Genomic DNA, 56,020 nt, shown 5'->3' with positions numbered 1-56,020 from the left:
AGGTCCACTCCTTGGTCTCCGGGTCGTAGATCTCGTTCTTGCCCGGGACCAGCTGGCCGATGTCGTCGAGGCCGGAGACGCTCAGGATCCTGCCGTCGCTCAGCGTGGTGAGCGTCGGGTACCAGCGGGCCTCGTGCATCGGGTCGACCTTGATGTACTTCTCGGCGACCGGGTCGAACTCGAAGGCGTCCCGGATTCCCTGGAAGTCCTTCTTGTCGAGGGCGAGTTTCTGCGCGATGCCGTAGGTGTTGCGGGCGTCGGCACCCGACAGGCCCTGGACGCGGTAGTTGTCCTCGGTCCCCGTCTCGTATTCGGCGCCGGTGCGCTGCGCCTCGACGTAGATCCGGCCGAGGCCCGGGTCGTTGCGCAGGAACTCACCGGTCTGCGGGTCGAAGACCTTCTTGGCGCGGGGCACCAGGACCGGGTCCTTGGAGACGAAGGTCTTGCGGTTCTCCTTGCCGGTGAACCGGGTTCCGGCGGGCAGGGTGATCGGCTCGTCCGGGTTCTCGTTGTGTACGACCATCAGGCCGCCGGCCTTGGTGACGTCGCCCTTGAGCTTCTCGTACCGCTTGGTGCCGCCCGCGATCAGCAGGTTGCCGTTGGCGAGCTGGGTGTGCCCGGTGCAGAACAGGTCCGTCGGAGTCGGCACCTTCTTGATGGTGCCCTTGACGGGATCCCAGATCCGCGTGTCGTACTGCTTGTCGTCGGAGTTGTCCTGGTCGTTGCCCGACCCGGCGACGAGCAGCACCTTGCCGGTGCGCAGCAGCGCCGCGTGGATGGTGTTCTGCCGGTACTTCTCGGGAAACTCGACGATCTCCCACTTGCCGTTGGCGGCCTTGTACTCCGGCTGATTGATCTTGTACTGGTGGTATTTCTCGGTTCCGAAGCGGTAGAGCCACGGTCCGTTCATCCCGGCCAGCGCGACTACCACCGCCGTACCTATCGCGAAGCGACGGGCGCGGCGGCGGCCGGCACGGTCTTTCATTCCTTACGTCCCCCAAGTCCACCAAGGGCGATCTGCATGGTCTGGTCGTCGCCCCCGTCGGCGGGGGCTGCCCAGCTGGGCTTCTGCTGCGGCGCGTGCGGCGCGTACGTCTGCTCGGGCGCCATGTGCTGGGGTGGGATCCCCGGCGAGGGGTCGGCGGCGACGACCGGCGGCCGCTTCTTCGCCTTCCGCAGTTCGTGGCGCCAGGCGAACATCGGCGACGCGGTAATCAGCAGCGCGAACGTCGCCCAGATGATCATGGCGGGGTGGGAGTGCCCGAGGGCGAAGCCCGCGGTGATCGAGCCGGCGAAGATCGCGATGAAGTACCAGTGGTACCGGAAGGTCCCGAACAGGGTGTCCGGGCTGGCCGAGTCGCCCTTCGGGGTCACCACGAACTTGCTCTTGCGGCGCAGTACGGAGTCGATGAGCGCCTTGGCGTACAGCGGCGCCGACAGCGCGGACATGATCATGCCGGCCACACCGCCGGAGCCCTCCGGCTCGTGCGGCGAGACGTTGTGGCGGCGGTTCCAGACGTAGAGGCCGATCTGGAGCGCGGAGGCGTTGCCGTAGAGCATCAGCCAGACCGCGGGGTCGATGTTGACGCCCGAGGCGCCCAGGCCCAGGAAGAGGCAGCAGCTCAGCGCCGCCAGGATCCAGTTCAGGGCCGACATCGGGTAGAAGATGATCATCATCGTGTAGTTGAAGAGCTTGCTCGGCGGCAGCGAGTACCAGCCCTTCCAGTACTGCTTGAGGATCGTCTCGTACGTCCCTCGCGACCAGCGCATCTGCTGGGTGAAGAAGTCCGTCCAGGCGTTCGGGCCCTCGCCCACCGCGAGCACGTCCGGGGTGTAGACCGAGCGCCACTTGCGGCCCGTGGCCGGGTTCCGGTGGCGGTGGATCTCGAAGCCGGTCGCCATGTCCTCGGTGATCGAGTCGTACAGCCCGCCGATCTGCTTGAGCGCGCTGATGCGCACCGCGTTCGAGGTGCCCACGAACATGGGGGAGCCGTACCGGTTGCCCGCGCGCTGGATCAGCGCGTGGAAGAGGAACTGCTGCGACTCGGCGGCCTTGGTGATCGGGTTGTCGTAGTTCCCGTAGACCTGCGGTCCGATGACGAAGCCGACGTCCGGGTCGCGGAAGAAGCCGAGCATCCGCTCCAGGTAGTTGGGCAGCGGCACGTGGTCGGTGTCGACCGAGGCGAAGAAGTCGTAGTCGTTGCCGTGCGCGTCCAGCCAGGCGTTGTAGTTGCCGTGCTTGGTCTTGGCGCGGTGCGGGCCCTTCTTCCGGTTCCACTTGGCGACGCCCTTGCGGGAGAAGTGGTGTACGCCCAGGCGCGCGCAGACCTCCTTCACCTCGGGGTCGTCGCCCTCGTCGAGGAGCCAGACGTGCATCAGGCCGCGGTGGCGGATCCGCACGGCCGCCTCCAGGGTCTTCGTCACCATCTCCAGCGGCTCCTTGCCGGGCACGAAGGAGGTGAGGAAGGCGACCCGGGTGCCGGTCTCGGGCACCACCGGGACCGGGTCGCGGGCGACCAGGGTGGCGTGCGCGTTCGAGAGCACGTTCAGGCAGCGGAAGAGTTCGATCAGGCCGATCGCCACGAGCATCACGATGTCGAGCGTGGGCAGCCAGTCGAAGGCGGGGTAGTCGCGCTCGGTCCAGTGCGTGGGCTGGAGCAGCCAGACCAGCAGCACCACCGACAGCAGCGGGGCGGCGGCCAGCATCAGCGCGACCCGCACGCGGTGCGGCTCCTGGGATATCAGCGAGCGGTACTGGACCTTGTACGGCTTGGTCGGATCGGGCTGGGTGAGGGGGCCCGCGAGCCGGCTGTAGTGCTCGTAGTCGTACTTCGGCAGGGTCTTGCGTATCCGGCGGAATGAACCGGTGTTCCAGGTCCGATGCCCGGGCACCCTGAGCTGGGTGGTCTGTGACGGGTCCTGGTCCTGCCCGGCGCCCGTCGGCGTCGACGTCATGTGTCATCCCCCCACACGCGGGTCAGGCGTGTTTCGTCGGTTCCTTGGCCTGCAACGGCCCCCCTCGGCCGACACACACCTTATATAGACATGGAACGAGAGCCCCCGGTTGCATGACGCCCCCTCGGTGTCCGGCCCCTCGAACCGGACCAGGTTCTACGGTGATCGTCATGATCGCAAGGCATCCGGAACCCGGGTACACCGAAGGCCCCTCGTGTGATACGAGGGGCCTTCGGCCGTCTGTGCGCCGCCAGGGACTCGAACCCCGGACCCGCTGATTAAGAGTCAGCTGCTCTAACCAACTGAGCTAGCGGCGCCTGCTGACCTGCAGAACTCTACCCGATGCCGGACGGTGCTCCGGACCACCCGGGGATCTGCCCCGAGGGGGCCCGTTACATCATTCGGGCCGTCAACATGCGAATGGAGAGACCAGTTGAGAAACTGACGGACATGTACCGAAGTGCACCGCCGCGGACATTCCGATCGGGAGTGTGAGGGGAATCGCATGGAGACTCCCGTATTCGAGGAATTCGATGCCGCGAGCGACTGCGACTGCCCCGGTTGCCGCCACCGGACGCGTGTCCCGCCGTTTTCCCCGACGGGCCGGCGCACGCTGATCGTGGCCACCGCCACCGCTGCCGCACTGGGGGCGAGCGGAGCCGCCGCGCTCCCGGCCGCCGCCCACGCACCCCTGCGACCGGGCGTCCCCGCAGATGAGGAGCCGGACACCCCGCAGGGTGCCAGGGCTCCGCTGCACGGTCCGGCGGGCCGGCCCGCGCCCGCGCCCGGCACGAAGCTGGCCACCATCAGCCGTACGGAGATCATCAGCCGGGCCAAGACCTGGGTCACCGCGAAGGTGCCGTACAGCATGACCGCCTACTGGTCCGACGGATACCGGCAGGACTGCTCGGGCTATGTGTCGATGGCCTGGAAACTGCCGACGAACGAATGGACCGGAAGCCTCGGCACCGTCGCCGACCGGATCACCAAGAGTGAACTCCAGCCCGGCGACATTCTGCTCTTCCACAACACGTCCGACCCGCAGAAAGGCTCCCACGTGGTGATCTTCGGCGGCTGGACGGACGGCACGCGCACCGCGTACACGGCCTACGAGCAGACCCCGCCCCACGCCCGGAAGCTCGCCACGCCCTACGCCTACTGGAGCAATTCCGCGAAGTACCTGCCCTACCGCTACAAGGGCGTCGCGGCGAGCCCGGTGAGCACGGCGGGCGGGGCGCCGGCCGCGGCCTCCGGCTACCCGGGGGCGTCGTCCTTCGGGCCCGGCGCCGACAACCGGCACGTCACCGAGCTGGGCCGGATGCTCACCGCGCGCGGCGCCGGACGCTTCTACTCCTCCGGGCCCGGCCCCCGCTGGTCGGAGGCGGACCGCAGGGCGACCGAGGCGTTCCAGCTGGCCCAGGGATGGCGGGGCCGGGAGGCCGACGGACTGCCGGGTCCGGGCACCTGGCGGCTGCTGGCCGAGGGCCGCGGCAAGGACGTCCCGGCCGCGGCCGCGGGCGCCGCCTCGCACGGGGTGGCCGGCTATCCGGGCCGGGCGATGTTCCGGCCGGGTGCGGAGAATCCGTACGTCACCCGGCTCGGCGGGCAGCTCGTGCGGAAGGGATTCGGCAGGTACTACACGACCGGACCGGGTCCGCGCTGGAGTGAGGCGGACCGGCGGGCCGTCCAGGCCTTCCAGCGCGCCCAGGGCTGGCGCGGTGGCGCGGCGGACGGCTATCCGGGCCCGGAGACCTGGCGGCGGCTCTTCTCCTGACCGGCCGCCCCGAGATGATCATCCGTTCATGAGGCGTCTGGCGCGGAGGCTGGAGCACGCATGAGTACGACATCGTCAACGAACCCGCAGGGCACGGCCCCGGACGCCGACGGTCCCTCGCCGGCCGCGGAGACCGGCCACCGGCCCGCCCGGCTGATCCGGAACGAGGCCACCACCGAGATCCCCGTCCACCTGCTGTTCCGCGACGACCCCGATCCGGCGCCGGTGCCGTTGCGGCCCGCGGTCGTCGGCCGTCGGCAGGGCACCGGCGAGCAGCCCCGGACGCGGCGGCCCGAGGCGGCCCGGCCGCGTCCGGTACCGCAGGTCGACCCGGAGCTGACGGAGCGTCCGGCCCGGGTGCTGTCCGGCGCCGCGGGGGTGGCCGCCGGGTTCTGCGGGGCGGCCGGGTGCGCGGTCACCTCCTGGTGGGCCGGGGTCGTGCCGCCGCTCGCGGCCCAGGCGCTGGGGCTGCCGGCGTACGCCGGTGCCGGGCTCGGGCCCGCGCAGTGGGCGGCGTACGCGGCCGCCGGGGCGCTCGGGATGTTCGGGTTCGGCGGGCTGGCCCGGGGCCGGACCGGACAGGCCTGGGTGCTCGGGCTGTTCGGCCGCTACCGGGGGACCGTCCGGCGCACCGGCCTGATGTGGGTGAACCCGTTGCTGCTGCGTCGCCGGGTCGACGTACGGCTGCGGCACTGGCGCAGCGAGCCGATGCCCGCGGCCGACGGCAACGGGGTCGCGCTGAGGGCGGTGACGCTGGTGGTGTGGCGGGTGCGGGACACCGCGAAGGCCACGCTGGGCGTCGAGGACCACGAGACGTATCTGCGCGAGTGCGTCGAGGCCGCGCTGGCCCGGGTCCCGGTGGAGCCGCTGGGCACGGTCCGCAGCGCGGCCGACGTGGCCGGCGACACGCTGACCCGGCTGGTCGCGGCGGACGCGGCGCCGGTCGGTCTGGAGGTGTTCTCGGTGCGGCCGGTCCGGGTGGAGTACGCCCCGGAGGTCGCCGCCGCGATGCACCGGCGCCGGATCGCCGCGCTGGACGCGGCGCAGCGGGCCAGCGTGCTGACCTCGGTCGTGGACTCGGTGGAGGACACGGTGACCCGGCTGACCGTGCGCGGGCTGGTGGAACTGGACGACTACGAGCGCAAGATGCTGGTCAAGGACCTGACGGTGGCGTTCTGCGCGGGGCGTGGGGACACCGGGCACTGAGGGGCGGGCGGCTTCCGCGATGGTTCCGCGATTGGTATGGACATGTTCAACTCACGGCAATAATCTGAGACTTGGTCTAGACCTGCACGGCTCACTGAACTTCCCCACACGTCACAGGGAGCAGCAGTATGCGCACAAGGACCAAGATCTACGCCGCCGCGGTGGGTATGGCGACCACCGGAGCCCTGGTGCTCTCGTCCGGCGGCGCCACCGGTCACGGCTACACCGACCTGCCCGTCAGCCGGCAGAAGGTGTGCCAGAACGGCACCGTCAGCGGGTGCGGCGCCATCCAGTGGGAGCCGCAGAGCGTGGAGGGCCCCAAGGGCTTCCCGGCCTCCGGGCCGGCCGACGGGAAGATCTGTTCCGCGGGGGTCGGCTCCTTCGCCCCGCTGGACAGCCCCAAGCAGCCCAACGGCCAGGCGTGGCCGACCACCGGGGTCAACGGCGGGCAGAACTACACCTTCCGCTGGCAGTTCACCGCCCGGCACCGCACGACCGACTTCAAGTACTACGTCACCAAGCCGGGCTGGAACCAGAACCACAACCTGGCCCGGTCCGACCTCAACCTGACACCGTTCTTCACGGTGCCCTACAACAACCAGCAGCCCCCGGCCACGCTCTCCCACAGCGGCAGGCTGCCGTCCGGGCTGAGCGGACACCACGTGATCGTCGCGGTCTGGACGATCGCCGACACGGGCAACGCGTTCTACGCGTGCTCGGACGTCACCTTCTGATCGGGCGCGAACGAGCAAGATCCCCCTCGCCGGAGCGAGGGGGATCCTGTGCTGTGCGCCGCCAGGGACTCGAACCCCGGACCCGCTGATTAAGAGTCAGCTGCTCTAACCAACTGAGCTAGCGGCGCATGACTCCCGCCGTCCGCTTCCCGCGGCCGGCGACGACGAAAATACTACCCGGTCCCGGGGGGTGCTCCCGACCACCCCGGCCACCGGAGCCGCGCTAGATCGTCAGCGACAGCAGCACCGGCGCCGCGTTCCGGTTCAGCTCGTCCGCCGCCTCGCGCAGCCGGTGCGCCTGCTCCACCGGGAGCGACAGGGCCAGACAGCCCACGGAGGAGCCGGCCGTGATCGGGACGGCCGCGCAGACCGTGCCCACCGCGTACTCCTGGAGGTCGAGGACCGGCACGGTGGGCGGCTGGGACTCCAGCCGGGACATCAGGAGCGCGTCGCTGGTGATGGTGCGCGAGGTCAGCCGGGCCATCCGGTGCCGGGCCAGATGGTCGCGGCGGCCCGCGTGGTCCAGCTGGGTCAGCAGGCTCTTGCCGACCGCGGTGGCGTGCGCCGAGACCTTGAAGTCGACCCACTCGTTGACCTTGGGCGTGGCCGGGCTGTCGGCGTACTGGGTGACGCTTACCTCGCCGTCGACGTACCGGCTGATGTAGACGGCGGCGCCCACCGAGTCGCGCAGCCGGTCCAGGGTGCGCTGGAGCTTGTCCCGCACCGCCTGCTCGCGTCCGTCGGCCGAGCCCAGGCGGGCCAGGGCCTCACCGGTGACGTACGCGCCGTCGGCGGTCTGCTCGACGTAGCCCTCGCGGCGCAGCATGCGCAGGAGCGCGGTCAGCCGCTCCTGGTCGAGGCCGGAGCCGCGGCCGAGTTCGGCGGCGGTGACTCCGGAGGAGTGCCGCGCCACCGTCTCCAGGACACGCAGGGCGTCCTGGGCCGAGTGGTGCGGCGCGGTCGGCCTGTGCTGCAGCGCCACGGTGGTCTCCCCCTGCGCTCGCTGGTGCATCCCGGCTTCCACGATAGCCGCCAAGAAGCCTCTCGGGAGGGCTTGTTGACCGGATTCCGGGGCCCTCATCTGCGGCGCAGGCCCTCTGGCACATGCCAGTGGCCTGCCCCACCGCCTCGACCTCGGACGTTGGGGCAGGCCCACCGTGCAATTACAGGACCGCGCTGAGAAACTCCCGCGTCCGGTCGTGCTCCGGCTCGCTGAAGATCTTCTCGGGCGGGCCGGCCTCGATGACCCTGCCCGAGTCGAACATCAGCACCTGGTCCGAGATGTCCCGGGCGAAGTTCATCTCGTGGGTCACGCACAGCATGGTGATGTCCGTGGTGCGGGCGATGTCCCTGAGCAGGTCGAGGACGCCCGCGACCAGCTCGGGGTCGAGCGCCGAGGTCACCTCGTCGAGGAGCAGCACCTTCGGCCGCATCGCCAGCGCCCGGGCGATCGCCACCCGCTGCTGCTGACCGCCGGAGAGCTGGGCCGGGTGGGCGTCGCACTTGTCGCCGAGGCCCACCATGTCGAGCAGCTCCCTGGCCCGCTCCACCGCCTCGTCCTTGGACAGGCCGAGCACGGTGACCGGCGCCTCGGTGATGTTGCGCAGCACCGTCATGTTCGGGAACAGGTTGAACTGCTGGAACACCATCCCGATCTGCTTGCGCACCTCCCGACGCTCCTTCTCGGTCGCCGGGAACAGCTTCTGCCCGTCCACGGTGATCGTGCCCTCGTCGGGCTTGAGCAGCGTCATCAGCAGCCGCAGGATCGTCGTCTTGCCCGAGCCGGACGGCCCGATCAGGGTGACGTGCTTGCCCGCGTCCACGGCGAAGTCGAGGTTGTCGAGGACGGTGTTGTCCCCGAACCGCTTGGTGACCCGCTCCAGGCGGATCAGCTCGGAGCCGCCTCGCTCGGGGCTTTTCTCGGGGTTGGGAAGAGTGTCAGTGGACAAGGCGTCGCTCCAGGGCTCGCAGGGCAAGGGAGGCCAGGTAGGAGATGATGATGAAGGCCACACCGATCACCGTCAGGGGCTCGGTGAACTGGAAGTTCTGCTGCGAGAACAGCCGGGCCTCGCCGAGCATCTCCAGCACCGTGATCGCCATCAGCAGCGGCGTGTCCTTGAGCATGGAGATCACGTAGTTGCCCAGGGCGGGCACCACGCGGCGGATCGCCTGCGGCAGGATGACCGCCGTCCACGTCCGCGCGAGCGGCAGGTTGAGCGCCGTCGCGGCCTCCCACTGGCCGACCGGCACCGCCTCGATGCCGGCCCGGTAGACCTGCATCGTGTACGTCGAGTAGTGCAGGCCGATGGCGACCACACCGGTGGTGAGCGCCGAGAAGGTGATGTTCCACTCGGGCAGCACGTAGAAGAGGAAGAACAGCTGCACCAGCAGCGGGGTGTTCCGGATGAACTCGGTGACCACCCCGATCGGCCAGGTCACCCAGCGGCTCGGCACCCGCATCAGCAGCGCCCACACCAGGCCCAGGCCGAAGGAGACCAGCGAGCCGAGGACCAGGATCTGCAGGGTGACCAGCAGACCGTCCCAGAAGTGCGGCATGAAGTCGGAGACCGCGCTCCAGTCCCAGTTCATCAGGCAGCGCCCCCAACGTTGGTCGTCTCAGGACGCTTCAGCTCCGTGTCGGGCTTGCGCACCGGGGCTTTGCCGACGCCCGCCTTCAGCTTCTTCTCCAGGCCGCGCATCACCCGCGTGAGCAGGAACGCGATCACGAAGTAGATCAGCAGGATGTACGTGTAGATCTCCGCGCTCTCCTGGAGCGCCAGCCGCACCAGGTTGCCGCTGAACGCCAGGTCGCCCATGCCCATGATCGAGACCAGGGCGGTGCCCTTGAGCAGCTCGATCAGCAGGTTGGAGAACGGCGGGATCATCTCCGGCACGGCCTGCGGCAGCAGGATCAGCCTCATCCGCTGCCAGGGAGTGAAGCTCAGCGCGATGCCGCCCTCCCGCTGCGCCGGGTCGACCGCGGCGAGCGAGCCGCGCACGATCTCGGAGCCGTACGCCCCGTAGGTCAGGCCAAGCGCCAGCGTGCCCGCCCACATCGGCACCAGCTGCCAGCCGAAGGCCGGGGGCAGCACGAAGAACACCCAGAAGATCATCACCAGCGCGGAGGTGCCGCGGAACACCTCGGTGTAGAAGCCCGCGAGGAAGCGGACGACCCACAGCCGGTGGGTGCGCGCGATGCCGACCACGAAGGAGACGGCCGTCGCCAGCAGGGTGCTGAAGAAGAGCAGCTGGATGGTGACCCAGACGCCCTGGAGTACGAGTTCCCACAGTCCCGAGGTCATCCGCCGCAGAGCTCCTTCGCGGTCAGATCCGTCATCTCGTTCTCGGTGAAACCGAAGGGCTTGAGGATGCGGAGCAGTTCGCCGCTCTTCTTGAGCTTCTGCAGCTCGACGTTGAAGGCGTCCCGCAGGTTGGTCTCGTCCGGGCGGAAGGCGAAGCCGCCGCCGTCGACGTGCGGTTCGCCGTCGACGATGGGCTTGAAGGCGTCGGTGACCTCGGCCTTGCTGGACTTCTTCACCACCTCGCGGGTGGTCAGCGCCGTCCCCGCGAAGACGTCCACGCGCCCGGACTCGACCGCGTTCAGGCCGGCCACCTGGTCGGGCACGATCAGGATGTCGCTCTCCTTGTACCCTGCCTCCACCGCGTAGCCGATCTCGGCGTAGCCGGTGCCGGTCGCGAACTTGGCCTTCTTCTCCACGACGTCCTTGTAGTCGCGCAGCCCGAGGGGGTTCCCCTTGCGCACGATGAAGGAGTCCAGCATCTGGTAGTCGGGGTCGGAGAAGATGACCTGCTGGCAGCGGTCGGGGTTGATGTACATCCCGGCCGCGACGATGTCGAACTGCTGCGACGCCAGCCCCGGGATGAGGGAGCCGAACTCCGTCGGCACCGGCTGCACCCGGTCCACTCCGAGGCGCTTGAAAATGACCTTGGCCAGCTCGGGTGCCTCGCCGGTCAGCTCACCGTTCTTGTCGATGTACCCGAAGGGGATCTCGCCCGCGATGCCGAGCCGGGCGACGCCCTGTGCCTTGAGCCGGTCGAGAAGATCGCCGCCTTCCACATCGGACGCGGTGGCCACCCGGGAGCAGCCGGCCGCCCCCAGTGCGCCGAGCGCCGCGACCCCCGCGAGCAGCGACCGGCGGGTGGGCCCGGCTGTCCTGGACCTTTGGTCGGATATACCCCATGGCGGGGTTCTGTGTGGTGGAGCCATGGGCGCGCAGCTACCCGAAGCGTGAGGGGTTATGCCGACCGTTTTCAGTCCGATACCTCGGCCCCGCGCCCTTGACCGCGGGGCCGCGGGGCACTGCCATGGGGGTATGGCTGATCGCTACATCGAAGTCTCGCTGGTCAAGCGCGGAATCACCTGCACGGCCCAACTGCTCGACGACCGGGCCCCGATCACCTGCAAGGCCGTCTGGGACGCCCTCCCCCTCGGCAGCGACGTGTATCACGCCAAATACGCGCGCAACGAGATCTACGCCCTCTTCCCGCCCTTCGCGACATCCGAGCCACCACTGGAGAATCCGACGGTAACGCCCATTCCGGGCGACCTGTGCTACTTCGCCTTCGCCGGTGCCGAACTGGGCACCAAGGCGTACGGCTACGACCGGGAGGTCCGCGCGGGCACCACCCTCGTCGACCTCGCCCTGTTCTACGAGCGCAACAACCTCCTGCTCAACGCCGACGTCGGCTGGGTCCCCGGCACCGTCTGGGGCCAGATCGTCGAGGGCCTGCCCGCGATGGCCGAGGCCTGCAACGACCTGTGGCGCACGGGGGCGGCGGGGGAGACCCTCAGCTTCCGCCGCGCGTAGGCCTCCGGCGGTGGGGCGGGGGAGGGCGGGGGTCCCGTCGCCGGGTGCCCCTGGCCCCTCGCCGGGGATCCCCGCCTCCCGGCTGGGTGCCCTCGCCTCCCGGCTGGGTGCCCCGACCCCCTCGCGGGCGGCGTGGTCCTGCCGTGGGCGGGCTCGCCGTGCGCGGGTTCGTGGGGCGCTGAGTGGCCGGGCCCGGCTCAGGTCGGCCCCGATCGGGCAGGGCCTGGAATGGGCCCCGCCCGGGGCTACGCCGGGTCCGCCTGCTGCAACGCGTGTGCCGCGCGTAGGACCAGGTCGTCGCGGTGGCGGGCGGCGATCAGTTGGAGGCCGATGGGGAGGCCGTCCCCGTCGGTGCCCACCGGTACCGACGCCGCCGGCTGCTGGGTGAGGTTGAAGGGGTAGGTGAAGGGGGTCCACCCCGTCCAGCGCCGGTGGCCGGAGCCCTTCGGCACCTCCGCGCCCGCCTCGAACGCCGTGATCGGCAGCGTCGGCGTGACCAGCAGGTCGTACTCCTCGTGGAAGCGGCCCATCCGGCGGCCCAGCTCCATCCGGACGTCCACCGCGGCCAGGTACTCCAGCGCCGAGTACCGGGCGCCCGCCCCGACGATCTCCCGCAGCCCCGGGTCGAGCAGCTCCCGCTGACCCGCCCGCAGATGTTGCACCACGCGGGCCGCCCCGCTGAACCACAGCGTGTGGAAGGCCTCCACCGGGTCCGAGAAGTCGGGGTCCACCTCCGCGACGAACGCGCCCAGTTCCGCCAGCCGCTGCACGGCCTCCCGGACCGCCGTCGCCACCGCCGGGCGCACCGCCACCTGCCCGCCGAGCGAGGGCGAGTACGCCACCCGCAGCCCCCGCACCCCGCCGGCCAGGGCCTCGGTGTACGAGCCGGGCGCCGGCCCCAGCGCCGACCAGTCCCGCGCGTCGGGAGTGCCGATGACGTCGAGGAGCAGCGCCGCGTCCGCCGCGTCCCGGGTGATCGGGCCGACGTGCGCGAGGGTGCCGAACGCGCTCGCCGGGTACAGCGGCACCCGCCCGTACGTCGGTTTCAGGCCGAAGACGCCGCAGAAGGAGGCCGGGATGCGCACGCTCCCGCCGCCGTCCGTGCCGAGCGCCAGCGGCCCCGCCCCGAGGGCAACGGCAGCCGCCGCGCCCCCGCTGGAACCGCCCGCCGTACGAGACGGATCGTGCGGGTTGCGGGTGATGCCGGACAGCGGCGAGTCCGTCACGCCCTTCCAGCCGTACTCGGGCGTGGTCGTCTTGCCGAGGAACACCGCGCCGTGCTCGCGCAGCCGGGCGACGGAGGGCGCGTCCTCGTCCCAGGGGCCGTCCGGCGAGACGGCCAGGGAGCCGCGCAGGGTGGGCTGACCGCGCGTCAGCAAGATGTCCTTCACCGTGACCGGCACCCCGTCCAGGCGCCCGCACGGCTCCCCGCGCCGCCACCGCTCCTCCGCCCGCCGGGCCCGGCCGAGCGCCTCCTCGCCGGTGAGCCGGACGAAGGCGTTCACCTCCGGCTGGATCTGTTCGGCCCGGTCCAGCGCCGCCCGGGTCACCTCGACGGGGCTGAAAACTCCCTTGCGATAACCGTCGACGAGCTGCACCGCGGTCAGCTCGGTGAGGTCGAGGTCCGTCATGCACCCTCCCGCTTCCTGGGACGTCAGTGTCCGGGCACGTATCCGCGCTTCTTGTCGACCACGTTCGCCAGCGGCCGGCCCGCCGCCCAGCTCTCGAACAATTCCACGAACTGCGCGCCCAGTTCGTCCCGCCAGCCGACCACGTCCCCGCTCATGTGCGGGGAGATGATCAGATCGGAGACCCGCCACAGCGGGCTCTCCGGCGCGAGGGGCTCCCGGCTCAGCACGTCCAGCGCGGCACCCGCGATCCAGCGCCTGGTCAGCGCCTCGGCCAGGTCGTCCTCCACGACCAGCTGACCCCGCCCCACGTTCACGAACCGGGCGGAGGGCTGCATCACCCCGAACCGCCGGGCGTCGAACATGCCGCGCGTGTCGTCGGTGAGCGGCGCCGCCGCGACCACCCAGTCGGCGCGGGCCAGCAGCCGGTCCAGCTCGTCCGGCCCGTGCACACCGGTGCGAGCGGTGCGGCCGACCAGCGCGGTGGTGATGCCGAGCGCCTTGAGCGTCTGCGCGATCGCCCGCCCGATCGGCCCGGAACCGACCACACAGGCGCGTGTTCCGGCCACGCGCATCGACTCGCGGTGGAGCCAGGTCCGCTCACCCTGCAGCCGCAGTGTCGTCGGCAGGTCCTTCGCCATCGCCAGGACGAGCGCGGCGACGTACTCGGCGATCGGCTGGTCGAAGACGCCGCGCGCGTTGGTCACCACCGTCTCGGAATCGGCCAGCTCCGGACACATCAGATGGTCCACCCCGGCGCTCGCCGTGTGCACCCAGCGCGGCCGCGGGCCGTCGCCGGGCCACGCCTCGCGCACCGCGTGCGAGCTGAAGTCCCACACGAGCAGCACGTCCGCGTGCGGCAACCGCTCGGCGAGGGACTTCGCGTCGGTGTGCTCGATCCGGGCCTGGCCGGTCAGCCGGCCCAGCCGGGGGAGGGGTTCGGCGTCCAGGACGAGAAGCGTGGGCGTGCTCATCGGCAGGCGTGTCTCCGGTACGGGGGAGGTACGGGGAAAACTGGGGCGGTTCGGGTGTTGACGCGGAAGTTAACCGGCTGTTGACCTGGGAGTGACGCGGGCGGATTGACCACGCTCGCACCGCAACCTACCTTCGTCAACACGGCCGTGCGTAACGGTGCGTTGCCCTCTCCTTCCTCAGTGTGAGGCCGGTGCGTGCCATGGACATCTCCTTTCTCGGCGGACCAGCTCCGCAACGCGGGGTCGGCGTGGTCGCCCCGTTCGACTTCGCACTCGATCGCGAGCTGTGGCGATGGGTGCCCGACGAGGTCTCGCTGCACATGACGCGAACCCCTTTCGTGCCCGTCGAGGTCAGTCTGGACCTCGCGCGGATGGTCAGCGAGCACGAAACCCTCGGCGAGGCGGTGCGCACCCTCAACGCCATCGCCCCCGAGGTCGTCGCCTACGCCTGCACCTCGGGCAGCTTCGTCGGCGGCGTCGCCGGCGAACGGGCGATGTGCGAGGCGATGACCTGGGCGGGGGCGGTCCCGTCCGTGACCACCTCCGGCGCGTTGCTGGACGCGCTGGCCGAGTTGGGCGTGCGCCGGCTCGCGCTGGTGACGCCGTACACCGTGTCGGTCACCCGGTCGCTGGAGGCGTACATCGCCGAGGCCGGAGTGACGGTCACCGGGTGCGCCTTCATGGGTCTGACCCGGCACATCTGGAAGGTGCCGTACCGCGACGTGGCCGACATGGCGCGCCAGGCGGTACCGGTCGAGGGTGCGGCGGACGCCCTCTTCATCTCCTGCACCAACCTCCCCACCTACGACGTCATCCCGCAGTTGGAGGCCGAGCTGCGGATCCCGGTGATCTCGGCCAACCAAGTGACGATGTGGGCGGCGCTGCGCCGACTGGGTACCCGTGCCGTGGGGCCGTACCAGACGCTGACCGATCCGTCGGCGCGCACCGGCCCCGCGGTGCCGGGACCGGCCGGCCCCGCAGTGGCGGACATGCCGGGCGTCACGGACGGCCCGGACACCGAACAGCAGCAGGAAGGGTGGACATGACAGCACTGGGGTTCCTGTACCCGGGCCACTCCGGCGAGGACGACTATCCACGCATCGAGCAGCTGCTGGGCAGCGACATCCGGGTGGACCTGGTGCACACGGACATCGGCGAGGACGCGCACCGGGTGGACGCCCTGCTGGAGATGGGGTCGCCGCGGCGGCTCGCGGCCGGCGTCGAGGAGCTGCGGCTGGCCGGCGCCGACGCCGTGGTGTGGGCCTGCACCAGTGGCAGTTTCGTGCACGGCTGGGAGGGCGCGCAGGAACAGGTGCGCGGCCTGGCCCAGACGGCCGGACTGCCAGCCTCGTCGACCTCGTTCGCCTTCGTGCACGCGGTGCGCGAGGTCGGGGCGCGGCGGGTCGCGATCGGCGCGACCTATCCGCAGGACGTGGCACAGCTCTTCGCGGAGTTCCTCCGGGCCGCCGGCATCGAGGTGGTCGACGTGGTCGGCTCGGGCATCATCACGGCCGCGGAGGTCGGCACCTGGACCGAGACGGAGGTGCTGGCACTGGCCCGCGCCGCCGACCGCCCGGACGCGGAGGCGGTGCTGCTGCCGGACACCGCCCTGCACACGGCGGCCCACATCCCGGCCCTGGAGAAGGAGCTGGGCAAGCCGGTCCTGACGGCGAACCAGGTCACCATCTGGGAGGGCCTGCGCCTGGCGGACCGCCGGGTCAACGCTCCGGAACTGGGCGCGCTCTTCACCCGGGAGCCGGTGGTGCAGGCCTGAGGGGCCCTGTCAGGGGTCGTGACACGAGAGAGCCCCGGTCCCGCTGCTGCGGGGCCGGGGCTCTCCATGGAGCGCTGGGCAGGCCTTGCACCTGCATTTCCCCACGGGAAGTGGGGCGTCTTTCCTTGGACCACCAACGCACTGCCGGTTCTTGGGGGTTGACCCCCGTGATCAGGCAGCTTGAGCGTACCCCAGCCGCGCTCGGGGTGCACATCGACGGCGGTGCGATTCATGTACATGTCTATCGTCTGACTATCTGAATTTACCTGAACCCTTGTCAGGCCCCGGGCCGAACCCTATTCTCACGGCGAGAAAGCGCTTTCCCGACTGTCGTATTGACATGATCACGACAGTTCACTCGTTCCGGCATGTGAAGACGAAGGGGAGACCGAGGATGAGACGACCCGTCGCGCTGCGACTCCAGGCGGCGCTGGGGACACTGGCCCTCGCCGCCGCGACCGGGGTGGTGCTGGCCATGCCCGAGGCGGCGGCAGCGGCCGGTGGCGCCACCGGCTACGCGACCCAGAACGGCGGCACGACCGGCGGCGCGGGCGGGCAGACGGTCCGGGCCACCACCGGCACCGCGATCCACCAGGCCCTGTGCGGCCGGGCGGACAGCGCCACCCCGATCACCATCGAGGTCGAGGGCACCATCAACCACGGCAACACCAGCAAGGTGTCGGGCGACAGCTGCAACACCGCCGCCGACAGGATCGAGCTGAAGCAGATCAGCAACGTCACGATCGTCGGCGTCGGCAGCGGTGCCGTCTTCGACCAGCTGGGCATCCACATCCGGGAGTCCAGCAACATCATCATCCAGAACGTGACGGTCCGGAACGTCAAGAAGTCGGGCTCGCCCACCTCCAACGGCGGCGACGCCATCGGCATGGAGAGCGACGTCCGCAACGTCTGGGTCGACCACACCACCCTGGAGGCCTCGGGCGGCGAGTCGGCGGGCTTCGACGGCCTCTTCGACATGAAGGACAACACCCAGTACGTGACCCTGTCCTACAGCGTCCTGCGCAACTCCGGCCGCGGCGGTCTCATCGGCTCCAGCGAGAGCGACAGGTCCAACGGGTACGTCACCTTCCACCACAACAAGTACGAGAACATCGACTCCCGCACCCCCCTGCTGCGCGGCGGCACCTCGCACATCTACAACAACCACTACGTGGGCCTCAACGAGTCCGGCATCAACTCCCGGGCCGGCGCCAAGGCCAAGGTGGACAACAACTACTTCGAGGACTCCAAGGACGTCCTCGGCACCTTCTACACCGACGAGGCCGGCTACTGGCAGGTCAGCGGCAACATCTTCGACAACGTGACCTGGTCCGAGCCCGGCGGGGACACCAACCCGGCCGGACCCGACCCGCAGTCGAACACCACGGTCTCCATCCCGTACTCCTACGACCTGGACGCCGCCTCCTGCGTACCGGCCGTGGTGAGCGCCACGGCGGGCGCGAACAAGGGCCTCAAGGTGTCGGACGGAAGCTGCACGCCGCAGAACCCGGACCCGTCCCCGGACCCCACCGACCCGGACCCGACCGACCCGACCGAGCCGTCCCCGGACCCGACCGACCCGCCGAGCGGCACCAACCTCAGCATCGGCGCGGGCTCCGACGGCTCTTCGAAGGCGAGCGGCACCAGCTACGGCAACGTGCGCGACGGTGACATGGGCACGTACTGGTCGCCGGCCGGGACGACCGGCTCGGTCTCCGTGAAGTGGTCGTCCCCCACCACGGTCTCCAAGGTCGCCATCCGGGAGGCGGCCGGCTCCGAGGGGGCCATCGGCTCCTACCGGCTCGTCGACCACGGCACCGGAGCCGTGCTGGCCACCGGCAGCGGGGCGGGCGTGATCAGCTTCCCGGCGGTCTCCCTGACGAAGATCACCTTCGAGATCACCGGCGCCTCGGGCACCCCGAAGGTCGCCGAGTTCGAGACGTACGCGGGCTGATCCCCTCCGACCAGCCGCGTGCTCCCGTCCCAGGGGCGGGGGGTGTCCGGGCCGCCGCGCCGGGCACCCCCCGCCCTCTTGCGCGGGGGCGGGACAATGGACGGTGGCCCACTCCGACGGAGTGCCCCCGCGTGCGGGGGAGGGTCGTCGTGACGTACGAGGAGGAGAAGACATGGCGGAGCCCACGCCGCGTCGGAACGAACCGCGGCTACGCCCCGCGCCCCTGCTCTTCGAGCCGGCGGAGGCGGCCGCCGATCCCGAGCACTTCTTCGACCTCGAGTCGATCGACGACCCCCGGGCGCTGCTGGAGCGCGCCACCGAGCTGACGCAGGCCTTCCGCGCGGCGGCGGACCGCGCGATGGAGTACCAGGCGATCGCGGCGGCGCAGCTGGCCGACCCGCGCCGGTTCGACCGGCTCACCGCCGCGGACATCGCCGAGCGTGCCGAGTGGACCGAGGACTACGCCAAGAAGATGGTGGAGTTCGGACGCGATCTGATGCGCGGCGACTCCACGGAGTAGCCCGACCGCATATGCCAGGAGGGTGGGCAAGATACTCCCTTCCCCGCCGTCCTGTCCCCATTTCCCGCAACCCAGCGGAGCGGCTCCCTCACGCCCGGTAGATGTATGCGGCATGAGCAGCACACGCAACGCCACGCCCCACGTCTCGGACGTCACCTCGGACGGCGCCGCCTGGCTGGCCTCGGCGAGCGCGTACCCGCGCAGCACGCTGGCGCTGTGGACGGAGCGGCCCGCGGCCCCGGCCGTCCTGCCCTGCGGTTCCGCCTTCGACGTGGTGAGCGCCCCCGCGATCTTCGGGCGCCGGATGCTGGACCGGATGTGGGACGAGGGCCCGGGATCCGGCCCGGTGGCGGAGTTCCGGGGCCGGATGCTGCTGTTCGCCGCGCCGGGCACCGCCCAGCGGCTGCCGTCGCTTCTGGAGTGGGAGGAGTGGAGCGCCCGCGGCAGGGGGGACGGGCGTACGGGCGCGGTGCCGCCGCTGCTGTGTCACGGCGCCGGGGACGCGGTGACCGTACCGGCCCCCGCGGGCGGGCCCGCCCCTTCCGGGGCGCGGTGGCTGGTGGCGCCGGACACCCGTATGCCGTGGCTGCCGGGCCCGGAGATCCTGCTCTGGGCGGCCGTGCGGATTTCGATTTTTCCCTCCGCCGACCAGGATGCTAAGGTCTACGACGTCAGCAGGCGCCGCTAGCTCAGTTGGTTAGAGCAGCTGACTCTTAATCAGCGGGTCCGGGGTTCGAGTCCCTGGCGGCGCACGTTGGCGATGGCGAGGCATGTTCGCGGAAAGCGCGAACCGCCTCGCCATCGTTGTTTCTGCGCGGCTTCGCCGCGCGTTGCGGAGGCTTCGCCACCCGCACCCCCTCTTCGACGCGCCCCGCGGCTCCCTCACCCGGGTGTGATCTGTACGGTCCACGCCCCGGACTCCGAGCGTCCCTCCACTGCCACCCGGACGCCCTCGCCGGGGACCGTGAAGCTCTCGCCCAGGCCCACCGGGGCGTCGGCGAGAGGGGGGTAGACCGAGTCGGCCCAGCAGGACTCGGTCTCCGGGTGGGCGTCGATCACCTCGATCGGCCCGCCCCCGGACTCCGCCCCGCTGTGCACCCGGTAGACCAGCACCCCCGCCCGGCAGGCGGAGGCGTCGTTGCCGACGGGGGTCCGCACCTCGAAGGCGAGCACCGTGTCCGCGCCCGTGCGCACCACGGCCAGCTTCGTCCCCCGTCCGAGACCGAAGGCCGGCGCCCCGGCCGCGCCGGTCACCATGACCCCGGGCCCCGCCGCCAGCGGCTCCAGCGTCAGCCGGGTCGGACCCCTGCCCCGCACGCAGGTCACCTGCCGGGGCTCCAGCCAGCCCAGCTTCCACTTGTGCCAGCCGAACAGGTCCGGGGCGAGTCCGAACTGGCTGCCCATCAGGTCCCAGTCGCCGACGTGGGTGTCCCAGTCGCCCTCGCCGTCGACGGGCCGGTGGTAGAGGTCGGGCAGGTCGAAGACGTGCCCCGTCTCGTGGGCCAGGACCAGCCGGTCGGGCGGGTGGTTCTCGAAGACCGTGACGACCCGCCGCAGGGCGGTGCCGTCGGCCCGCATCGGGCGCTCCAGGTTGACGACCTTCGTGGCGTCGGAGTCCACGCCGGGCGCGTCCGGGTCCGCGACGAAGTAGACGACGTCGTAGCGGGAGAAGTCGACGTGCCGGTCGGCGGCCCGCAGCGCGTCGCGCAGGTAGGCGGCCCGGTGCTCGGGGCGCCAGTCGCGCCGTATGCCGTACGACGTCGACGGGCTCGGCATCGGGATCCAGTTCCGCATCGGGTGCGGGCGCAGGTTGAAGGCGCCGTACGAGGCCTGCTGGAAGAAGCGGGTGGTGGCCGGGAAGTGGTCGGCGGTGAGTTCGGCCGGCGACGTCAGCGGCTGGGAGTCGGGGAAGGACAGGAAGATCATCACCGCGTCCAGGGCGCGGGCGGGCCGCGGATAGGCGGCGTTCCAGGTGTCCAGGCCCTCGGAGTGGTGCACCTCGGTGCGCTTGAGGGCGCAGGGCTCCGGCGAGAACGGCTCGGCGACCGAGGGGGCGGTGATCAGGGAGGTCGCCGCGAGGGCCGACATGGTGGTGCACACCGCCGCAGTGGTGCGCAGGCGTGGCACATGAACCTCCGGGGCGGTCGACGGGACACCGCACCCAGCTTGTGCATGATTGTCGTATTACGCCCTGTTCGCCTGCACCGGATGGGTGAGTCGTCCGGTGCTTCGCAGTCGGCCTCCAGGCCGACACCCCGGCGGCACTCACGGAACGTCACAACTGGTCGGAGGCACGAAGAACCCGTCCAGGTGTGAGCAGAAACGATCTCTCAGAGTGGCCGCTCGGTCCGGAACGCGGAAAGGCGGCTGGAAGGGCCCGGTGTCAGCCTCTATGATCGGCACACTTTCCTGCACGAACAGAGCACGAACAGAGATCGAGGCACTGCGGGAGCGAGCGGTGAACGGAACCTCCGAAGGGCCGACGTCCGCGGCAGCCCTCGACCGGTCGGCTGTCACAGAAAGTGACCAAGACCTGGCTCCTCGTGCGGCGTGCGAGAGACCCGAGGCCTATCGCTCGGTGTTCACCGCCGCGCCCCTCGCCATGGCCGTCGTCGACGCCGAGGGCCTGGTCGTCAGCGCCAACGACACCCTCGGCACCTTGCTCGGCCACGACCCCGGCGCGCTGGTGGGTGGCGTGGCGGCCGACCTCGTCGACCTCGCCTCCGACGCAGGCATCTGGCACGCGTACCGCGAGGTGCTGCGCGGCCGGCAGCCCCGGCTGCGCTGCACCCGGCGGCTGAAGCGGGCCGACGGGCACTCCCTGTGGGCGCAGGTGACGGTCGAGCCGCTGGCCGGCGCCGGGGACACCCCGGGCCTCCTGCTGTCCGTCGCCGACGTCAGCGCGCGGCGCGAACTCCAGGCGCGGCTGCGCCACCTCCAGATGCACGACCCGGTGACCCGGCTGCCCAACCGCGCCCTGTTCTTCGAGCGGCTGACCGCCGCCCTGGAGGCGGAGACGTACGAGCACGGCGGCACTGGCCGGATCGGCGTCTGCTACCTGGACCTGGACGGCTTCAAGGCCGTCAACGACACCCACGGCCACCGTGTCGGCGACCGCCTGCTGGCCGCCGTCGCCGAGCGGCTGACGCGGTGCGCGGAGGAGGCCGCCGACGCCCGTTCGGGCGGCGCCCCCCTGGTGGCCCGGCTCGGCGGCGACGAGTTCGCCCTGCTCGTGGAGGACTCCACCGGGACCGAACAGGTCGCCGACCTGGCCGAAGCGGTCCTGGCGGCCCTCCAGCCGCCGTTCGAGCTGTCCGAGCGCCGTCTCTCCGTCACCGCCTCGGTCGGCGTCGTCGAACGCCACACCGCCGGTACCACGCCCACCGCCCTGATGCAGGCGGCCGACACGACCCTGTACTGGGCCAAGGCGGACGGCCGGGCGCGCTGGACGCTCTTCGACCCGGAGCGCAACGCCACCCGCATGACCCGCCAGGCACTCGCGGCCACGCTCCGTCCGGCCATCGAGCGCGGCGAGTTCGCGCTGGAGTACCAGCCGCTGGTCGGCATGGAGGACGGCCGGGTGCGGGGCGTCGAGGCGCTCATCCGCTGGAATCATCCTCAGTTCGGCGTACTGGCGCCGAATCGGTTCATCGCACTGGCGGAGGAGGATGGCTCGATCGTTCCGCTCGGCCGCTGGATCCTGCGCACGGCCTGCCACCAGGCGCGCCGCTGGCAGCTGGCCCACCCGGACGATCCGCCGATCTTCGTCAGCGTCAACGTGGCGGTCCGCCAGGTCTGGGACTCCGACCTGGTGGCGGACGTGGCCCGCACCCTGGAGGAGACGGGCCTCCCCCCGCACCTGCTCCAGCTGGAGCTGACCGAGTCGGCGGTCATGGGCTCGGCGGGCCGCCCGCTCCAGGTCCTCAAGGCGCTCAGCGACATGGGCGTCCACATCGCCATCGACGACTTCGGCACCGGCTACTCGAACCTGGCCTACCTCAGCCGGCTCCCCGTCTCCGTCCTGAAGCTGGACGGCGCCTTCGTGCGGGGCTTCCAGTACGACGCGGTACCCGGCGGCGGCACGGACGGCGGGGGTGTCGACCGGGGTGTCGCCAACCCGGCCGACGAGGTCATCGTCGAGGCGATGGTCCAGCTCGCCCACCGGCTGGGCCTGAGCGTCACCGCCGAGTGCGTGGAGACCTCCGACCAGGCGACCCGCCTGCGCCGCATCGGCTGCGACACCGGTCAGGGCTGGCTGTACTCCCGGCCGGTGGCACCGGACCGCATCTCCGCGCTGCTGGGCTCCGCCGGGCCCGGCGCGGCCGGGGTTCAGGCGGCCGGCAAGCCGTAGGCGTCGGCGATCAGCTCGTAGGAACGCAGACGCACGTCGCCGCCGTGGGCGTTGGCGGTGAGCATCAGTTCGTCGGCGCCGGTGCGCTTGCGCAGGTCGTCCAGGCCGGTCCGCACCTCGTCGGCGGTGCCGTGGATGACGTTGGCGTTCCAGGACCGCACGAACTCCTCCTCCATCGGGCTGAAGTCGTACGCCTCGGCCTCCTCGGGCGTCGGCACGAGCCCCGGCCGGCCCGTGCGCAGCCGCACCATGTTCAGCGCGGCCGCCTGCACCTGGCGGCGGGCCTCCTTCTCGTCGTCGGTCGCGAGCGCGGAGACGCCGATGAGGGCGTAGGGCGCGTCGAGGACGGCGGACGGCCGGAAGGAGTCCCGGTACAGGTCCAGCGCCGGGACGGTGTTCTGCGCGGAGAAGTGGTGCGCGAAGGCGAACGGCAGCCCGAGGGTGCCGGCCAGCCGCGCGCTGAACCCGGAGGAGCCGAGCAGCCACACCGGCGGCCGGTGGGCCGACTGCACGCCCCCGGGCGAGGTCGCCTGCACGGGCCCCGGCACGGCGTGGATACGCCCGTACGGGTGCCCGTCGGGGAAGTCGTCGTCCAGGAACCGGATCAGCTCGGCGAGCTGCTGCGGGAAGTCGTCGGCGCCCTCGTTGAGGCGGTCGGTACGGCGCAGGGCGGCGGCGGTGGCCCCGTCCGTGCCGGGCGCCCGGCCGAGGCCGAGGTCGACGCGTCCCGGCGCCATGGCCTCCAGCGTCCCGAACTGCTCCGCGATGACGAGGGGGGCGTGGTTCGGCAGCATCACCCCGCCGGACCCGAGCCGGATGCGGTCGGTGTGGGCCGCGAGGTGGGCCAGGATCACCGCGGGGGAGGAGGAGGCGACGCCGGGCATGGAGTGGTGCTCGGCGACCCAGTACCGGTGGAAGCCGCGCTTCTCGGCCAGCCGCGCGATGTCCACGCTGGTCCGCAGGGCGTCGGTGGCGGTCCGGCCGGCGCCGACGGTCACCAGGTCCAGCACGGAGAGGGGGACGGGGACGGCGCCCTGGGCGGTGCCCCGGATCTCCTCGGTGGCGTCTGCGGCGTCTGCGGACATGGCGGGGTGCCTCCTGTTGCGTGTGGCGTGTTGCGTGGCTGGGTCGCTGGGCGACGTAACAGGAGGGGGCCTCCGGTTATTCCCGGGCGGGCTTCCGGAGGGTGTCGAGGAAGGCGGCGAAGGAGGTGGCCGGGAAGGTGAGGACGGCGAGGTCGGGCGCCTTGGAGTCGCGGACGGCTATTCGAGGGGGACGGGGGGCCACCTCCACGCAGGCGTTGCCTTCACCCCCGCCGGAGTGGGACGACTTCTTCCATGCGCCGGGGGTCATCAGGTCTCACAGCTCCTTCGCCAGCTCATGGATGAAGTCACGGGAACGCTCCGGCTCGAACGCCACTTCTCCCACCCTACGGAAAAGTGTTCGAAAGTGGCCCAGTTGGGCTTCCGCGTCGACGAAAAGGGTGCCGTGAGGCGCGTCGCGTACGACGGTGTCCAGCTTGGGGACGGGTCCACCCGCGTACACCATGGCGCTGCCGGCTCCGGCGAAGCCGTCCACCGAGAAGGGGATGACACGCACGGTGACGTGATCGGACGCGGAGAGATCCAGGACGTGGGCGAGCTGTGCTCTCGCCTCGATGTCGTTGCCGACCTTGATCCGCAGGGCCGCTTCATGGATGACCGCCTCGTACGGGATGGGCCGTGACCGTTCGATGATGACCCTGCGCTTCCTGCGGTGCTCCACCCAGCGCTCGATCTCGTCCGCCGAGAACTGCGGGTTCACGTAGGAGAAGAGGGAGCGGGCGTAGTCATCGGTCTGAAGCAGCCCCGGGATGTGCAGGAAATCCACGTCCCACCGGAGGGAGGAGTGGTGCTCCAACTCCGAGAGGTCCAGGAACGAGTTCGGCAGTGATCCCCGGTACTCCTCCCACCAGCCGCGCGTGCGGTCCGTCGCCATCGCGGCCAGAGCCGAGACCAACTCGTCGTCCGTGCAGGCGTAATGCGCGGCGAGTCGCCTCAGTCGTTCCTCGCTCACGCCCGCGATCCCGGACTCGATCTGGCTGATCTGGACGGAGTTCACGCCCAGCAGGCTGGCCGCCTCGGTTGCCTTGAGGCCCGCGGCTTCCCGCATCTTTCGTAGTTCAGACCCCAGGCGCTCCTGGCGCGCGGTGGGCGTACGTCTGGGCGGCACAGCTTCCTCCTCGCTCAACGAACGCCCGTGGGTGGCTCGTTCGCGGCAAGATTACGCGATCGGCTTGCTGAGTAATAAATATATGCCCTACCGTCAGTGACGCGAAGTGAGCAACGTGCAACGCATGGTGCTGGAAGCGCACCGCTCCGTCATGCCGTGACGGACGCGGCATGACACCGCACCGCCTCCACCCCCCCCCGTCACAGGAGCCGACATGCCCGAAAACGATCCCTGGGAGTACTCCCTCTACATCCCGAACGACCCCCGCGCAGTCACCGTCTGCCGCCGTACCCTCCGGCTGATCCTGACGATGCACGGCCTGATCCGCCTGGTCGACCTCGCCGAACTGCTGGCGACGGAGCTGGTCTCCAACGCCGTACGGCACACCAAGGGGCCCGCCGCCCTCCGGGTGCGCTGGCCCGGGACCGGAGTCCTCCGCCTCGGCGCCTGGGACGCGGACCCCTCTCCGCCGGAGCCGCCCCAGCCCTTCGACCGGGCCCTTGACCGTGAGGACGGGCGGGGGCTGGCGATGGTGCGGGCCTGCGCGGACGTGTGGGGTTGGCAGCCGCTGGCCCGCGAGGGCAACCGGGGCAAGTACGTCTGGTGCGAGCTGGGTACGGCCACTGCTCGCGAGGCGCGGACGGCGTGAGAGTCACGGCGGCATCCCGGCGGAATCGCCGGACACCCGGGCCGAGTGATCCGGTCCGCCGCCCCGACGGTGGTAGGTGTCGGCCATGGACCGAGCAGACACGGCAGTCGGCGATGGCGGGCGAGGGCGGCGGCGAGGTGCGACGGCCGTGCTGCTCGCCGCCACGTTCATGGGCATCCTCGACGTACTGATCGTCAACGTCGCCGCCCCCTCCATTCAGCGCGATCTGAACGCGGGGTTCGCCGATCTCCAGCTTGTCATCAGCGGATATGTGCTGGCGTACGCCGTCGCCCTGACCACCGGAGGGCGGCTGGGCGGCACGTACGGGCACAAGCGGGTGTTCGTGACCGGCCTGGTGGCGTTCGTGGTGATGTCGACGGCGTGCGCGGCGGCGCCGACGGCCGGGGCGCTCATCGTGCTGCGCATCGGGCAGGGGCTGGCGGCCGCTCTGATGCTGCCTCAGGTGCTGGCGCTGATCCAGACCGTCTTCTCGCCGCAGGAACGGCCCCGTGCCCTGGCGCTGTACGGGGCGACGTTGGGGATGGGGGCGATCGCGGGGCAGATTCTCGGCGGGCTGCTGCTCGATCTCGACGTGTTCGGCCTGGGCTGGCGTTCGGTGTTCCTGGTCAACGTGCCGATCGGCCTGGTCGCCGCGGCGTGCGCCGCCGTCCTGCTCCCCGAGGCGCGCCCCGGTGACCAGCACGAACTCGACATTCCCGGGCTGCTGTTGACCGCGATCGCCATGACCCTGCTCATCTACCCGCTCATCCGGGGTCAGGCGGGCGGGTGGCCGCCGTGGATCTGGGCGATGTTCGCCGGCTCGGCGCTGGCGCTGGCCGCGCTGTGGCGGGTGGAGCAGCGCAGCGCCCGGTCCGGCGGTGCTCCGCTCGTGCGGCCCTCCCTGCTGCGCAAGCGCGGATTCAGTCTGGGACTCGCCGTCGTCGTCTTCTTCTACAGCGGCAACTACGGGCTGTTCCTGCTGCTCGCCTACGTCTTCCAGGACGGGCTGCACCTGTCGCCGCTAGGTTCGGGCATCGCGTTCCTGCCGCTCGGCGTCGGGTTCGCCGGCGCCTCGATGGTGGGCCGGAGACTGGTGGCGCGGTACGGGAAGGCCGTGCTCGTCGCCGGAGCCGGAGTCATGGCGGTCGGATACCTCGTCCTCATCGTCACCCTGCTGCCCGGCCCCGCGCCGGACGCGCCCCTCGCCGCGCTCGCCATGGCTCCGGCCCTGCTGGTCGCCGGTGCGGGCGGCGGACTGGTGGCGGCACCGCTGGTCGGCAGCATCCTCGCCACCGTTCCCGCGGAGGACGCCGGTGCGGGCTCCGCCATCCTGCTCACCGTCAACCAGGCCGCCATCTCGCTGGGGGTGGCCGTGTTCGGCACGCTCTTCGTCGCCCTGCTCGGCGCCGACCCGCAGGAGACGGCGGCTTCCCTGTCTGCCGCCGACTTCACGCGGGCGCTGATCGACTGCTCGTGGCTGCTGGTGGCCCTGGCGGCGGTCACCGGCCTGCTGATCCGGCGGCTGCCGCGGCGGTAGGAGGAGATGTCCGAGCGCCGCCCGGCTCGCGAATGCTCATCGATGGCGAGGGCGCGGCTCCGCGGCGCATTCAGGACGTCGGTTCCGTCATGCGAGAGTCGACGTCGAGCCCTTCACATGCGCTCTGTGGCTACGGCCCTTCGACTTCGGAGCTTCCTCAGCAGCAAGCCGGCTGCCAGGCTCAAGCCGACGCCTACGGTTGCACCGACGGAGTTGAAGAGCACATCATCGAGGTCCACGATGCGTCCGTTGCCCCCAAGCCATTGCACGAACTCGACGACGACAGCCGTCGCCGCAGACAGTCCGAGGCACTTCGCTGCGGAGAAGTGGGGGCGCGCTGTCGCCAGTAGGACGGGCAGTGGTACGAACATCAGCGCGTTCGCCACCCACTGCCGCACGACCATCTCCTTTTCGTAGGCAGTGACGTAGGAACTGTCCGCTCTCAGCGTTTCAATCCCTGGACTCAGCCAGAGACTGCCGCCACTGCCGCCGGTGCTGCCGTCGGAGGCGGTGAATGTCGCCACGGCGATTAGCATCAGCCAGAGAGTGAGCGCGAGAGAGCCGATGCGGCAAGTGGTCCTGGGCCAACGAGTAGCGGCGCTCTGGAGCGATAGCGCCCCCAGAGCCGTCAGCAACGACGCTGTCGCTGCCGGCGTCATATACAGAATGACGCGCCACATGGCTCTCTCCACAGCGCGGCCCACTCCAGTTCCGCGGCGCCGAGCGGCTCGTCCTGTCCGGCGGTCTCCCAGTACGGCATCGTCTCCTCTACTGGAGCGCTGCTGCCCTGTGCGGTGTCAGTCGACGAGGTTCGCCTCCGGCACCGCGGTTCCCCGTGCCGGTACGGCCTCGGTGTGACGTCGCCGGCGTTCCAGCACCCGCTCGACCACCACGGCGGAGAAGCAGAGCAGTGCCGTGATGACGGAGAAGACGGAGAAGACCGTGGTGTTGGCCCAGACGGTCGCGCCGATGCCGACGAGGAGGGTGGGCGTGATGAGCGCGGCGTACGCGAGCAGGTAGAACATCGACATGACGGCCCCGCGCCCTTCGGCGGGGATGCCGGCGGTGAGGTGGCGCAGGGAGCCGCCGAAGGCGAGCCCGTACGCGGCGCCCTGGAGTGCGACGGTGACGACGATGACGACGGCGTCGCCGGTCGCGAAGGCGCCCACTCCGGCCAGCATGAGCACGGCGAGCGCGGTGTCGCCGACGAGGGCGACCGTGCGTGCCGGACGGCGGGCGCTGAGGATCTGTGTGCAGGCGGCGGAGAGGGTCACGGCCGCGATGACGACGCCGCCGAAGAACGGGCCGTCCACGTGCGCGGCGTCGGCGGCGATGGAGGGTTCCAGTGAGAAGCAGACCCCGAGTACGGCCCAGGCGGCACCGGCGCCGATCACGGAGAAGGTGAACCGTCCGCGCATCTCCTTGGGCACGTGCGGGCGCGGGACCCCCACGGTTGCCGTACCCGGCGAGGGGTGCGGTTCGCGCATCACCAGGAGGAGGACGAGCAGGACGAGGCCGATCAGCGCGTCGGTCAGGTAGGGCAGTAGCAGGGGGTGGAAGCCGGTCTGTGCGAGGGCCGCGGTGCCGAGTGCGGCGCCGGCGATGCCGATGTTGAACGCGACGGCGGTGAGAGTCCCGCTGCGTGCCGCCCGCTCGGGGCTCACGTCCAGCAGGGCGGCTCCGCCGACGACCACGATCGCGCCGATGCCCAGGCCGTTGAGCATCCGGGCCACGACGAGGTACGCCGGTCCCGCGGCGAACACGAAGACGGCGAGCCCGGCGAGCAGCAGCAGGACGGCGACGAGGAGCACGGGGCGGCGGCCGTAGCGGTCGGACAGAGCGCCGGACAGGAGGATCGCGACGACCGCGACGGCCCCGTAGGCGGCGAAGACGACGGTGGTGAGAACGGGAGGATAGTTCCACTTCTCGGCATACAGGGAGTAGAGCGGTGAGGGGATGGCGGAGGTCGCCTGCCCGAGCATGAGGAGGACGAGGAGGGCCGGGTAGCTCCATGACTGGGGGCGGCGGCCCTGGGGAAGTTCCCGCACGAGGACTCCAGGGGAAAGGGAAGTATGATGTGCGTCGTACTTCGAGGATGCTAAGGAGAAGTATGATGCTCGTCAAACTTGGTGGTGTCTGATGCCGCCCTGGGAGATCCCATCCGACCGACTGCCGCCCGTCGCTCCGGTCCAGAAACTGCTGCGCGCCCTCGCGGATCCCGTGCGCCTGGAGATGGTCCGCCGCCTGGCGGCGGACCCGGCCGGCGAAGCGCCGTGCTCGGACCTCTACGAGGACCTGAACAAGTCGACCGCGACACACCACTTCAAGATCCTCGTGGAAGCGGGCGCCTTCCGTCCGGTCATGGTCGGCCCCTCCCGGGGCCACCGCCTGCGGCGTGACGCCTTGCAGGAGGCGGCGCCAGGTCTGCTGGACGCGCTGATGGAGGCTCTGGCCCGCCAGAACTGACGGCGAACGGGGTGGCCTCGCTGTCGCCGGGGCGCGAAAAGGATTCGTACTCCCCGGTGACTTCGCCGACCAGGGGGTGCGGAAGCCGCTTGGGACCATGGGTGCCGCCGGTGCACGCGGTGCCGCTGCCTTCCGGTCGGTCGGCGGTTCCCGGCAACCGGGCTTCAGGTCGTGGTCCGGGCTGCGAGCCGGTCCGCGAGGGGTGCGGGGCTCGCGGCCGAGACGTTCGGACATCAGAGGGTCGGCTCTGGCGAGGTGGCCCGCACGGGAAGCCTGGTAGTAGGTGAGTGTGTCGGGCCACCTGTGCCGGGTGCGGGTGCGGGTGCCGTCCGGTGCGCGATCGGTGCCGCGCCGGTGCCCCCGCGGCGCGCGACTACGGCGCCACGTCCTCCAGCGTGCGCCCGCTGGTCTCCTCCGCCCAGGCCGCCGCCACCAGGGAGCCCGCGACGGAGACGACCGCCAGGGTCACGAAGACCCCGCCCAGGGCACCGCCCGCGTAGATGGCGCCCACCACGATCGGGCCGAGGATGACGCCCAGGCGGTTCGCCGCGCCGCCCACGCTGGAGCCCAGCGCCCTGATCCGGGTGGGGAACAGTTCCGGGGTGTACAGGTAGAGGCAGATGTTGGAGCCGAAGAGGAAGACCGCCGCCAGGGACGTCCAGACCAGGACGCTCGACGCCGAGCCGCCGGCCGTCAGGCCCAGGAGCAGCAGGCAGAGGGCCGCGGCCGCCATGCACCAGATCACCGTGTTGCGGCGGCCGACCCGGTCGACCGTGAGGGCGACGACCAGGCAGCCGGCCAGGCCCGCGCAGCTCGTCACCGTCGAGTAGAGCAGTGCCGTGGACAGGCTGAGGTCGAAGTGGTCCTTGTAGATGGTCGGCAGCCAGGACGTGATGCCGTAGTTCGCGAAGTAGCCCGTGAACCAGAGGGCTCCGATGACGAGGGTGCGCCTGCCGTACCTGCCGCTCAGCAGTTCGCGCAGGCCGCCGCCCCTGCCCGCGGCGGCCTGCCGGACGGGCTGCGAGGGGGCGGGGGCGGGCAGCGGGGCGCCGGTGATCTTCTCGACCTTCCGCTCGATCGACGCCATCGTCGTCAGCGCCTCCTCGTGCCGGCCGTGGTCGGCGAGCCAGCGCGGTGACTCCGGCACGTAGCGGGCGAGGGCGAAGCACAGCAGGCCGGGGACGGCCGCCAGGCCGAACACCCAGCGCCAGCCGAGCACCGGCACCAGCCAGGCGGCCAGGAGCGCGCCCGCGGTCAGGCCCGCCGGGAATACCAGCTCGTACAGGAGGACGAAGCGGCCGCGCTTGTGGGCGCGGGTGATCTCCGCGATGAAGGTGGCCGCGATCGGCACCTCGCCACCGATGGCCATGCCCTGGACGAACCGGAGCGCCATGAACGGCTCGGGCGAGGTGCAGAGGGTCAGCGCCAGGTTGCAGAGGCCGGACACGGCGATGCAGCCGGCGATGACCTTCACCCGGCCGATCCGGTCCGCGAGCCTGCCCGACACCAGGGCACCGACCAGCATGCCGATGGATCCGACCGTCATCAGAGCGGTGACCTGGGCCGTGCCGAGGTGCCACTCGGCGCGCAGTTCCGGCAGGGCGTAGGCGATCAGAAGCTGGTCGAACGCCTCGAAGAAGGTGACGGCGCCGACGACGAGCCGGACCATCACCTGCCAGCGGCACAGGGGCAGGCGTTCGAAGCGGGCGCCGATGGCGGCCGCGAGCTCGGCCTGGTCGCCATGTCGGCCTGGGGTGTCGCGAGCTGCGTCGATCGTCATGGTGAGGTCTCCGGATCCCGTACGGAGGGGAGGCTACAGGCCCGCACGGGACGGTTCGGGCCGCACGGCACGGCGGAGCGACCGCGTGCCGGCGGCGGTGAGGGCTGGAGAGGCGCGGCGCCCTACTTATGTAGGCGCTGAATGTCTCAGCGCTTAAGTTCTACCGGTAGCCAGCCGAGGTTAGGCAAGCCTTACTCCTGACGTCGTCAAAAATTCCCGACGGCGGCCCCTTGCGGGGAAATTATTTAAGCCCTTAGATTTCTAGCACTTAGACGCACCCCATCCGGAGGCCCTTCATGCCGCGCATCCCAGCCGACGAGATCCTCATCGCGGGACAGTGGCGACGCGGCGGCGGACGTCCGATCCACACCGTCGACCCGGCCGACGGACGCGTCCTCACCACCGTCCACGCCGCCTCGGCGGAGGACGTGGACGAGGCCGCGCACGCGGCCGCCGCGGCCGCCGCCGCACCCGAGTGGCGTGACCTTGCGCCCCACCGCAGGGCCCGCGTCCTGTACCGGATCGGCGACCTGATCGAGGAGCACGCCGGCGAACTGTCCGCCCTCCAGACCGCCGACACCGGCAAGACCCTCGGCGAGACCCGCGCCCTCGCGCTGAGCGCCGCCGGCACCTTCCGGTACACCGCCGCCGCCCTGGAGACGGGCGAGGACGCGCTCACCCCCTCGCGTGGCCCGTACCTCACGATGAGCATCCACGAACCGATCGGCGTCGTCGGCGCGATCAACCCGTGGAACTCGCCGATCGCCTCCGACGCGCAGAAGGCCGCGCCCGCGCTCGGCGGCGGAAACGCCGTCCTGCTCAAGCCCGCCGAGTGGACCCCGCTGGTCTCCCTCGCCTTCGGGCGCCTCGTCCACCGGGTCCTCGCCGAGGAGCGGCTGCCGACCGCGCTGCTCGCCGTCCTGCCGGGCAGGGGCAGCGTCGTCGGCGACGCGATCGTCCGGCATCCGCTGGTCGGCCGGATCGGCTTCACCGGCGGCACCAGCACCGGACGCGCCATCGCCCACGTGGCCGCCGGCAAACTCGTCCCCGCCTCGCTCGAACTGGGCGGCAAGTCACCGACGATCGTGCGCGAGGACGCCGACACCGAACAGGCCCTCGCGGGCGTCATGTACGGGATCTTCTCCTCCAGCGGCCAGTCCTGCATCGCCGGTTCACGGCTCTTCGTGCACGCCTCGCGGTACGACTCCTTCGTCACGGAACTCGTCCGGCGGGTGCGCGAGCTGCGCGTCGGCCCCGGTACCTCCCCCGGCACACAGGTCGCGCCGCTGGTGCACCACGCGCACCGCGACAGCGTCGCCGCGGCCGTCGAACGCGCCCGCGAGGAGGGCGGCCGGGTGCTGTGCGGCGGCGCCGTACCCGAGGGCGAGCGGTACGCGAAGGGCGCCTACTACCTGCCGACCGTGATCGACTCCCTGCCGAACTCGGCCCGCGTCTGCCAGGAGGAGATCTTCGGCCCGGTGCTCGTCGCCCTGCCCTACGAGGACGAGGACGAACTGGTCGCGCAGGCCAACGACTCCGTCTTCGGGCTCGCCTGCGGCATCTGGACCCGGGACGCGCGGGCCGCCTGGCGGCTCGGGCGGCGGATCGAGGCCGGAACCGTCTGGATCAACACCTACAAGCAGTTCTCCGTCTCCACCCCCTTCGGCGGAGTGAAGGACTCCGGGCTCGGCGTCGAGAAGGGCCGCGACCTGATCCGTGCCTACCAGCGGCAGAAGTCCCTGTACTGGGGCACCGACTCCACGCCCCTGCCCTGGGCCAACTGACCCACACCACGGGAGATCCCGCCATGAACCACCCCCCGACCGACCCCGCCACGACCCACCCCCCGATCGGCCGCCTGCGCGCCCTGCGCTCGGTCGAACTGCTCACCCCCAACTACGCCGACGCCGTCGACTTCTACGAGGAGGTCTGGGGCCTGGAGGTCGTCGAGGCCGAGCACAGCGCGAGCTGGCTGCGCGGCACCGGCGACGAGCACCACGCCCTGCGCCTGACCCGCTCCGACACCATCGGCCTGGGCCGCCTCGTCTTCGCGCTCGGCACCCCGGCCGAGATCGACGAGGCCGCGCACCGGCTCCGGGCCCGCGGCATCGCGCTCGTCACCGAACCCGGCCCGCTCGACCAGGTCGGCGGCGGCTACGGGCTGCGCTTCCACGACCTCGACGGACGGCTGGTCGAACTCTCCGCCGACACCTGGGCGGTCACCGCGCGCGGCCGCGACACGTCCCTGCCGGTGGGCGTCACCCACGCCGTCCTCAACACCCCCGACATCGACGCCTCCGTCGCCTTCTACCGCGACGTCCTCGGCATGCGCGTCTCCGACTGGTCCGAGCACCAGATGGCGTTCCTGCGCTGCGGCACCGACCACCACTGCGTCGCCTTCAACCAGGCACCGTGGGTCTCCCTCAACCACGTGGCCTACGAGATGACCTCGCTGGACCACTTCATGCGCGGCCTCGGCCGGCTCCGGCACCACGGCATCACCCCCGAGTGGGGCCCCGGCCGGCACGGCCCCGGCAACAACACGTTCTCGTACTTCACCGACCCCACGGGCCTGGTCTGCGAGTACACCACCGAGGTCGCCCAGATCGTCGAGGACACCTGGATCTGCAAGGTGTGGCGGCGCACCCCCGAGCTGTCCGACCTGTGGGGGACCGCGGGCCCGCCCTCGCAGCGGATCCGCGCCCACATGGCGGGCACCCCCGACGGCACCCCGGTCGTCCCGCCCGTGGACGCCCCCGCCACCTCCACCCCGGCCGGCACCGAAGGAGCAGCGGCATGAACGGCGGCACACGCAAGGTCGGCATCGTCGGCTGGGGCGCCATCGGCCGCACCGTCGGCGGCGCGCTCGCCGCGGGCGAGGTGCCCGGTGCCGAACTCGTCGGCATCGTCGACAACCGTCCCCTCGGCGACGCCGTTCCCGCCCCGCAGCTCACCGTGGAGGAAGCCCTCGCCGCCTGCGACCTGATCGTCGAGGCCGCCGGCCAGGGCGTCGTACGGGAATGCGGCGAGACGATCCTCGCCTCCGGCACCGACCTGCTCGTGGCCTCCACCGGAGCGCTCACCGACGAGGAACTCGCCAAGAAGCTCCTCGCCGCCGGACCCGGCCGGGTCTACTTCACCGGCGGCGCGGTCGGCGGCCTCGACCTGCTCCAGGCCGTACGGGCCATGGGACCGCTCGGCGAGGTCACCCTGACCACCACCAAACTGCCGTCCACCCTCGAACAGCCCTGGATGGACGAGGAGACGCTCGCCCGTCTGCGGTCCGCCTCCGGGCCGGTGGAGGTCATGCGCGGCACCGCACGCGACGTACCGGTCAGGTTCCCCAAGTCCACCAACGTCGCCGCCTCCGTCGCCCTCGCCGTCGGAGACCTCGACGCCGTACGGGTACGGGTCGTCGCCGACCCGGGCGCCGCGCACACCTCCCACGTCATCGAGGCGAACGGGCCGCAGGGCTCGTACCGCTTCGAGGTGCGCCACGTCCCCGACCCGGGCAACCCCGCCACCAGCCAGGTCGTCCCGTACGCGGTGCTGCGTTCGCTGGCGGCCCTGACCGGACGCCGGGGGCAGATCCTGTGACCGCCCACGACCTCGCCGGGCTGCACCTGGCGGAGACCGGGGACCACGGGCCGCTGGTGCTGTGCCTGCACGGCATCGGCTCCTCGTCCGCCGCCTTCGCACCGCAGACCGACGCGCTCGCCGCGAACCACCGGATGGTCGCCTGGGACGCGCCCGGATACGGCAGGTCGGCCGACCCGGAGCACGACCTCACCCTCGACGACTACGCCGACACCGCCGCCGCCGTCATCCGCGCGCGGGACACCGAGGCCCACGTCGTCGGCGTCTCCTGGGGCGGCGTGATCGGGCTGCGGCTCGCCACCCGCCACCCGGACCTCGTCGCCTCCCTCACCGTCGCCGACTCCACCCCCGGCTCCGGCACCAGCCCCGAGAAGGCCGCCGCCATGCGCGCCCGGGTCCCGGAGCTGGAGAGCCTCGGCCCGCGCGCCTTCGCCGAGAAGCGCGGACCCCGCCTCGTCTCCGAGGACGCGCCGCCCGAACTGGTGCGGCGGGTCGTCGACACCATGGCCGACGCGGTCCGGCCGTCCGGCTACCGGCAGGCGGCCGAGTCCATGGCCGCCACTGACATGCGCGGCGAACTCGCCGACGTCACCGCGCCCACGCTCGTCCTGTGCGGGGAGAAGGACCGGATCACCGGCCCCGACGCCTCACAGGTCCTGGCCGGCGGTCTGCACCGGACCGCCTACGTGATCGTCAAGGACGCCGGTCACCTGGCCAACCAGGAACAGCCCGAGCACTTCAACGCCTGGCTGCTCTCCCACCTGCACATCGTCACCGACACCCGTACCCGCAACCGCACCCGGAAGGGCTGATCACCATGCCGCTGACCACCGACGACTACGACAACGGCTCGGACCTCGCCAAGTACACCGACTCCCTGATCGCCTCCAAGGCCTCCCGCGAGCCGGACTGGGGCACCCTGTCCTTCCAGGAGAAGGCGGGCCCGCAGTACAAGCGGGCGCAGATCCGCTACGTCGGCTCCGGCGCCACCGGCAACCACGACGACGACGGCCGGATCATCCCCTCCGGCGGCTTCACCTTCTCCAACATGCTGCTGCCGCCCGGCGCCGAGGGCCCGGCCCACACCCACCACGACGTCGAGGAGGCGTTCTTCGTCCTGGAGGGCGAGGTCCGCGTCGGCATCCACCGCGGTCCCGACGAGACCGAGTACCGCACGCTGGGCTACCGCGACATGATCGTGGTTCCGGCCGGGGTGACCCGCTCGCTGAAGAACGAGGGCGACACGAACGCGCTCTTCTGCGTGATCATCGGCACGCAGAAGCCGCAGGTGCCGACGTACCCCGAGTACTCCCCGCTGTACGGCGTCACCCGTGACTGACCCCGCGTCCGGGCGCCGCACGGTCGTCGTGACCGGCGCGGGCCGTGGCCTCGGGGAGGCCATGGCCCGCCGGGCGGCGGCCGACGGGTTCCGGGTCGTCGTCGCCGAGCTGAACCAGGAGTGGGGCGCCCGCACGGCGGCGGCGATCCGGGACGCGGGCGGCACGGCGGAGTCCGTCGCCCTGGACGTCGCCGACCCCGCCTCGGTCGAGGCCCTGGCCGCCCGTGTCGCGGCCGGCGGGCCCGTGTACGGCCTGGTCAACAACGCGGCACTGGCCAACGGCGTCGGCGGCCGGGAGTTCCAGGACATCGACGTCGAGACCTGGGACCGGCTGATGACCGTCAACGCGCGCGGCCCGTGGCTCGTCGCCAAGCACCTGCTGCCGCTGATGTCCCGCCCCGGACGGATCGTCAACATCGCCTCGGACGCGGCCCTCTACGGCTCCCCGCGCCTCGCCCACTACATCGCCTCCAAAGGCGCGGTCCTCGCCCTGACCCGGGCCATGGCCCGGGAACTGGGCGAGCGGGACATCACCGTCAACGCCGTGGCCCCGGGACTGACCGAGGTCGAGGCGACCGAGACCGTACCGGCCGCGCGCCACGCCCTGTACGCGGCGAACCGCGCGATATCCCGGCCGCAGCGGCCAGACGACCTGGTCGGGCTCGTCTCCTTCCTGCTCGGGGAGGAGTCCGGCTACCTCACCGGGCAGGTGGTCGCCGTCAACGGCGGCTTCACCATGCACTGAAACCCGCCCCCACACACAGATCCGTACTTCCGTACGTCCGTCTGCAAGGAGTACCCCATGGACCTCGGCCTCGCCGACCGCACCGTCCTGGTCACCGGCGGCAGCTCCGGCGTCGGCCTGGCCACCGTCCGGGCCCTGCTCGCGGAGGGCGCCCGCGTCGCGACCTGCGGACGCGACGCCGACCGGCTCGCCAAGGCCGCGGCCGGCCTCGGCGCCGGCCCGGACCGGCTCCACACCGGCGTCTGCGACGTCCGGGACGCCGATGCCGTACGGGACTTCACCGAGCGCGCCGCCGCGCACCTCGGCGGGCGCCTCGACGGGCTCGTCAACAACGCGGGACAGTCCCGGATGAAGGCCCTCGACGAGACGACCGCGGACGACTGGCGCGACGAACTGGAACTGAAGTTCGCGGGCGTCCTCAACCCCCTCGGCGCGGCCCGCGGCCACCTCCGGGCCTCCGACGCCGCCGCGATCGTCAACGTCAACGCCGTCCTCGCCAAGCAGCCCGAGACCCGGCTGATCACGACCAGCGCCGCCCGCGCCGGCATCCTCAACCTCTCCGCCTCCCTGGCCCGCGAACTCGCCCCCGACGGCATCCGCGTCAACTCCGTCTGCCTCGGCCTGGTCGACACCGGGCAGTGGACCCGCCGCCACGCGGCCGCCGACAGCGGCCTCACCTACGAGGAGTGGCAGGCGGAGATCGCCGCCGACCGGGGCATCGCGCTGGGGCGGCTCGGCCGCGCCGAGGAGGTCGCGTACGCGATCGTCTCACTGCTCTCGCCGCGCGCCTCCTACATCACCGGAACCAGCATCGACGTCTGCGGCGGAGTCGGCCGCGGCATCCTGTGAGGAGCTCGTATGCGTTACGACCACGGTGGCGGACTCCTGGCCGCCCATCTCAAGTCCCTCGGCGTCGACACCGTGTTCGGCATCGTGTCCGTGCACAACCTGCCGCTGGTGGAGGCCGTCGAGGCCGACCCGGAGCTGCGGTTCGTGCCGGTGCGGCACGAGGCGAGCGCCGTCAACGCGGCCGACGCGTACGGCCGGGCCCGCGGCTCGATCGGCTGCGCCCTCACCTCCACCGGCACCGGCGCCGGCAACGCGGCGGGCTCCCTGATCGAGGCCCTGTCCTCCGGGACGTCGGTCCTGCACGTCACCGGGCAGGTCGAGACCGCGCACCTCGGCAGCGGGCGCGGCTTCATCCACGAGACCAAGGACCAGCTAGGCATGCTCGCCGCGGTCTCCAAGTACGCCGCGACCATCACCTCCACGCGGGAGGCGGGCCGCGTCCTGCGCGAGGCGTCCGCCGCGGCCCGCACGGCGCCGGGCGGGCCCGCGAGCGTGGAGTGGCCGATCGACCTCCAGTACGCGGCCCAGGAGGACGACGGTGAAACCGCGCCCGCGCCCGAGGCGCCGGTGCCGGACGCGTCCCGGCTCGCCGCGGCACGTGACCTGCTGGCCTCCGCCCGACGCCCGCTGATCTGGGCCGGGGGCGGCGCGAACACCGCCCGTGCCGAACTGCTCGCCCTGCTGGAGGCGACCGGCGCCGGCCTGCTCAGCTCCAACTCCGGGCGCGGCTCCGTACCCGAGGACCACGACCAGGTCATCGGCAACTTCGCCACCACGCCCGCCGCACGCGCGCTCCTGTCCGACGCGGACGTCGTCGTCACCGTCGGCACCCACTTCCGCTCCAACGAGACCGCCGACTACGGGCTCTGCATCCCCGAGGCGCACATCCAGATCGACGTCGACGCCGCCGCCCTCGGCCGGGTGTACCCCGCCCGGCACGGTCTCCACGGCGACGCCGCGGCCGTCCTGCCCCGGCTCACCGACGCCGCCGTACGGGCCGACGCGGACTGGACCGACCGGGTCCGCCGGGTGCGCGACGAGGTCCGCGCCGCCCTGCACGACGGCATCGGACCCCAGGCCGCGATCTGCGACGCCCTCGCCGCCGCCCTGCCCCGCGGCAGCGTCGTCGCCCGGGACGTGACCATCCCGTCCTCGTCCTGGGGCAACCGCCTGCTCCCCGTGCACGACCCGCGCGCCAACGTCTTCCCGCGCGGCGGCGGCATCGGACAGGGCCTCGGCATGGGCATCGGCGCCGCCCTCGCCCGCCCCGACGAGCCGACCGTGGTGATCGCCGGGGACGGCGGGCTCGCCGTCCACCTGGGCGAACTGCTCACCCTCGCCCAGGAGCGGCCCCGCCTCACCCTGCTCGTCTTCAACGACGGCGGGTACGGCGTCCTGCGCAACATGCAGGCCACCTACACCGAACGCCGCTCCGGCGTCGACCTGTTCACGCCCGACTTCGGCGGGCTCGCCGCCGCCTGCGGGCTGCCCTACGCGCGGATCGGCGACGCGAGCGAGGCCGCCAAGGTGATCGACGCGGCCGTCGCCTCCGACGGCCCGACCCTCGTCGAGGTCGACCTGGCCGCGCTCGGCCCGATGAAGAACCCGTTCACCCCGCCCGTCAAGATCCCCACCCGGTAGGGAGGCCCGCCGACATGAGCGCCACCGAAGCCGCCGAAGAGCAGGAACTGGACCTCCTCGTCCACCGCACGACCTGGGAGGCGGAGGGAGTCCTCTCCGTCGAGCTGGTCCACGCCGACGGCAAGCCGCTGCCCTCCTGGGCGCCCGGCGCACACCTGGACCTGCACGTGGGCGGCCACGTCCGCCAGTACAGCCTGTGCGGCGACCCGGAGGACAGCGGGGTCTACCGCCTCGGCATCCTCGACGAACCGGCCTCGCGCGGCGGTTCGCGCCACGTGCACACCAAGCTGCGGCCCGGCCAGACTGTGCGGGTGGCCGGGCCGCGCAACCACTTCGCCCTGGAACCCGCCGCCTCCTACGTCTTCGTCGCCGGCGGTATCGGCATCACCCCGATCCTGGCGATGGCCCGCCGGGCACAGCGCGACGGCATCCCGTACCGGCTCGTCCACGGCGGCCGTACGCGCGCCTCGATGGCGTTCGGCGGCGAACTCGCGGCGCTCGGCGGCGGCCGGGTGACCCTCGTGCCGCAGGACGAACTCGGACACATCGACGTCGCCGGCACGCTCGCGGACCTGCCCGCCGACGCGCTGGTGTACTGCTGCGGCCCGGAGCCGCTGCTGCGGGCGGTCGAGGAGGCCGCGCCGGAGGGGCGGGTGCGCACCGAGCGCTTCGCCGCACCGGCCGCGGCGGTGCGGGAGGGCGACGACAGCGCCTTCGACGTCGAGTGCCGGGCCTCGGGCGTGACCCTGCGCGTGGCGGGCGGCACCTCGATCCTGGAGGCCGCCGAGAACGCCGGACTGGCCGTCTCCTCGTCCTGCAGGGACGGCATCTGCGGCTCCTGCGAGACCCGCGTCCTGGCCGGCACCCCCGACCACCGCGACTTCCTCCTCAGCGACACCGAGCGCGCCACCGGCGAGACGATGATGATCTGCGTCTCGCGCTGCGCCTCGGACCGCCTCGTCCTGAACCTCTGAACCTCCCGAAACGCCCGCCTTCCCTACGGAGAACGCCGTGCCCGAGACCTGGCCCTTCCTGGACCCCCATCAGACCCGCGACCACGAGCCCACCCCGTACGAGCTGAAGCTCGCCCGCACACTCGAGGACATCTTCACCAAGGACGGCCACGAACTGACCGACGTCGTCGACGGCCTCAACTCCCGCCAGCTGCGCACCCCCACGGGCGAGCCCTGGACCGAGGACGCCTTCCGCGCCGAGATGCACCGCCTGGGAGCCTGACATGACCCTCTCGACCCACGACACCGCCGGCCACATCTACGCCCACGGCCTGCGCAACCAGTGGCACCCCGTCGTGCCCTCGGACTTCGTCTCGCCCGGAGACATGCGCAGGGTGACCGCCCTCGGCGAGGACTGGCTGCTCTTCCGCAAGTCCGACGGCGGCCTCTCCATGCTCGCCGACCGCTGCCCCCACCGCGGCGCGCCCCTCTCGCTCGGCAAGCACCTGGGCGACCGCGTCGCCTGCTGGTACCACGGCGTCGAGGTCGACGGCACCGGCACGGTCACCTCGGTGCCCGGCCTGCCCGGCTGCAACCTGGAGGGCAAGGCCCTCGTCACCTCACTGCCGGTCCGGGAGGCCGGCGGCGCGATCCTCGCCTACTTCGGCGACGAGGAGCACCCCGACCCGGTCGAACTCACCCTGCCCGAACCACTCGCCGACGAGGAGATCTCCGCGTTCCTCTGCTACGCCGAGTGGAACGTGCCGTGGCGGTTCGCCATGGAGAACCTCCTCGACCCGATGCACGGCGCGTTTCTGCACTCCGAGTCGCACACCATGTTCGCCGGTGACACGACCGCCAAGTTCCGCATCCGGGAGACCGGACGCGGCTACTTCTTCGAGAAGACCGACCAGCGGGGCGTCAACTTCGACTGGGTCGAGCTGTGCCACACCGGCGTCGACTGGGTGGACCTGTCCATCCCGTACCCGCCGTCGGCCGGCCCCGGGGGCCCCTTCGGCATCGTCGGCATGGCCTGCCCGGTGGACGCCGGACGCACCGGTGTCTTCTTCTGGCGGTACCGCAAGGTGAGCGACTGGCAGCGGGACACCTGGCGGTTCCTCTACAAGACCCTCATCGAGGAGCGCCACTGGGAGGTCCTGGAGCAGGACCGCGTCATCCTGGAGAGCATGCCCGCGGACGCCGACCAGCGGGAGAACCTCTACCAGCACGACCTGGGCGTGGTCCGGCTGCGCCGCCTCTACCAGGCGCAGGCCGGGCGGCAGTCGAAGGCTCAGCCCGTCTCGGCGGGCTGAGCGGGAGCCTCGTCGGAATCCACGATCGAACGCTCCAACTTCGACAGCAGACGGCCGAGTTGGCGGTGCTCGGCGGGCGAGAGTCCGCCGAGCATCCGGCGTTCGTTCTCCAGGTGCTCGCTGAAGACCTCGTCCACCTTCCGCAGCCCGGCGTCGGTCAGCCGTGAATACACCACGCGCCGGTCCTCGGCGTCGCGTTCACGCACCAGCAGGCCGTCCTTCTCCAGCCGGTCGAGCCGCAGGGTGACCCCGGCCGACGAGACCAGCCCGGAGGCCGCGAGCTGCCCGGCGGTCAGCCGGTACGGGGACCCGGCCCGGCGCAACGCGGTGAGCACGTCGAACCCGGCGACGGACAGCCCGTGCTCGTCCAGCCGCGCGGTCATCCGCGACTGGTACTGGAGATACGACCGGTGCAGCCGGGCGAGCACCTCCAGGGGAGAGGTGTCCAGTTCGGGCCGCTCACGCGCCCAGTCCCCGACGATCCCCGCCACAGCATCCGGCCGCCTCGCGGCCCTGCCCTGAGCCATGTCTTCCCCTCGCGGCGTAGATTATGGTGCTGAAATCTTAGCCCTAAGGGAATCGCACCCGGTGCTCCGCGAGGTGCGCCAGCACCGCGTGGTTCGCCTCCCATCCGTCAGGAAACTTCACCAGCGTGCCCAGTTGGACCGGCTCCGTGGACGGGTAGTCGTCCAGGAGTCCGTCGACTCCCTCGCGGCAGACCACGATGCAGGCGTGCCGGTGGCGGGAGGCCAGGACGCAGAGGCGGCCCGTCTCCAGGTGGAAGGCGGTGGCGTCGGGGCGGCCGGAGAGGGGATGCAGGACGACCGTGACGTCGTACTCCCGGCCCTGGAGCCGGTTGGCCGTGTCCACGGTCACGTCGCTCACCCCGAGGTCGGCCAGCGCGGCCCGCACCGCGGCGGCCTGGTCCCGGTGCGCGGTGCCGACGGCGATGCGGGCGGCGGTCAACGGGACGGGACCGGGGGAGCGTTCCGACAGCGCCGCGCCCTCCCGGTCCAGGAGCCGCCGGACCACCGACGCCACCGCCCGCACCGCCTCCGGGTCGGTGCGCGGGGTGTGCCGGGCGGGCAGCTCCAGCAGGCCCCAGCCGGAGACCGCGGCCTCGTCGATCACCCGGTCGGGGCCCGAGCCGTCCGACGGCACCGCGAAGGCCAGGCTCCGGTCGCCGTGGCCGGTGCCGCTGCGGAACGGGGTGTACGGGTAGAACGCGTCCGAGACCAGGCGGGCCGCCGAGGCCGGGAGGCGCCAGGAGACCGGAAGACGGTGCTGGGGGAGGCCGGGGTTGTGGGCGAGGAGGGTCGTCACGGCGGAGGCCGACGGATCGTACGCCAGGCCCGCCCACTGCTCGCTGCCCACCGTCGCGAACGGGTCCAGCTGGCCGGGGTCGCCCACGAACAGCGCCCGTTCGAAGAGCCCGGCGACGGCCAGCAGGGAGTCCGAGCGCATCTGGTACGCCTCGTCCACGATCGCGTGCCGCCACGGCTCGTCCACCTTGACGTGCGCCCACTTCGCGGCCGTTGACAGGACGACCGCCAGGCCCGCGAGGTCGGCGGCCTTCGCCGAGGTGCGTACGGTCGGCAGGTCGTCGAGCGCCTTGTCGTACGCGTCGGTGTCGCTGCTGTGCAGCCGGCCCACCGGCAGCTCGGGACTCTTCTCGGCGAGGCGCAGGACCAGGTCGTCCACCTGGGCGTTCGTCTGCGCCACCACCATCAGGGCGCGGCCGGCCGCGGCCAGCTCCAGCGCCGCCCGGACGACCAGCGTGGACTTGCCGGCGCCCGGCGGGGAATCCACGACGACACCGCGCTCCGTGCCGTGCAGGGTGTCGTGGAGGATCGCCGCGGTGGCGCGCGCGGCCTCGGCGCCCGGGTCGAAGGCCGGGGCGGCGGGGGCGGTGACGGGGCTGGTGGTGGTGTCGGCGGTCACAGGAGGTCCTCTTCCGTCTGGGCGTCGGCGGCCTCCGGCACGGCGGCCGCCTCACCGGGCGGGCCTCCGTGCGTCCACGGGGTCTCCTCCGGGTCGGGAAGCTTCGCGCCACCCCGCTGCTCGTGCTCGAAGAGGGTGAAGCAGACCCGGTCGCCCTTCTCCGGCACCGACCCCGCCTCCGGCTCCTTGCCGCGGCCCATCTTGTCCATGATCCGCAGGACCAGCGTCCCGTCGCCGGGATCGCCCGCCGGACCGGCGTACTCCGCCGCCTGCGGCTTGCCGCCCAGCGACCGGTAGACCCGCACCCGCTCGCCCAGGTGCGGCCGGTCGTCCGTGCGGACCGTGACCAGCGGGCGCGGACTGGGCCGCTTGCTCTCGCTGTACGCCATCACCACGTCGGTGACCTCGCCCGCGAACGCCTCCCCGGCCAGCCGCCGTCCGGCCATCACCAGCGGATCGTCCAGCGCCTCCTGGGCCTCAAGACGGGCCTGTTCGCGCTCGCGCGTGGCCAGCTTGTTCGCCGCCGTCACCGCGTCGTCGCGGCGCGGCTGCGGGGGCTCGCCGGCCAGGACGCGGTCCCGGTGCGAGGTGAACGACCAGCGGTCGCGGGTCCAGCGGTCGTCGACGTGCGCGCCGGCCGGCAGCTCCCGCAGCAGGTCCAGGCCCCGCCACACCGACTCCCAGGTGGGCCGCGTACGGCTCTCGACCAGGGCGCGGATCTCCCGCTCCGCGGCGGTCAGCGCGCCGAGCCGGTCGTCGGCCTCCAGACCGTCCTCGGCGGCGGCGAACGCGGTGCGCGCGCGGTCGTAGCGCTCGATGGCGGGGGCGAGCAGGCGGTTGTCGAAGGCCGGGTCGGTCGCCGGTCCCGCGGGCGGGCACAGCAACTGGCCCTCCGCGTCGCGCGCCAGCTCGGCCCGGCGCGCGGCCTCCGCGCCGGTCAGGCCCTCGCATTCGGGGGCGATCCACGCCAGCAGCGCGCCGAGATGCTGGTCCTCCAGCGTGGACTGGCCGGTCGCCCAGTGCCGGCCCAGCAGGTCGGTCATGGCGAGGAGCAGGGACGACCCCGGGACCCGGGCCCGCTCGCCGTAGTGGGTGAGCCACCGGCCGAGCAGCGGCACCCTGGGCGGCGCGGGGTGCGGGGTCTGCGGATCCTGCTCCGCCGTACGACGGAAGCGCATGGAGCGGCCCAGCAGCCGGACGAAGTCGATGCCCGCGCGGCTCGGCACGATCAGCTGCGCGGCGTCCGCGCACAGGTCCACCTCGACCTTGACCCGCTTGCCCGTCTCCGGATCGGTCTCGGTGCGCTCGGCGGCCTCCACGGCGTCGGCGCACGTCTCGACGTGCGGCAGCACGATGTCCGCCAGCTCGGCCAGGAACGCGAAGCGCAGGTCGCGGTCGCGGGGCTGGGGCACGACCAGCAGGCGCGGCGCGTCCCGGTCGGTGCCGACCAGCGCGCCGAGCGGGGCACCTGCCTCACCGGCGGTGATCAGCGGGACGAAGACCAGCGGACGGTCGGACAGGTGCCGGTGCCGGACGGTGGCGGCGGGCTGCGCGGCGCCGGTGCGCACGGCCTCCAGCCGGGCGAGCGTGGTGATCAGTGACACCCGGCCACCCCGCCGCCTCCGGCACCGGCCGTCACCAGTGCCTCCGCGCGCAGCCGGGCCGCCCGGCGCAGCGCGGCCACCGCCGGGTCGTCCGGGTCGCCGGCCTCCCCGTGGGCCGCGGCCAGCACGTCCTCGACCGTGGCCAGCCCGCCCAGTTCGGCCCGGACCGGGCGGCCCAGGCAGGTCACGGCGCCGTCCTCCCGGGACCGGGCGCGGCAGTGGAAGGCCAGCTCGCAGGCGGACAGGCACTCGGGCGCGTAGGTCGCGGGGACCGCCTCGACCGCCGCCGTCAGCTCCTCCGCCGGCAGCTCGGGGGAGAAGCAGACGCCGTCGGGGAGCTGGTCGGCGATGTCCTCGATCCGGGTCAGCCGGGCCAGCTGGCGGTCGGTGACCGCGCGCTGCTTGCGCACGTCGACCGCGGACGCGGTGGGCAGGTTGGAGAAGTCCTTGGGGCAGACCAGCAGGACGCGGTGGCGCACGCGCGGGGCGGGGTCCAGGTGCGCGGCGACCCGCTCCAGGGCCAGGACGTACACGGCGGCCTGCCGTGCGGCGGCGCCGACCTTCGCCGGGTCGGCGGCGCCGTCCAGCATGGGGAAGGACTTGATCTCCACGACCGTCCAGCTGCCGTCCGGGTGCACCACCACGGCGTCCGGCTCCAGGAAGGCGGGGGAACCCGCGACCTCCAGGGCGAGCATCGGATGGTCGAGCAGCGTCCAGGCGCCCGGTGTGCCGGTGGCCTCGCGCAGGGCGAGCGACGTCCGGGCCGCGCGCCCCTCGGGGCCGCTCGCCGAGAGGTCGGGCACCCGCGCCCCGGCGGGCGGCTCGGCGCCCCGGTCGAGCTTCTCGTGGACCAGCCGCAGCAGTTCGGCGCCGCCGTCCGCCTTGACCCGCGCCTCGAAGGCGTTGCCCCGCATGAAGGCGAACTGCGACTGCCCGAAGACCGACGGCGATCCCAGCGCGCTCGCGAGCGCGGCCTTGTCCACCCCGGCGCCGTCGAGGATCGCGCGCCTGCGGCACCCCGGGTTGGCGGCGAGGGCGGCCAGGGCGCGCGCGTCCAGCGCCTTGGCGGGTACGTCGGGCCCGCGCAGCTCAGCGAGCCGGTGCCGGAGTCTCGTCCCCCGCGTCCGCGGGGGCGGGGTCCGGCTCGGCTCCTGCTGCGAACCGCTGTTCGCGCTGGCGTGGGAATCGCTCACCCGGGGAAGTCTGGCATCCGCCACTGACAATCGGGGAACCCGCGCCGTCGGGGACCGGTGCGGCAGGTGTGGAGCCGGAGGCGAAGCGGGCCGTGAGCCGGGTCCGCGCCCGGTGGGAGATCCGCAGCACGACGGGCGTCAGCAGCAGTCCCGCGCCCATCACGGCCGCGCCCGCGACCGCGTCGAGGAAGTAGTGGTTCGCGGTGCCCATCACCACGATGGTGGTCACCAGCGGGTAGACGACGCCGAGCACCTTCGTCAGGCGGCTGCCGCCGTAACGCCACAGGATCACGCCGCACCACAGGGCCCAGCCCACGTGCAGACTCGGCATGGCCGCGTACTGGTTGGTCATCCCGCCCAGTCCGCGCGGCGCGCTGGCCTCGCCGCCCCACCAGCCGTACGAGCTGTACTGCGCCATCGTGTCGACGAAGCCGTGGCCCGCGTCCAGCAGCCGGGGCGGGCAGGTCGGCAGCAGCGTGAAGCCTATGAGGCCGATGAACGTGGACGTCATCAGCCAGGTGCGCGCGGCCCGGTAGCGCACCGCGCGGGAGCGGAAGAGCCAGATCAGGATCGCCGGGGTGACCAGGTAGTGCAGCGACGCGTACCAGAAGTCGGCGGGTATGCCGATCCAGGGCTCGCTGGTGAAGAGCCGGTTGAGGGGGTGCTCCGCGTTGAGGTGGAGCGCCTTCTCCATGCGCAGGATCGCGAGGCCGTGGTCGACGGCGTCGGAGACGTCGCCCCGCACGAGCAGGCGGCCCGCGGAGTAGCAGGCGTACACGAGGACGATGAGCGGCAGCTCGGTCCACCAGCGCAGCCGAGTCGCGGGGGCAGCCTCGCTGCCCGGTATCTCGGTGTGCGGCAATCCGATCGCCCTCCCCCTTCTCTCGTCGCTCGCGCGCCCCGATTGACACGGACGTGCCACTCTACGGCCTCCCCGGGCCCGCCTCGCGGGGCGCCCTCGGACCGGAAAGACGCCGGGATCGCCCCCCGGGTTGCCCGCGCGTGCCGTGCGGGATGATGGAGAGGTCCCCTCAGACATTTCTCCCGGAAAGGCCTCTTCATGGCACCGCGCATCCTGCTGGCCCGGCACGGACAGACCGAGTGGTCGCTGTCCGGCAGACACACCGGCAGGACCGACGTACCGCTCCTCGAGGAGGGCCGGCAGGGCGCCAAGCTGCTCGGCGAGCGGCTGCACCGGGCGCCCCTGGAGGGACTGCCCGGCGTCGAGGTGCGGACCAGTCCGCTGGCCCGCGCGCGGGAGACCTGCGCCCTCGCGGGCTTCGGCGAGCGCGCCCGCGCGTGGGACACGCTGATGGAGTGGGACTACGGGGCGTACGAGGGCATGACCCCGGACGAGATCCAGGCCGTCCGGCCCGGCTGGCTGATCTGGCGGGACGGGGTGCCCGACGGGGAGAGCGTGGCGGACGTCACCGCGCGTGCGGACGAGGTCGTGGCGTGGGCGCGGGAGGCGGACCGGGATGTGCTGGTCTTCGCCCACGGGCACATTCTGCGGTCGATCGGGGCGCGGTGGCTGGGGCTGCCGCTGGACTTCGCGGCGCGGATACGGCTGAACCCGACGTCGCTGTCGGTCCTGGGATGGGCCTACGGGGAGCCGGCGCTGGAGAGCTGGAACGACCTGGGGCACCTGGTGGGCTGACGGGGCGGCGCGTCACCCGCTGGGGGTACCTCCCGGGCCGTTCGGGCACTGGGGGAGGCACGAGGGCCCGCGGCCGGAGCGGGGGAGCGGGTCTCAGGCCGGGCGTGGCAGCGTGGCGTGGCGGTCCAGGAACGCCGAGACGCCCCGGTTGCGGCGGTGGGGCAGCAGGACCCGGGCCGTCCCGGCCAGCATGGTGTGGATGCGGGAGGACTGGACCTCGCCCAGCAGGTCCAGGACCCGCAGGCCGGCGTCCGCCGCCTCGTCGGGGTGGCCGCCGCGGGCCAGGTCGTCCGCCAGCTCCGCCGAGTACAGCGCGAGGTTCCGCGTGAAGTGCGGGTCCTGCAGCTCGGCGGCGCGTCGCGCGTGCCGGGCGGCCCGGTGCCAGTCGCCCAGCGCGGACCAGCACTGCGCCTCAAGGCCTTCCAGCTCGGCGCGGCCGTAGAAGCTCATCCACTCGGGGTCGGCGTCCGAGGGGCCCCGCTCGTAGAAGGCCTGCGCGCGGACCAGCGCCTGTTCGCAGCCGACCCGGTCGGCGAGCCCCGCCCAGCCGCCCGCCTCGCGCAGCGCCAGCAGCGACATCAGCCGGCCCGAGCCCAGCGGCCGGGCGGCGCGCTGCGCGGCCTGGGCCGCCCGCACCGCCTCGCGCGGCCGCCCGGCGTCGCGGGCGAGGAACGCCATGTTGCAGAAGGCGTGCGCCTCCAGACCCGCGTCGCCGGTCATCCGGGAAGTGGCCAGCGCCTCCGCGTAGTGGGAGCGCGCGTCGTCGAAGCGCCCGGAGTCGTGCGCCAGCCAGCCCACGGAGATCGCCAGTTCACCGGCGCCCGTGTAGAGCCGGTCCGCCGTCGCCCGGCGGGACGCCCCGGCGTCCAGCAGCGCGTACGCGGTGCGCAGCGGGGCCGCCGCGCGCCGGTAGAGGCCGTCCGCTCCGTGCCGGTCGTCCAGCAGCCGGATCCGGCGGACGGCTTCTTCGAGGGCGCCGGCCTCGCCGGACCCCGCGCGGCGCAGGGGACGTCCGGCCGCAGCGGCGTCGAGGGCGAGCCCCAGGGGGCCCAGGGAGGCGGCGGCCACGGTGGCCCCGCTCGTCATGAATGCGCGACGCAGCACGTCGCTCTCCTCGTTGTTGTCGTGCTTTTCGTACGGGTCCTGCGTGTCATGCGTCTCATACGGTCCACCCGCCCCCCGCGTCTCACTCGTCGCGCGTTCGGGCGGGCGGGCGGGCGCCGGGAGCGCGTCCTCGTCGGTGCGCGTCCGGCGTCCGCGTACCGACGAGCGGGGCGCGAACCCCAGGTCGGTGAGCGTGCGACCGGGGAACATGTGCAGGAACACCCGCTCGTACGCGTAGTTGGGGCAGCGGATCTCGCCCGCCTCGACCCGGCCGACGTACCGCGCGTCACAGCTCACCCGCTCGCCGATCTCGCGCGCGGCCCGGCGGACCGCCGCCGCGAACTCGGCCGGCGAGCGCTTGCCGCGCAACCGCCGGAAGGCGAGGTTCGGCCGCGACGGCCGTTCGGGCTGGGCGGAGGTCACCATTGACGACGCCATGGCCGGGTCCTCTCGTGCGAACCGTCGAACCATGCCGGAAAAGGAATGAAAGGGACGAGTCGCGGAAATCATCCGCATGCCCTCACACGGCATCCCTGTTTCCGGCGAGCAAGAACGTACCGGCTGTGACGGAGTCGCCACGCACTGTTTGCCTACAAACCGGATATCTCATCCGTGATCTGCCATGAAGTGCCATCCTTTGCGGCGGACTTGTGCCGTAGCCGTTGACGGCCCGCCGCGTTGGACAGGGTGACCGGGAGGCCCTCGACTCCCGACCCGCTCGTCCGAGGAGGACTTCCGTGGTGGAGGCCGGGATGGATACCAGCCGGATCAGCGATCCGCCCTGCGACGCCTGCGATGTCGTCACCGTGCCGGCCCGGCAGGGTCTGGAGGCGGTCGACATCCTCAGGCGGGGAGCCGGCGAGGCGGTGGGTCCCGTGATCCACGACGACGGCTGCGACACCCTGGGCTTCCTGGTGCCGCCGGGCACCGCCGCCGCCTGGGACGTGCCGGGCAGCACCTGTACAGAGACGGACGGCCGCGGGCTGAGCCTCGACCTGCCGCCCGAGCCGCCGGTGGAGGGCTCCGACTGGCTGCTGCCGCCCGGCGAGGCGGACCTCGCGACCGACCCCGCGGTGCTGCGCGAGGCGCTGGGCGAGGCGGCCCGGCTGATCAGAGCGGCCGACAGCTGCCGCTGAGCCGTCCCGGCCGCGCGCGGCGCCATCGCGCGGTGCGCCGATAATGGCCCGATGGGAAAGTCCAGGAACGCCCGCCGCGGGCGCGCTGCCGCCGAGACGGTCGTCGAGGACGTCGACGGCGGACGCGCCGAGCTGATCCCCGACCGGGACCGGCCCCGGGCGTGGAGCCTGCTGATCGACGGCGCCCCGCAGTCGCACGTCGACCTCGACGACCCGGCCCACCTGTCCTTCGAGTACCAGCGCCGTCTCGGGCACGTCATCGACCTCGCCGCCCCGCCGGGCAGGCCCGTCCAGGCCGTGCACCTCGGCGGCGGCGCCCTCACCCTCGCCCGCTATCTCGCCGCCACCCGCCCCCGCTCCACCCAGCAGGTCGTCGAGCGGGACGCCGCCCTCGTCCAACTGGTCCGCCGGGAGCTGCCCCTGGACCCCGGCGCGCGGATACGGGTGCGCTCCACCGACGCCCGCGCCGGACTGGCCAAGGTGCCCGACGGCTGGGCGGACCTGATCGTCGCGGACGTCTTCAGCGGCGCCCGCACCCCGGCCCACCTGACGTCCGCCGAGTTCCTGGACGAGGTCCGGCGCGCGCTCGCGCCCGGCGGGGTCTACGCCGCCAACCTCGCCGACGGCCCGCCCCTGGCCCACCTGCGCGGCCAGATCGCCACCGCCGCGGCCCGGTTCGCGGAACTCGCCCTCGTCGCCGACCCCGCGGTGCTGCGCGGCAAGCGCTTCGGCAACGCCGTCCTCGTCGCCTCCGATCACCCGTTGCCGGTCGCCGAACTCACCCGCCGCGCCGCCTCCGACCCGCAGCCCGCCCGGGTGGAACACGGCCGCGCGCTGGCCGACTTCACGGGCGGCGCGGCACCGGTGACGGACGCGGCGGCGGTGGACTCGCCCGCGCCGCCGCCCTCCGTCTTCCGCTGACGCTGACGGGGTAGGGGTAGGGCACGGGCGGGAGCCGGGGCCGGGCGGTGCGCGTCGGCTCAGTAGCTGCCGATCTCCACGCGCGGCGGCCCGTCGTGCCAGGTGCAGAACACCGACACCCGGTCCGCCCCCGAGGTGAACTCCACCCGGATCCACGACTCCGTCTTCCACACCTGCATCGACCAGCCCGCACCCGGCGTCGCCGACACCAGGGACGCGGACGACGTGCCGAGGTCGAAGACCGCGCGGCCGCCGTCGGTGTCGTAGCTCCTGACCTCGCCGGAGGTGGTGGGGGAGGGGCTCGCCGGGCGCTGGGGCGTGGTGGACGGGGTGGTCCGCGACGGCGTGGGGTCCGGCTCGGGGCGGCTCTCGCCCGGCGACGGCGAAGGACTGCCCGACGGCGACGGACGGCTGGTGGACGACGCCCGCGAACTCTCTTCGCCGGAGGCGTCCCGCGCGTCCCGTACCGACGCGTCGGCCGCGGTGATGGGCAGGGCGCGGGGCGCGTCGTAGGCCGTGCCCGTCATCACCGTGTGGACGCCCCACCACGACAGCGTGACCGCCGCGCCGGTGGCGAGCAGCCAGGCAAGTACGTGGACGAGTCCTCTGCGCATCGCGGCCATACTGCCTCACCCGCCCCACCCGTGTCGCCCGAACGGAGTGTGACGCCGGCCCCCGGCGGGGTGGTGCACAGGCCCGCGCCGGAGTTGTCCACAGGCCCGCACCGGCTTGGTCCGCATGGCGTACGGTGCCGCCCATGGCAAGTGTGCTCGTGGTCGAGGACGACCAGTTCGTACGCTCGGCGCTCATCCGGCAGCTGACCGACGCCTCGCACACCGTGCGCAGCGTCGGTACGGCGCTGGAGGCGCTGCGCGAGGTCGCCCATTTCCGTTTCGACGTGGTGATCCTCGACCTCGGACTCCCCGACCTGGACGGCTCCGAGGCGCTCAAGATGCTGCGCGGCATCACCGACGTACCCGTGATCGTCGCCACCGCCCGGGACGACGAGGCGGAGGTCGTACGGCTGTTGAACGCGGGCGCGGACGACTACCTCACCAAGCCGTTCTCCGTGGAGCACCTGTCGGCCCGCATGGCCGCCGTCCTGCGCCGGGTCCGGACCGGACCGGCGGAGGCGGCGCCCTCGCCCGTCATCCGGGTCGGCGGCCTCACCGTCGACCCCCTGCGCCGCCAGGCCGGCCTGGACGGTGTGCCCCTCGACCTGACCCGCCGCGAGTTCGACCTGCTCGCCTTCCTGGCCGGCCGGCCAGGGGTCGTCGTCCCCCGCAAGGAGCTGCTCGCCGAGGTCTGGCAGCAGTCCTACGGCGACGACCAGACCATCGACGTCCATCTGTCCTGGCTGCGGCGCAAGCTGGGCGAGACCGCGGCGCGGCCGCGCTACCTGCACACCCTGCGCGGTGTCGGCGTGAAGCTGGAGCCTCCCCTGGAACAGGACCCGGGGCAGGACCCGGCACAGGGCCCGGGGCTGCCCGGAGCGGAGCCGCCGCGATGAGGTGGGCCCTGGTCAAGGTGTCGCTGGCGGTCACCGCGATGGTCGTGGTCGCCTTCGCCGTCCCCCTGGGACTCGTCATCCGGGAGATGGCCCGGGACCGCGCCTTCTCCAACGCCGAACGGGAGGCGGCCGCCGTCGCCCCCGCGCTGTCCATCACCACCGACCGCGACCAGTTGGAGCGCGTCGTCGCCTCCGCCGGCTCGGACGCCGCGATGGCCGTGCACATACCGGCGTCCGGCGAGCCGGCCGACGGAACCGACGGAACCGACCGCACCGACGGCGCGGGGCAGCGGGCCGCCGACATCGGCCGGCAGCGCGCCACCGACGAGGACATCGCCGCCGTGCGCGAGATGGGCCGTGCCTCCACCACCGAGGTGGACGGCGGTTCCACGCTGCTCCAGCCGGTCGCGCTCAGCTCCGGCGAGATCGCCGTGGTCGAGGTGTACGTCCCCGAGTCCGAGGTCACCAACGGGGTCGCGACGGCCTGGGCGGTGCTCGCCGCGGTCGGCGCCGCCCTCATCGTCGGCTCCGTCGCGGTCGCCGACCGGCTCGGCGTGCGGATGGTGCGTCCCGCGCAGCGCCTGGTCGAGGGCGCCCACCAACTGGGCGAGGGCCGGCTGGGCTCGCGGGTGCCCGTGGAAGGGCCGAACGAACTGCGGCTCGCGGCCGTCGCGTTCAACTCCATGGCCGACCAGGTGGTCCAGCTCCTCGCCAACGAACGCGAGCTGGCCGCCGACCTGTCCCACCGGCTCCGTACGCCGCTGACCGTGCTGCGGCTCAACGCGGCCTCGCTCGGCGACGGGCCGGCCGCCGAGCAGACCCGGTCCGCCGTCGAGCAGCTGGAGCGCGAGGTCGACACCATCATCCGCACCGCCCGGGACGCCAAGCCCCAGACGGCCGCCGCCGTTCCGGGCGCCGGGTGCGACGCGGCCGAGGTGGTGCGCGAGCGGATGGGGTTCTGGTCCGCGCTCGCCGAGGACGAGGGCCGCAAGTGGCGGGTGGCCGGCGCCGACCGGCCGGTCCGCATCCCCGTGGCCCGCGCCGACCTGGCCGCCTCCCTCGACGCCCTGCTCGGCAACGTCTTCCGGCACACCGCCGAGGGCACCGCCTTCGCGGTCGACCTGCACAACGGCGAGGACGCGGTGATCGTGCTCGTGTCGGACGCGGGCGCGGGCATACCCGACCCCGAGGCGGCGATGGCCCGCGGCCGGGGTTCGGGCAGCGACGGGTCGACCGGGCTCGGCCTGGACATCGTGCGCCGCATGGCCGAGTCCACGGGCGGCGACGTCCGCATCGGCTCCTCCGTCCTGGGCGGCACCGAGGTGCGCATCTGGGTGCAGCTCGACGGGCGGACGGCGCCCGAGCGGCGCGGCCACCGGGGAGCGGTGCGGCGCCGCAGACAGCCCCGGAAGACGGCCACCATTAATCGGCCCCGATCTCTTCCTTAAGCGCACCCTAAGATCGCCGAACCCCGCCCGGATCAGGCTCTTTGCCCGAATCCGGCTCGCTAGCGTGCTGCCGCACCCCCCTCCCCGGACGTTCCCCGCCGGGGCACCGTGAACAGCGAAGGCAGGCACATGACGCGCACGCACCGACGCAGGGTCAGTGGCAGGAACAAGGCGATCGGCGCCGTCGTCGCGGCGGCCGTGGCCGGCGGTGGCGCGCTGCTGTTCACCAGTACCGCCCAGGCGGCCCCGGTGGGCGCCGTCTACACGAAGACCAGCGAGTGGTCGAACGGCTACAGCGCCCAGTACGTCGTCACCAACGGCAGCGGCGAGGCGAAGCCGGACTGGACCCTGGAGTTCGACCTGCCCGACGGGACGAAGCTCAGCTCGCTGTGGAACGCGGAGTCGGAGGTGAGCGGGCAGCACATCACCGTGACCCCGCCGAAGTGGGACACGGACGGCCTGAAGGCCGGCGAGTCCGTGACCGTCGGCTTCGTCGTCAACGGCACCGACGAGCCGACCGGTTGCCTCGTCGACGACGCCGAGTGCTCGGCGGACGACGGCGCCGCCCCCGAGCCCAGCGGCCGCCCCACCGAGCCCCCGGCCCCGACCTCCACCCCGGCCCCCACGGCCACCGACTCCGCCGAGCCGGACCCGACCGGCACCGCCACCACCCCGGCGCCCACCTCGACACCGGGCGGCACCGCCGCCGGCGCCGGCTTCGCGCCGTACGTCGACACCTCCCTCTACCCGGCCTACGATCTCCTCGCCAACGCCGAGGCCACCGGCGTGAAGGACTACACCCTCGCCTTCGTCACCGACGGCGGCGGCTGCACCCCCAAGTGGGGCGGCGTCACCGACCTCGCGAGCGACGCCGTGGCCAAGCAGGTGGGTGCCCTGCGCGCCGAGGGCGGCGACGTCCGCGTCTCCTTCGGCGGCGCCTCCGGCTCCGAACTCGGCACCACCTGCACGTCCGTGGACGCGCTGACGGCGGCCTACGGCAAGGTCGTCGACGCCTACGGCCTCACCAAGGTCGACTTCGACGTCGAGGGCGGCGCGCTGCCCGACACCGCCGCCAACACCCGCCGCGCCCAGGCCATCGCCGCCCTCCAGAAGGAACACCCCGGCCTGGACGTCTCCTTCACCCTCCCCGTCATGCCCGAGGGCCTGACCCAGGCGGGCGTCGACCTCCTCGCCGACGCGAAGGAGAACGGCGTGGACATCGGCACCGTCAACATCATGGCGATGGACTACGGACCCGCGTACAGCGGCGACATGGGCACCTACGCCGAGCAGGCCGCCACCGCCACCCAGGCGCAGGTCAAGGGCGTCCTCGGCCGCTCCGACGACGAAGCCTGGAAGACGGTCGCCGTCACCCCGATGATCGGCGTCAACGACGTCGTCTCCGAGGTCTTCACCGTCGAGGACGCCGGCCAGCTCGTGAAGTTCGCCGAGTCCAAGGGCCTGGGCGGACTGTCCATGTGGTCCGCGACCCGCGACAAGGCGTGCCCCGGCGGCCCGAAGCCCGCGGCCGACGCGACGTGCAGCTCGATCGACCAGGAGGCGAACGCCTTCGCGAAGGCATTCGCCGCCTTCGAGTAGGGCCGGGCTTCCCCCCACACCGGCCCCACGAGCGGGGGGGGGGCCCCCCCCGGGGGGGGCCGGCCCGCAGGGGCGGGGCCTACCCCCGGGGCGGCCCCGCCAGGGCGGGGTCCGCCGGGGGGGGGCGC

At 72.4% G+C, this 56,020-nt stretch carries 53 protein-coding genes and 3 tRNA genes (1 of these 56 running past the window's edge); 31 read left to right on the top strand and 25 right to left on the bottom strand.

The genetic code is table 11. From position 1 onward, the window contains the following. The 3 genes from ACFW01_RS16845 to ACFW01_RS16835 all read right to left on the bottom strand — a co-directional run. Window positions 1–985, bottom strand: partial view of a galactose oxidase-like domain-containing protein gene (locus tag ACFW01_RS16845; RefSeq protein ID WP_384504250.1) — the 5' portion only. Its footprint begins 953 nt before the window's first position; only the first 985 of its 1,938 coding nucleotides appear in the window; it begins with the start codon at window positions 983–985; the stop codon falls past the left edge of the window. Beyond that, window positions 982–2,955 (bottom strand): glycosyltransferase family 2 protein, encoded by a 1,974-nt coding sequence (locus tag ACFW01_RS16840; protein WP_234959621.1) that lies wholly within the window; start codon window positions 2,953–2,955, stop codon window positions 982–984. Before ACFW01_RS16840 ends, ACFW01_RS16845 begins: the two co-directional genes overlap by 4 nt. Window positions 2,956–3,198: 243 nt before the next feature. Further along, window positions 3,199–3,272, bottom strand: a tRNA-Lys gene (locus ACFW01_RS16835). Window positions 3,273–3,460: 188 nt separating this feature from the next. Here ACFW01_RS16835 and ACFW01_RS16830 point away from each other — a divergent pair. From ACFW01_RS16830 to ACFW01_RS16820, 3 genes are all read left to right on the top strand, one after another. Next, on the top strand, window positions 3,461–4,729 hold the full coding sequence (locus tag ACFW01_RS16830; RefSeq protein ID WP_234959622.1) for a peptidoglycan-binding protein: 1,269 nt from the start codon (window positions 3,461–3,463) through the stop codon (window positions 4,727–4,729). Window positions 4,730–4,789: 60 nt separating this feature from the next. Beyond that, window positions 4,790–5,935: an SPFH domain-containing protein gene (locus tag ACFW01_RS16825; protein WP_234959623.1), complete on the top strand. Its 1,146-nt coding sequence runs from the start codon at window positions 4,790–4,792 to the stop codon at window positions 5,933–5,935. Window positions 5,936–6,063: 128 nt separating this feature from the next. Then, on the top strand, window positions 6,064–6,669 hold the full coding sequence (locus ACFW01_RS16820; protein ID WP_234959624.1) for a lytic polysaccharide monooxygenase: 606 nt from the start codon (window positions 6,064–6,066) through the stop codon (window positions 6,667–6,669). Window positions 6,670–6,723: 54 nt separating this feature from the next. Here ACFW01_RS16820 and ACFW01_RS16815 read toward each other — a convergent pair. The 6 genes from ACFW01_RS16815 to ehuB all read right to left on the bottom strand — a co-directional run bounded on the left by ACFW01_RS16815 (window position 6,724) and on the right by ehuB (window position 10,897). Next, window positions 6,724–6,797 (bottom strand) — tRNA-Lys (locus ACFW01_RS16815). A 95-nt stretch (window positions 6,798–6,892) separates the two neighbouring features. Next, window positions 6,893–7,651 carry an IclR family transcriptional regulator C-terminal domain-containing protein gene (locus ACFW01_RS16810; protein WP_234959772.1) on the bottom strand — a complete coding sequence of 253 codons (759 nt, stop codon included), beginning with the start codon at window positions 7,649–7,651 and terminating at the stop codon, window positions 6,893–6,895. Window positions 7,652–7,832: 181 nt separating this feature from the next. Next, a complete protein-coding gene (gene ehuA, locus ACFW01_RS16805) occupies window positions 7,833–8,618 on the bottom strand; it encodes an ectoine/hydroxyectoine ABC transporter ATP-binding protein EhuA (RefSeq protein ID WP_234959625.1) in 786 nt (261 codons plus the stop codon). After that, a complete protein-coding gene (gene ehuD, locus ACFW01_RS16800) occupies window positions 8,608–9,258 on the bottom strand; it encodes an ectoine/hydroxyectoine ABC transporter permease subunit EhuD (RefSeq protein ID WP_161331220.1) in 651 nt (216 codons plus the stop codon). Before ehuD ends, ehuA begins: the two co-directional genes overlap by 11 nt. Next, the gene (gene ehuC, locus ACFW01_RS16795; protein ID WP_234959626.1) at window positions 9,258–9,971 is read right to left on the bottom strand and encodes an ectoine/hydroxyectoine ABC transporter permease subunit EhuC; all 714 of its coding nucleotides are present in this window, start codon (window positions 9,969–9,971) and stop codon (window positions 9,258–9,260) included. Before ehuC ends, ehuD begins: the two co-directional genes overlap by 1 nt. Beyond that, on the bottom strand, window positions 9,968–10,897 hold the full coding sequence (gene ehuB, locus ACFW01_RS16790) for an ectoine/hydroxyectoine ABC transporter substrate-binding protein EhuB (RefSeq protein WP_234959627.1): 930 nt from the start codon (window positions 10,895–10,897) through the stop codon (window positions 9,968–9,970). Before ehuB ends, ehuC begins: the two co-directional genes overlap by 4 nt. A 106-nt stretch (window positions 10,898–11,003) precedes the next feature. Here ehuB and ACFW01_RS16785 point away from each other — a divergent pair, with 106 nt between their 5' ends. Further along, window positions 11,004–11,498 (top strand): DUF3830 family protein, encoded by a 495-nt coding sequence (locus ACFW01_RS16785; protein ID WP_122619917.1) that lies wholly within the window; start codon window positions 11,004–11,006, stop codon window positions 11,496–11,498. Window positions 11,499–11,743: 245 nt separating this feature from the next. Here the strand turns inward: ACFW01_RS16785 and ACFW01_RS16780 are convergent, their stop codons facing one another. Both ACFW01_RS16780 and ACFW01_RS16775 read right to left on the bottom strand, forming a co-directional pair. Next, on the bottom strand, window positions 11,744–13,129 hold the full coding sequence (locus ACFW01_RS16780) for an amidase (protein ID WP_384504245.1): 1,386 nt from the start codon (window positions 13,127–13,129) through the stop codon (window positions 11,744–11,746). Window positions 13,130–13,152: 23 nt separating this feature from the next. Further along, entirely contained in the window at window positions 13,153–14,100 is a 948-nt protein-coding gene (locus ACFW01_RS16775) for a D-2-hydroxyacid dehydrogenase (protein WP_384504243.1), read from the bottom strand. A gap of 200 nt (window positions 14,101–14,300) precedes the next feature. Between ACFW01_RS16775 and ACFW01_RS16770 the strand changes: the two genes are divergently transcribed. The 6 genes from ACFW01_RS16770 (at window position 14,301) to ACFW01_RS16745 (ending at window position 19,100) form a co-directional block, all read left to right on the top strand. Further along, window positions 14,301–15,146, top strand: a complete 846-nt coding sequence (locus ACFW01_RS16770; protein ID WP_234959630.1) for a decarboxylase — start codon at window positions 14,301–14,303, stop codon at window positions 15,144–15,146. Next, window positions 15,143–15,874 (top strand): aspartate/glutamate racemase family protein, encoded by a 732-nt coding sequence (locus ACFW01_RS16765; RefSeq protein ID WP_234959631.1) that lies wholly within the window; start codon window positions 15,143–15,145, stop codon window positions 15,872–15,874. The genes ACFW01_RS16770 and ACFW01_RS16765 overlap by 4 nt, the downstream gene beginning before the upstream one ends. A gap of 394 nt (window positions 15,875–16,268) precedes the next feature. Continuing rightward, a complete protein-coding gene (locus tag ACFW01_RS16760; RefSeq protein WP_384504240.1) occupies window positions 16,269–17,828 on the top strand; it encodes a polysaccharide lyase family 1 protein in 1,560 nt (519 codons plus the stop codon). A 172-nt stretch (window positions 17,829–18,000) separates the two neighbouring features. Continuing rightward, the gene (locus ACFW01_RS16755) at window positions 18,001–18,348 is read left to right on the top strand and encodes a hypothetical protein (protein ID WP_234959633.1); all 348 of its coding nucleotides are present in this window, start codon (window positions 18,001–18,003) and stop codon (window positions 18,346–18,348) included. Window positions 18,349–18,460: 112 nt separating this feature from the next. After that, window positions 18,461–19,036, top strand: a complete 576-nt coding sequence (locus ACFW01_RS16750) for a bifunctional DNA primase/polymerase (protein ID WP_384504238.1) — start codon at window positions 18,461–18,463, stop codon at window positions 19,034–19,036. Then, window positions 19,027–19,100 (top strand) — tRNA-Lys (locus ACFW01_RS16745). Before ACFW01_RS16750 ends, ACFW01_RS16745 begins: the two co-directional genes overlap by 10 nt. A 130-nt stretch (window positions 19,101–19,230) precedes the next feature. Here ACFW01_RS16745 and ACFW01_RS16740 read toward each other — a convergent pair. Beyond that, window positions 19,231–20,436: a M6 family metalloprotease domain-containing protein gene (locus ACFW01_RS16740; RefSeq protein ID WP_384504348.1), complete on the bottom strand. Its 1,206-nt coding sequence runs from the start codon at window positions 20,434–20,436 to the stop codon at window positions 19,231–19,233. Between the two features lie 370 nt (window positions 20,437–20,806). Here ACFW01_RS16740 and ACFW01_RS16735 point away from each other — a divergent pair, with 370 nt between their 5' ends. After that, window positions 20,807–22,699, top strand: a complete 1,893-nt coding sequence (locus tag ACFW01_RS16735; RefSeq protein ID WP_384504236.1) for a putative bifunctional diguanylate cyclase/phosphodiesterase — start codon at window positions 20,807–20,809, stop codon at window positions 22,697–22,699. Here the strand turns inward: ACFW01_RS16735 and ACFW01_RS16730 are convergent. From ACFW01_RS16730 to ACFW01_RS16720, 3 genes are all read right to left on the bottom strand, one after another. After that, entirely contained in the window at window positions 22,678–23,784 is a 1,107-nt protein-coding gene (locus ACFW01_RS16730; RefSeq protein WP_384504234.1) for an LLM class flavin-dependent oxidoreductase, read from the bottom strand. The two genes, ACFW01_RS16735 and ACFW01_RS16730, sit on opposite strands and share 22 nt — an antisense overlap. Before the next feature lie 76 nt (window positions 23,785–23,860). After that, window positions 23,861–24,055, bottom strand: a complete 195-nt coding sequence (locus ACFW01_RS16725; protein ID WP_384504346.1) for a DUF397 domain-containing protein — start codon at window positions 24,053–24,055, stop codon at window positions 23,861–23,863. Between the two features lie 3 nt (window positions 24,056–24,058). Then, window positions 24,059–24,910, bottom strand: coding sequence for a helix-turn-helix transcriptional regulator (locus tag ACFW01_RS16720; protein WP_234959639.1), 852 nt, complete (start codon window positions 24,908–24,910; stop codon window positions 24,059–24,061). A gap of 214 nt (window positions 24,911–25,124) precedes the next feature. Between ACFW01_RS16720 and ACFW01_RS16715 the strand changes: the two genes are divergently transcribed. Then, window positions 25,125–25,559: an ATP-binding protein gene (locus ACFW01_RS16715; RefSeq protein ID WP_384504232.1), complete on the top strand. Its 435-nt coding sequence runs from the start codon at window positions 25,125–25,127 to the stop codon at window positions 25,557–25,559. A gap of 148 nt (window positions 25,560–25,707) precedes the next feature. After that, the gene (locus ACFW01_RS16710) at window positions 25,708–27,096 is read left to right on the top strand and encodes an MFS transporter (RefSeq protein WP_384504230.1); all 1,389 of its coding nucleotides are present in this window, start codon (window positions 25,708–25,710) and stop codon (window positions 27,094–27,096) included. Window positions 27,097–27,209: 113 nt separating this feature from the next. Here ACFW01_RS16710 and ACFW01_RS16705 read toward each other — a convergent pair whose 3' ends face one another. Next, entirely contained in the window at window positions 27,210–27,632 is a 423-nt protein-coding gene (locus ACFW01_RS16705; RefSeq protein ID WP_234959642.1) for a VanZ family protein, read from the bottom strand. 261 nt (window positions 27,633–27,893) lie between these two features. Next, on the bottom strand, window positions 27,894–29,144 hold the full coding sequence (locus tag ACFW01_RS16700) for an MFS transporter (protein ID WP_234959643.1): 1,251 nt from the start codon (window positions 29,142–29,144) through the stop codon (window positions 27,894–27,896). Between the two features lie 91 nt (window positions 29,145–29,235). Between ACFW01_RS16700 and ACFW01_RS16695 the strand changes: the two genes are divergently transcribed. Next, window positions 29,236–29,562, top strand: coding sequence for a helix-turn-helix domain-containing protein (locus ACFW01_RS16695; RefSeq protein WP_234959644.1), 327 nt, complete (start codon window positions 29,236–29,238; stop codon window positions 29,560–29,562). A gap of 373 nt (window positions 29,563–29,935) precedes the next feature. Here the strand turns inward: ACFW01_RS16695 and ACFW01_RS16690 are convergent, their stop codons facing one another. Further along, entirely contained in the window at window positions 29,936–31,342 is a 1,407-nt protein-coding gene (locus tag ACFW01_RS16690) for an MFS transporter (protein ID WP_234959645.1), read from the bottom strand. A 296-nt stretch (window positions 31,343–31,638) separates the two neighbouring features. Here ACFW01_RS16690 and ACFW01_RS16685 point away from each other — a divergent pair, with 296 nt between their 5' ends. Genes ACFW01_RS16685 through ACFW01_RS16635 form a run of 11 tightly spaced genes read left to right on the top strand, consistent with a single transcriptional unit; the run spans window position 31,639 to window position 41,779 of the window. Beyond that, window positions 31,639–33,126, top strand: a complete 1,488-nt coding sequence (locus ACFW01_RS16685; RefSeq protein WP_384504227.1) for an aldehyde dehydrogenase — start codon at window positions 31,639–31,641, stop codon at window positions 33,124–33,126. Window positions 33,127–33,149: 23 nt separating this feature from the next. Then, window positions 33,150–34,142 (top strand): VOC family protein, encoded by a 993-nt coding sequence (locus tag ACFW01_RS16680; protein ID WP_234959647.1) that lies wholly within the window; start codon window positions 33,150–33,152, stop codon window positions 34,140–34,142. Next, window positions 34,139–34,939 (top strand): aspartate dehydrogenase domain-containing protein, encoded by an 801-nt coding sequence (locus tag ACFW01_RS16675; protein ID WP_234959648.1) that lies wholly within the window; start codon window positions 34,139–34,141, stop codon window positions 34,937–34,939. Before ACFW01_RS16680 ends, ACFW01_RS16675 begins: the two co-directional genes overlap by 4 nt. Next, window positions 34,936–35,751 carry an alpha/beta fold hydrolase gene (locus ACFW01_RS16670; protein ID WP_384504225.1) on the top strand — a complete coding sequence of 272 codons (816 nt, stop codon included), beginning with the start codon at window positions 34,936–34,938 and terminating at the stop codon, window positions 35,749–35,751. The genes ACFW01_RS16675 and ACFW01_RS16670 overlap by 4 nt, the downstream gene beginning before the upstream one ends. Before the next feature lie 5 nt (window positions 35,752–35,756). Next, window positions 35,757–36,278: a cupin domain-containing protein gene (locus ACFW01_RS16665; protein WP_384504223.1), complete on the top strand. Its 522-nt coding sequence runs from the start codon at window positions 35,757–35,759 to the stop codon at window positions 36,276–36,278. Continuing rightward, window positions 36,271–37,023, top strand: coding sequence for an SDR family oxidoreductase (locus ACFW01_RS16660; protein WP_384504221.1), 753 nt, complete (start codon window positions 36,271–36,273; stop codon window positions 37,021–37,023). Before ACFW01_RS16665 ends, ACFW01_RS16660 begins: the two co-directional genes overlap by 8 nt. A 57-nt stretch (window positions 37,024–37,080) precedes the next feature. Further along, on the top strand, window positions 37,081–37,872 hold the full coding sequence (locus ACFW01_RS16655) for an SDR family oxidoreductase (RefSeq protein ID WP_384504219.1): 792 nt from the start codon (window positions 37,081–37,083) through the stop codon (window positions 37,870–37,872). A 9-nt stretch (window positions 37,873–37,881) separates the two neighbouring features. Beyond that, window positions 37,882–39,513, top strand: a complete 1,632-nt coding sequence (locus tag ACFW01_RS16650) for a thiamine pyrophosphate-binding protein (RefSeq protein WP_234959651.1) — start codon at window positions 37,882–37,884, stop codon at window positions 39,511–39,513. Between the two features lie 14 nt (window positions 39,514–39,527). Further along, on the top strand, window positions 39,528–40,487 hold the full coding sequence (locus tag ACFW01_RS16645; protein ID WP_384504217.1) for a PDR/VanB family oxidoreductase: 960 nt from the start codon (window positions 39,528–39,530) through the stop codon (window positions 40,485–40,487). 37 nt (window positions 40,488–40,524) lie between these two features. Then, on the top strand, window positions 40,525–40,749 hold the full coding sequence (locus tag ACFW01_RS16640) for a recombinase-like helix-turn-helix domain-containing protein (protein ID WP_114530323.1): 225 nt from the start codon (window positions 40,525–40,527) through the stop codon (window positions 40,747–40,749). 1 nt (window position 40,750) lies between these two features. Beyond that, window positions 40,751–41,779: an aromatic ring-hydroxylating dioxygenase subunit alpha gene (locus tag ACFW01_RS16635; RefSeq protein WP_234959653.1), complete on the top strand. Its 1,029-nt coding sequence runs from the start codon at window positions 40,751–40,753 to the stop codon at window positions 41,777–41,779. Here the strand turns inward: ACFW01_RS16635 and ACFW01_RS16630 are convergent. The 5 genes from ACFW01_RS16630 to ACFW01_RS16610 are packed head-to-tail and all read right to left on the bottom strand — an operon-like array spanning window position 41,758 to window position 47,379. After that, window positions 41,758–42,306 (bottom strand): MarR family transcriptional regulator, encoded by a 549-nt coding sequence (locus tag ACFW01_RS16630; protein ID WP_234959654.1) that lies wholly within the window; start codon window positions 42,304–42,306, stop codon window positions 41,758–41,760. The two genes, ACFW01_RS16635 and ACFW01_RS16630, sit on opposite strands and share 22 nt — an antisense overlap. 43 nt (window positions 42,307–42,349) lie before the next feature. Next, window positions 42,350–43,720, bottom strand: coding sequence for an AAA domain-containing protein (locus ACFW01_RS16625; RefSeq protein WP_384504214.1), 1,371 nt, complete (start codon window positions 43,718–43,720; stop codon window positions 42,350–42,352). Further along, the gene (locus tag ACFW01_RS16620) at window positions 43,717–45,324 is read right to left on the bottom strand and encodes a hypothetical protein (RefSeq protein WP_384504212.1); all 1,608 of its coding nucleotides are present in this window, start codon (window positions 45,322–45,324) and stop codon (window positions 43,717–43,719) included. The genes ACFW01_RS16625 and ACFW01_RS16620 overlap by 4 nt, the downstream gene beginning before the upstream one ends. Further along, window positions 45,315–46,517, bottom strand: a complete 1,203-nt coding sequence (locus ACFW01_RS16615; protein ID WP_384504210.1) for a hypothetical protein — start codon at window positions 46,515–46,517, stop codon at window positions 45,315–45,317. Before ACFW01_RS16615 ends, ACFW01_RS16620 begins: the two co-directional genes overlap by 10 nt. Beyond that, window positions 46,414–47,379: a phosphatase PAP2 family protein gene (locus tag ACFW01_RS16610; protein WP_234959657.1), complete on the bottom strand. Its 966-nt coding sequence runs from the start codon at window positions 47,377–47,379 to the stop codon at window positions 46,414–46,416. The genes ACFW01_RS16615 and ACFW01_RS16610 overlap by 104 nt, the downstream gene beginning before the upstream one ends. A 198-nt stretch (window positions 47,380–47,577) precedes the next feature. Between ACFW01_RS16610 and ACFW01_RS16605 the strand changes: the two genes are divergently transcribed. Further along, complete coding sequence (locus tag ACFW01_RS16605; RefSeq protein ID WP_234959658.1) at window positions 47,578–48,174, top strand: histidine phosphatase family protein; 597 nt, start codon at window positions 47,578–47,580, stop codon at window positions 48,172–48,174. Between the two features lie 93 nt (window positions 48,175–48,267). Here ACFW01_RS16605 and ACFW01_RS16600 read toward each other — a convergent pair whose 3' ends face one another. Next, complete coding sequence (locus tag ACFW01_RS16600) at window positions 48,268–49,716, bottom strand: hypothetical protein (RefSeq protein WP_384504207.1); 1,449 nt, start codon at window positions 49,714–49,716, stop codon at window positions 48,268–48,270. A gap of 314 nt (window positions 49,717–50,030) precedes the next feature. Here ACFW01_RS16600 and ACFW01_RS16595 point away from each other — a divergent pair, with 314 nt between their 5' ends. Beyond that, window positions 50,031–50,414, top strand: coding sequence for a hypothetical protein (locus ACFW01_RS16595; protein WP_234959660.1), 384 nt, complete (start codon window positions 50,031–50,033; stop codon window positions 50,412–50,414). Window positions 50,415–50,465: 51 nt separating this feature from the next. Continuing rightward, entirely contained in the window at window positions 50,466–51,335 is an 870-nt protein-coding gene (locus tag ACFW01_RS16590) for a spermidine synthase (RefSeq protein WP_384504205.1), read from the top strand. Between the two features lie 59 nt (window positions 51,336–51,394). On the opposite strand, the gene ACFW01_RS16585 is transcribed toward ACFW01_RS16590, so the two are convergent. After that, window positions 51,395–51,949, bottom strand: coding sequence for a hypothetical protein (locus ACFW01_RS16585; protein WP_384504203.1), 555 nt, complete (start codon window positions 51,947–51,949; stop codon window positions 51,395–51,397). A gap of 143 nt (window positions 51,950–52,092) precedes the next feature. Here ACFW01_RS16585 and ACFW01_RS16580 point away from each other — a divergent pair, with 143 nt between their 5' ends. The 3 genes from ACFW01_RS16580 (at window position 52,093) to ACFW01_RS16570 (ending at window position 55,892) form a co-directional block, all read left to right on the top strand. Continuing rightward, window positions 52,093–52,845 (top strand): response regulator transcription factor, encoded by a 753-nt coding sequence (locus ACFW01_RS16580; RefSeq protein ID WP_234959663.1) that lies wholly within the window; start codon window positions 52,093–52,095, stop codon window positions 52,843–52,845. Next, the gene (locus tag ACFW01_RS16575) at window positions 52,842–54,293 is read left to right on the top strand and encodes a sensor histidine kinase (protein WP_384504201.1); all 1,452 of its coding nucleotides are present in this window, start codon (window positions 52,842–52,844) and stop codon (window positions 54,291–54,293) included. Before ACFW01_RS16580 ends, ACFW01_RS16575 begins: the two co-directional genes overlap by 4 nt. A gap of 129 nt (window positions 54,294–54,422) precedes the next feature. Then, window positions 54,423–55,892, top strand: coding sequence for a cellulose binding domain-containing protein (locus ACFW01_RS16570; RefSeq protein WP_234959665.1), 1,470 nt, complete (start codon window positions 54,423–54,425; stop codon window positions 55,890–55,892). Window positions 55,893–56,020: the final 128 nt, after the last annotated feature.

Origin of the sequence: Streptomyces sp. NPDC058985 (genome assembly GCF_042740985.1) — a bacterium.
Taxonomy (GTDB): domain Bacteria; phylum Actinomycetota; class Actinomycetes; order Streptomycetales; family Streptomycetaceae; genus Streptomyces.
The sequence above is the reverse complement of the archived record's forward strand: the minus strand, read 5'-3'. Positions and strand labels throughout refer to the sequence as shown.

Coding starts and splice junctions, on each gene's coding strand:
- ACFW01_RS16840 (WP_234959621.1), bottom strand. CDS start 2,955: ATGACGTCGACGCCGACGGGCGCCGGGCAGGACCAGGACCCGTCACAG.
- ACFW01_RS16830 (WP_234959622.1), top strand. CDS start 3,461: ATGGAGACTCCCGTATTCGAGGAATTCGATGCCGCGAGCGACTGCGAC.
- ACFW01_RS16825 (WP_234959623.1), top strand. CDS start 4,790: ATGAGTACGACATCGTCAACGAACCCGCAGGGCACGGCCCCGGACGCC.
- ACFW01_RS16820 (WP_234959624.1), top strand. CDS start 6,064: ATGCGCACAAGGACCAAGATCTACGCCGCCGCGGTGGGTATGGCGACC.
- ehuD (WP_161331220.1), bottom strand. CDS start 9,258: ATGAACTGGGACTGGAGCGCGGTCTCCGACTTCATGCCGCACTTCTGG.
- ehuC (WP_234959626.1), bottom strand. CDS start 9,971: ATGACCTCGGGACTGTGGGAACTCGTACTCCAGGGCGTCTGGGTCACC.
- ehuB (WP_234959627.1), bottom strand. CDS start 10,897: ATGGCTCCACCACACAGAACCCCGCCATGGGGTATATCCGACCAAAGG.
- ACFW01_RS16785 (WP_122619917.1), top strand. CDS start 11,004: ATGGCTGATCGCTACATCGAAGTCTCGCTGGTCAAGCGCGGAATCACC.
- ACFW01_RS16780 (WP_384504245.1), bottom strand. CDS start 13,129: ATGACGGACCTCGACCTCACCGAGCTGACCGCGGTGCAGCTCGTCGAC.
- ACFW01_RS16775 (WP_384504243.1), bottom strand. CDS start 14,100: ATGAGCACGCCCACGCTTCTCGTCCTGGACGCCGAACCCCTCCCCCGG.
- ACFW01_RS16770 (WP_234959630.1), top strand. CDS start 14,301: ATGGACATCTCCTTTCTCGGCGGACCAGCTCCGCAACGCGGGGTCGGC.
- ACFW01_RS16765 (WP_234959631.1), top strand. CDS start 15,143: ATGACAGCACTGGGGTTCCTGTACCCGGGCCACTCCGGCGAGGACGAC.
- ACFW01_RS16760 (WP_384504240.1), top strand. CDS start 16,269: ATGAGACGACCCGTCGCGCTGCGACTCCAGGCGGCGCTGGGGACACTG.
- ACFW01_RS16755 (WP_234959633.1), top strand. CDS start 18,001: ATGGCGGAGCCCACGCCGCGTCGGAACGAACCGCGGCTACGCCCCGCG.
- ACFW01_RS16750 (WP_384504238.1), top strand. CDS start 18,461: ATGAGCAGCACACGCAACGCCACGCCCCACGTCTCGGACGTCACCTCG.
- ACFW01_RS16740 (WP_384504348.1), bottom strand. CDS start 20,436: ATGTCGGCCCTCGCGGCGACCTCCCTGATCACCGCCCCCTCGGTCGCC.
- ACFW01_RS16730 (WP_384504234.1), bottom strand. CDS start 23,784: ATGTCCGCAGACGCCGCAGACGCCACCGAGGAGATCCGGGGCACCGCC.
- ACFW01_RS16715 (WP_384504232.1), top strand. CDS start 25,125: ATGCCCGAAAACGATCCCTGGGAGTACTCCCTCTACATCCCGAACGAC.
- ACFW01_RS16705 (WP_234959642.1), bottom strand. CDS start 27,632: ATGCTAATCGCCGTGGCGACATTCACCGCCTCCGACGGCAGCACCGGC.
- ACFW01_RS16695 (WP_234959644.1), top strand. CDS start 29,236: ATGCCGCCCTGGGAGATCCCATCCGACCGACTGCCGCCCGTCGCTCCG.
- ACFW01_RS16690 (WP_234959645.1), bottom strand. CDS start 31,342: ATGACGATCGACGCAGCTCGCGACACCCCAGGCCGACATGGCGACCAG.
- ACFW01_RS16685 (WP_384504227.1), top strand. CDS start 31,639: ATGCCGCGCATCCCAGCCGACGAGATCCTCATCGCGGGACAGTGGCGA.
- ACFW01_RS16680 (WP_234959647.1), top strand. CDS start 33,150: ATGAACCACCCCCCGACCGACCCCGCCACGACCCACCCCCCGATCGGC.
- ACFW01_RS16675 (WP_234959648.1), top strand. CDS start 34,139: ATGAACGGCGGCACACGCAAGGTCGGCATCGTCGGCTGGGGCGCCATC.
- ACFW01_RS16665 (WP_384504223.1), top strand. CDS start 35,757: ATGCCGCTGACCACCGACGACTACGACAACGGCTCGGACCTCGCCAAG.
- ACFW01_RS16655 (WP_384504219.1), top strand. CDS start 37,081: ATGGACCTCGGCCTCGCCGACCGCACCGTCCTGGTCACCGGCGGCAGC.
- ACFW01_RS16650 (WP_234959651.1), top strand. CDS start 37,882: ATGCGTTACGACCACGGTGGCGGACTCCTGGCCGCCCATCTCAAGTCC.
- ACFW01_RS16645 (WP_384504217.1), top strand. CDS start 39,528: ATGAGCGCCACCGAAGCCGCCGAAGAGCAGGAACTGGACCTCCTCGTC.
- ACFW01_RS16635 (WP_234959653.1), top strand. CDS start 40,751: ATGACCCTCTCGACCCACGACACCGCCGGCCACATCTACGCCCACGGC.
- ACFW01_RS16630 (WP_234959654.1), bottom strand. CDS start 42,306: ATGGCTCAGGGCAGGGCCGCGAGGCGGCCGGATGCTGTGGCGGGGATC.
- ACFW01_RS16605 (WP_234959658.1), top strand. CDS start 47,578: ATGGCACCGCGCATCCTGCTGGCCCGGCACGGACAGACCGAGTGGTCG.
- ACFW01_RS16600 (WP_384504207.1), bottom strand. CDS start 49,716: ATGGCGTCGTCAATGGTGACCTCCGCCCAGCCCGAACGGCCGTCGCGG.
- ACFW01_RS16595 (WP_234959660.1), top strand. CDS start 50,031: ATGGATACCAGCCGGATCAGCGATCCGCCCTGCGACGCCTGCGATGTC.
- ACFW01_RS16590 (WP_384504205.1), top strand. CDS start 50,466: ATGGGAAAGTCCAGGAACGCCCGCCGCGGGCGCGCTGCCGCCGAGACG.
- ACFW01_RS16585 (WP_384504203.1), bottom strand. CDS start 51,949: ATGCGCAGAGGACTCGTCCACGTACTTGCCTGGCTGCTCGCCACCGGC.
- ACFW01_RS16580 (WP_234959663.1), top strand. CDS start 52,093: ATGGCAAGTGTGCTCGTGGTCGAGGACGACCAGTTCGTACGCTCGGCG.
- ACFW01_RS16575 (WP_384504201.1), top strand. CDS start 52,842: ATGAGGTGGGCCCTGGTCAAGGTGTCGCTGGCGGTCACCGCGATGGTC.
- ACFW01_RS16570 (WP_234959665.1), top strand. CDS start 54,423: ATGACGCGCACGCACCGACGCAGGGTCAGTGGCAGGAACAAGGCGATC.